Annotated in this window: 48 protein-coding genes, 1 tRNA gene and 2 pseudogenes (2 of these 51 cut by a window edge); 29 read left to right on the forward strand and 22 right to left on the reverse strand. The window is 65.4% G+C overall.

Going from position 1 to position 57,020, the window contains the following annotated elements:
* From DRF71_RS20165 to DRF71_RS20175, 3 genes are all read right to left on the reverse strand, one after another.
* A protein-coding gene (locus tag DRF71_RS20165) for an EF-hand domain-containing protein (RefSeq protein ID WP_157971207.1) crosses the window boundary here: on the reverse strand, nt 1-660 show its 5' portion. The gene continues 15 nt to the left of window position 1, outside the view; only the first 660 of its 675 coding nucleotides appear in the window; its start codon is at nt 658-660; its stop codon lies beyond the left edge, outside the window.
* Nucleotides 661-813: 153 nt separating this feature from the next.
* Nucleotides 814-2,838 (reverse strand): OmpA family protein, encoded by a 2,025-nt coding sequence (locus DRF71_RS20170; RefSeq protein ID WP_112312345.1) that lies wholly within the window; start codon nt 2,836-2,838, stop codon nt 814-816.
* A 157-nt stretch (nt 2,839-2,995) separates the two neighbouring features.
* Nucleotides 2,996-3,904: a LysR substrate-binding domain-containing protein gene (locus DRF71_RS20175; protein ID WP_112312346.1), complete on the reverse strand. Its 909-nt coding sequence runs from the start codon at nt 3,902-3,904 to the stop codon at nt 2,996-2,998.
* A gap of 94 nt (nt 3,905-3,998) precedes the next feature.
* Here DRF71_RS20175 and DRF71_RS20180 point away from each other — a divergent pair, with 94 nt between their 5' ends.
* Together DRF71_RS20180 and DRF71_RS20185 are read left to right on the forward strand one after the other, a co-directional pair.
* On the forward strand, nt 3,999-5,231 hold the full coding sequence (locus DRF71_RS20180; RefSeq protein ID WP_112312347.1) for an acyl-CoA dehydrogenase: 1,233 nt from the start codon (nt 3,999-4,001) through the stop codon (nt 5,229-5,231).
* A 348-nt stretch (nt 5,232-5,579) separates the two neighbouring features.
* A complete protein-coding gene (locus DRF71_RS20185; RefSeq protein WP_112312348.1) occupies nt 5,580-6,524 on the forward strand; it encodes a phosphoadenosine phosphosulfate reductase in 945 nt (314 codons plus the stop codon).
* A gap of 172 nt (nt 6,525-6,696) precedes the next feature.
* Here DRF71_RS20185 and DRF71_RS20190 read toward each other — a convergent pair whose 3' ends face one another.
* Nucleotides 6,697-7,104, reverse strand: a complete 408-nt coding sequence (locus DRF71_RS20190) for a lysozyme inhibitor LprI family protein (RefSeq protein WP_112312349.1) — start codon at nt 7,102-7,104, stop codon at nt 6,697-6,699.
* Nucleotides 7,101-7,469, reverse strand: a complete 369-nt coding sequence (locus DRF71_RS20195) for a GFA family protein (protein WP_112312350.1) — start codon at nt 7,467-7,469, stop codon at nt 7,101-7,103. The genes DRF71_RS20190 and DRF71_RS20195 overlap by 4 nt, the downstream gene beginning before the upstream one ends.
* A gap of 80 nt (nt 7,470-7,549) precedes the next feature.
* On the opposite strand from DRF71_RS20195, the gene pyrC reads away from it, so the two are divergent.
* The 15 genes and pseudogenes from pyrC to DRF71_RS20270 all read left to right on the forward strand — a co-directional run bounded on the left by pyrC (nt 7,550) and on the right by DRF71_RS20270 (nt 22,943).
* Complete coding sequence (gene pyrC, locus DRF71_RS20200; RefSeq protein ID WP_112312351.1) at nt 7,550-8,593, forward strand: dihydroorotase; 1,044 nt, start codon at nt 7,550-7,552, stop codon at nt 8,591-8,593.
* A gap of 103 nt (nt 8,594-8,696) precedes the next feature.
* Nucleotides 8,697-9,374 carry an orotate phosphoribosyltransferase gene (locus tag DRF71_RS20205; RefSeq protein WP_112312352.1) on the forward strand — a complete coding sequence of 226 codons (678 nt, stop codon included), beginning with the start codon at nt 8,697-8,699 and terminating at the stop codon, nt 9,372-9,374.
* Between the two features lie 264 nt (nt 9,375-9,638).
* On the forward strand, nt 9,639-11,144 hold the full coding sequence (locus DRF71_RS20210; RefSeq protein ID WP_112312353.1) for a replicative DNA helicase: 1,506 nt from the start codon (nt 9,639-9,641) through the stop codon (nt 11,142-11,144).
* Between the two features lie 176 nt (nt 11,145-11,320).
* A complete protein-coding gene (alr, locus tag DRF71_RS20215; RefSeq protein WP_112312354.1) occupies nt 11,321-12,370 on the forward strand; it encodes an alanine racemase in 1,050 nt (349 codons plus the stop codon).
* Nucleotides 12,367-13,179, forward strand: coding sequence for an MlaE family ABC transporter permease (locus tag DRF71_RS20220; protein ID WP_232831609.1), 813 nt, complete (start codon nt 12,367-12,369; stop codon nt 13,177-13,179). The genes alr and DRF71_RS20220 overlap by 4 nt, the downstream gene beginning before the upstream one ends.
* Complete coding sequence (locus DRF71_RS20225; protein WP_112312355.1) at nt 13,176-13,922, forward strand: ABC transporter ATP-binding protein; 747 nt, start codon at nt 13,176-13,178, stop codon at nt 13,920-13,922. Before DRF71_RS20220 ends, DRF71_RS20225 begins: the two co-directional genes overlap by 4 nt.
* An 8-nt stretch (nt 13,923-13,930) precedes the next feature.
* Nucleotides 13,931-14,308 (forward strand): hypothetical protein, encoded by a 378-nt coding sequence (locus DRF71_RS20230; RefSeq protein ID WP_112312356.1) that lies wholly within the window; start codon nt 13,931-13,933, stop codon nt 14,306-14,308.
* 164 nt (nt 14,309-14,472) lie between these two features.
* Nucleotides 14,473-15,141: a DNA repair protein gene (locus DRF71_RS20235; protein WP_112312357.1), complete on the forward strand. Its 669-nt coding sequence runs from the start codon at nt 14,473-14,475 to the stop codon at nt 15,139-15,141.
* A 346-nt stretch (nt 15,142-15,487) separates the two neighbouring features.
* A pseudogene (locus DRF71_RS20240) lies at nt 15,488-16,695 on the forward strand (IS5/IS1182 family transposase).
* A 209-nt stretch (nt 16,696-16,904) separates the two neighbouring features.
* Nucleotides 16,905-17,354, forward strand: a complete 450-nt coding sequence (locus tag DRF71_RS20245) for a paraquat-inducible protein A (protein WP_112312358.1) — start codon at nt 16,905-16,907, stop codon at nt 17,352-17,354.
* Nucleotides 17,347-18,348, forward strand: a complete 1,002-nt coding sequence (locus DRF71_RS20250) for an LLM class flavin-dependent oxidoreductase (RefSeq protein WP_112312359.1) — start codon at nt 17,347-17,349, stop codon at nt 18,346-18,348. The genes DRF71_RS20245 and DRF71_RS20250 overlap by 8 nt, the downstream gene beginning before the upstream one ends.
* 176 nt (nt 18,349-18,524) lie before the next feature.
* Nucleotides 18,525-19,883, forward strand: a complete 1,359-nt coding sequence (gene radA / locus DRF71_RS20255) for a DNA repair protein RadA (protein ID WP_112312360.1) — start codon at nt 18,525-18,527, stop codon at nt 19,881-19,883.
* A 36-nt stretch (nt 19,884-19,919) separates the two neighbouring features.
* Nucleotides 19,920-20,540: a CvpA family protein gene (locus DRF71_RS20260; RefSeq protein WP_112312361.1), complete on the forward strand. Its 621-nt coding sequence runs from the start codon at nt 19,920-19,922 to the stop codon at nt 20,538-20,540.
* A gap of 121 nt (nt 20,541-20,661) precedes the next feature.
* Nucleotides 20,662-22,137: an amidophosphoribosyltransferase gene (gene purF, locus DRF71_RS20265; RefSeq protein WP_112312362.1), complete on the forward strand. Its 1,476-nt coding sequence runs from the start codon at nt 20,662-20,664 to the stop codon at nt 22,135-22,137.
* A 146-nt stretch (nt 22,138-22,283) separates the two neighbouring features.
* Nucleotides 22,284-22,943, forward strand: coding sequence for an SDR family NAD(P)-dependent oxidoreductase (locus tag DRF71_RS20270; RefSeq protein ID WP_112312363.1), 660 nt, complete (start codon nt 22,284-22,286; stop codon nt 22,941-22,943).
* Between the two features lie 8 nt (nt 22,944-22,951).
* On the opposite strand, the gene pdxR is transcribed toward DRF71_RS20270, so the two are convergent.
* A complete protein-coding gene (gene pdxR / locus DRF71_RS20275) occupies nt 22,952-24,442 on the reverse strand; it encodes a MocR-like pyridoxine biosynthesis transcription factor PdxR (protein WP_112312364.1) in 1,491 nt (496 codons plus the stop codon).
* Nucleotides 24,443-24,720: 278 nt separating this feature from the next.
* Here pdxR and DRF71_RS28775 point away from each other — a divergent pair.
* Together DRF71_RS28775 and DRF71_RS27630 are read left to right on the forward strand one after the other, a co-directional pair.
* Nucleotides 24,721-24,906: pseudogene (locus DRF71_RS28775) on the forward strand (hypothetical protein); the annotation flags it as partial.
* Nucleotides 24,907-25,030: 124 nt separating this feature from the next.
* Nucleotides 25,031-25,510 carry a hypothetical protein gene (locus DRF71_RS27630; protein ID WP_157971208.1) on the forward strand — a complete coding sequence of 160 codons (480 nt, stop codon included), beginning with the start codon at nt 25,031-25,033 and terminating at the stop codon, nt 25,508-25,510.
* A gap of 462 nt (nt 25,511-25,972) precedes the next feature.
* Here DRF71_RS27630 and DRF71_RS29250 read toward each other — a convergent pair whose 3' ends face one another.
* The 6 genes from DRF71_RS29250 to DRF71_RS20315 form a co-directional block, all read right to left on the reverse strand.
* Complete coding sequence (locus tag DRF71_RS29250; RefSeq protein WP_332872070.1) at nt 25,973-26,467, reverse strand: DUF6538 domain-containing protein; 495 nt, start codon at nt 26,465-26,467, stop codon at nt 25,973-25,975.
* 53 nt (nt 26,468-26,520) lie between these two features.
* Nucleotides 26,521-27,180: a GntR family transcriptional regulator gene (locus tag DRF71_RS20295; protein ID WP_112312368.1), complete on the reverse strand. Its 660-nt coding sequence runs from the start codon at nt 27,178-27,180 to the stop codon at nt 26,521-26,523.
* A 210-nt stretch (nt 27,181-27,390) separates the two neighbouring features.
* Nucleotides 27,391-28,359 (reverse strand): NUDIX domain-containing protein, encoded by a 969-nt coding sequence (locus tag DRF71_RS20300; protein WP_112312369.1) that lies wholly within the window; start codon nt 28,357-28,359, stop codon nt 27,391-27,393.
* Nucleotides 28,335-28,781, reverse strand: a complete 447-nt coding sequence (locus DRF71_RS20305; protein ID WP_112312370.1) for a TrgA family protein — start codon at nt 28,779-28,781, stop codon at nt 28,335-28,337. Before DRF71_RS20305 ends, DRF71_RS20300 begins: the two co-directional genes overlap by 25 nt.
* 70 nt (nt 28,782-28,851) lie before the next feature.
* Complete coding sequence (locus DRF71_RS20310) at nt 28,852-30,066, reverse strand: SAM-dependent methyltransferase (RefSeq protein WP_112312371.1); 1,215 nt, start codon at nt 30,064-30,066, stop codon at nt 28,852-28,854.
* Between the two features lie 171 nt (nt 30,067-30,237).
* Entirely contained in the window at nt 30,238-31,470 is a 1,233-nt protein-coding gene (locus tag DRF71_RS20315; protein ID WP_112312711.1) for an aminotransferase class V-fold PLP-dependent enzyme, read from the reverse strand.
* 718 nt (nt 31,471-32,188) lie between these two features.
* Here DRF71_RS20315 and DRF71_RS20325 point away from each other — a divergent pair.
* A complete protein-coding gene (locus tag DRF71_RS20325; protein WP_112312373.1) occupies nt 32,189-33,763 on the forward strand; it encodes a glycosyltransferase in 1,575 nt (524 codons plus the stop codon).
* On the opposite strand, the gene DRF71_RS20330 is transcribed toward DRF71_RS20325, so the two are convergent.
* From DRF71_RS20330 to DRF71_RS28780, 4 genes are all read right to left on the reverse strand, one after another.
* Nucleotides 33,714-34,427 (reverse strand): LbetaH domain-containing protein, encoded by a 714-nt coding sequence (locus DRF71_RS20330; protein ID WP_112312374.1) that lies wholly within the window; start codon nt 34,425-34,427, stop codon nt 33,714-33,716. The two genes, DRF71_RS20325 and DRF71_RS20330, sit on opposite strands and share 50 nt — an antisense overlap.
* A complete protein-coding gene (locus DRF71_RS20335; RefSeq protein ID WP_112312375.1) occupies nt 34,424-35,554 on the reverse strand; it encodes a DegT/DnrJ/EryC1/StrS family aminotransferase in 1,131 nt (376 codons plus the stop codon). The genes DRF71_RS20330 and DRF71_RS20335 overlap by 4 nt, the downstream gene beginning before the upstream one ends.
* Nucleotides 35,547-37,748, reverse strand: a complete 2,202-nt coding sequence (locus tag DRF71_RS20340) for a rhamnan synthesis F family protein (RefSeq protein WP_232831610.1) — start codon at nt 37,746-37,748, stop codon at nt 35,547-35,549. The genes DRF71_RS20335 and DRF71_RS20340 overlap by 8 nt, the downstream gene beginning before the upstream one ends.
* Nucleotides 37,749-40,061: 2,313 nt before the next feature.
* Entirely contained in the window at nt 40,062-40,211 is a 150-nt protein-coding gene (locus DRF71_RS28780; RefSeq protein WP_232831611.1) for a hypothetical protein, read from the reverse strand.
* Nucleotides 40,212-40,283: 72 nt separating this feature from the next.
* Between DRF71_RS28780 and DRF71_RS20345 the strand changes: the two genes are divergently transcribed.
* Nucleotides 40,284-40,934, forward strand: coding sequence for a major capsid protein (locus DRF71_RS20345; RefSeq protein ID WP_232831612.1), 651 nt, complete (start codon nt 40,284-40,286; stop codon nt 40,932-40,934).
* 244 nt (nt 40,935-41,178) lie between these two features.
* Here DRF71_RS20345 and tam read toward each other — a convergent pair whose 3' ends face one another.
* Nucleotides 41,179-41,949 (reverse strand): trans-aconitate 2-methyltransferase, encoded by a 771-nt coding sequence (tam, locus tag DRF71_RS20350; protein ID WP_112312376.1) that lies wholly within the window; start codon nt 41,947-41,949, stop codon nt 41,179-41,181.
* 211 nt (nt 41,950-42,160) lie between these two features.
* Between tam and DRF71_RS20355 the strand changes: the two genes are divergently transcribed.
* The gene (locus tag DRF71_RS20355; RefSeq protein ID WP_112312713.1) at nt 42,161-43,213 is read left to right on the forward strand and encodes an ABC transporter substrate-binding protein; all 1,053 of its coding nucleotides are present in this window, start codon (nt 42,161-42,163) and stop codon (nt 43,211-43,213) included.
* Between the two features lie 164 nt (nt 43,214-43,377).
* Nucleotides 43,378-44,034, forward strand: coding sequence for an FMN-binding negative transcriptional regulator (locus DRF71_RS20360; protein WP_112312377.1), 657 nt, complete (start codon nt 43,378-43,380; stop codon nt 44,032-44,034).
* A gap of 1,096 nt (nt 44,035-45,130) precedes the next feature.
* Here DRF71_RS20360 and DRF71_RS20370 read toward each other — a convergent pair.
* The 3 genes from DRF71_RS20370 to DRF71_RS20380 form a co-directional block, all read right to left on the reverse strand.
* Entirely contained in the window at nt 45,131-45,682 is a 552-nt protein-coding gene (locus DRF71_RS20370; protein WP_112312378.1) for a hypothetical protein, read from the reverse strand.
* Between the two features lie 104 nt (nt 45,683-45,786).
* Nucleotides 45,787-47,721, reverse strand: coding sequence for an acyl-CoA synthetase (locus DRF71_RS20375; RefSeq protein WP_232831613.1), 1,935 nt, complete (start codon nt 47,719-47,721; stop codon nt 45,787-45,789).
* Between the two features lie 486 nt (nt 47,722-48,207).
* Entirely contained in the window at nt 48,208-50,010 is a 1,803-nt protein-coding gene (locus DRF71_RS20380; RefSeq protein ID WP_112312380.1) for an ABC transporter transmembrane domain-containing protein, read from the reverse strand.
* A 315-nt stretch (nt 50,011-50,325) separates the two neighbouring features.
* Between DRF71_RS20380 and DRF71_RS20385 the strand changes: the two genes are divergently transcribed.
* The 6 genes from DRF71_RS20385 to DRF71_RS20410 all read left to right on the forward strand — a co-directional run bounded on the left by DRF71_RS20385 (nt 50,326) and on the right by DRF71_RS20410 (nt 55,267).
* Nucleotides 50,326-51,219 (forward strand): alpha/beta fold hydrolase, encoded by an 894-nt coding sequence (locus tag DRF71_RS20385; protein ID WP_112312381.1) that lies wholly within the window; start codon nt 50,326-50,328, stop codon nt 51,217-51,219.
* Nucleotides 51,216-52,175 carry a threonine ammonia-lyase gene (locus tag DRF71_RS20390; RefSeq protein WP_112312382.1) on the forward strand — a complete coding sequence of 320 codons (960 nt, stop codon included), beginning with the start codon at nt 51,216-51,218 and terminating at the stop codon, nt 52,173-52,175. The genes DRF71_RS20385 and DRF71_RS20390 overlap by 4 nt, the downstream gene beginning before the upstream one ends.
* A gap of 64 nt (nt 52,176-52,239) precedes the next feature.
* On the forward strand, nt 52,240-53,025 hold the full coding sequence (pcaD, locus tag DRF71_RS20395; RefSeq protein ID WP_112312383.1) for a 3-oxoadipate enol-lactonase: 786 nt from the start codon (nt 52,240-52,242) through the stop codon (nt 53,023-53,025).
* Nucleotides 53,018-53,713: an alpha/beta fold hydrolase gene (locus DRF71_RS20400; protein WP_112312384.1), complete on the forward strand. Its 696-nt coding sequence runs from the start codon at nt 53,018-53,020 to the stop codon at nt 53,711-53,713. The genes pcaD and DRF71_RS20400 overlap by 8 nt, the downstream gene beginning before the upstream one ends.
* Nucleotides 53,714-53,844: 131 nt before the next feature.
* A complete protein-coding gene (locus tag DRF71_RS20405; protein WP_112312385.1) occupies nt 53,845-55,101 on the forward strand; it encodes a mandelate racemase/muconate lactonizing enzyme family protein in 1,257 nt (418 codons plus the stop codon).
* Between the two features lie 91 nt (nt 55,102-55,192).
* Nucleotides 55,193-55,267: transfer RNA gene (locus DRF71_RS20410), tRNA-Gly, on the forward strand.
* A gap of 281 nt (nt 55,268-55,548) precedes the next feature.
* Here DRF71_RS20410 and DRF71_RS20415 read toward each other — a convergent pair.
* Complete coding sequence (locus tag DRF71_RS20415; RefSeq protein ID WP_112312714.1) at nt 55,549-56,202, reverse strand: methionine ABC transporter permease; 654 nt, start codon at nt 56,200-56,202, stop codon at nt 55,549-55,551.
* A gap of 19 nt (nt 56,203-56,221) precedes the next feature.
* Nucleotides 56,222-57,020: the 3' portion of a methionine ABC transporter ATP-binding protein gene (locus DRF71_RS20420; RefSeq protein ID WP_112312386.1), read on the reverse strand. The gene runs 245 nt beyond the window's last position; only the last 799 of its 1,044 coding nucleotides appear in the window; its start codon lies beyond the right edge, outside the window; the stop codon is at nt 56,222-56,224.

Genomic DNA, 57,020 nt, shown 5'->3' on the forward strand with positions numbered 1-57,020 from the left:
CAGTTGCGCGGCCCTCCAGGCCCGGCCGATCTCGTCCCCCGTCAGCAGCCCGTCTTCGTCGAAATCAATCAGCTGTGCCAGGGTGTAAACGCGCGTCCAGTTGCGACCGTAGCTGCGGCTCTCAGAACTCGCCCGCACCACTTCCCTGATCTCATCGAAATCCAGCACCAGATTGGCATCCGTATCGCCGCGCAGGAACAGCTCGGCCGAGGCGCGCCCATCACCCGAATTCAGCGTGGCCAGCATTTCTTCGCGGGTGATCGTCCAGTCGCCATCCAGATCGGCCACCATCAGTTGCCCCAGAAACTGCGCCCGGGCCGCTGCCCCTTCGCGCAGGAGCATGGTGCGATATTCAAAGGGCAGCACCGCCTGCCCATTGCTGCGCCGATCAAAGCCAAGCCTCCCCGCCATCCAGGACACTTCGGGCACCGTGCCGGGCTCGTGATTGGTAACCTGCACCATGAGATAGCTGAGGGCATCATCGCGCTCAGGGTCACCGTTGACGCGTTTTTCCAGCACCGCCAGATCCTGCGCCGGATCCGCGCCGGCGGTCCCGGTCGTGAGGCCGAGGCTCAGCGCCAGACCGAAAGCCGTAGCGGTTCTCCGCACCAGCCCGCCGCGCCCGGCGCTGGTTTTCGAATGCTTTGAAAAGGATATCAAAATAAGCTCCATCTCTGAACGGGTCCGGGGCAGCCGATCAGCCAATGATGTCAATCCCATGGCAGCACCCGCGAAAACCCCGGCGCCTCCCCCGATCACAGGCGAAAAGGGCCGCATCTTGCGACGCGGCCCTCCTGGTTCATCCGTCGCGCCTCAGCCCGCGTTGCGCAAAAGCGGCGTGATCAGCCGCACCAGCACCCGGCGATTGGCGCGCTCGGCCGCTTCGGTTGCGATCTTCAGCTCGGCCTCGCCGTACCCCTGCACCACCAGATTTTCCGGCGGAATGCCGAAATACTCGGTCAGCGCCAGGGCAAGGCTTTCCGCCCGGCGATCCGAAAGCAGCAGGTTCGAGCTGGCCGAGCCCACCGCATCCGTATGACCCTCGATCAGGAAGACATGGCCCGGATTTGTAGCCAGGAGCTGCTGCATCAGCCGGCCAAGATCGGCCAGTTTCCGCGCCTCGGTCGCATTGATCACCGAAGAGCCGGTGTCAAAGGTGATGCTGTCCACCTCGACCGTCGCCGCCAGTGCCCGCACCTGCGGAATGTCGCGTACCTGGCGCAGGCTGAATTTGCGGCCAAGCTCTTCGGCCTCCAGCGCCGCCATTTCCGCCTTCAGCGCCGCGTTCTGGTCCGAGGTCGAGATCACCACCCGGTCCGGGCGCGGCTTCGGCAATTCGGTGACGATGATCGGCTGTTCCGGCTCCAGATCGTTGATGAGCAGCACCTCCTGGCCGTATTGGTCATAGGCGGCGCGGCGCAGCACCCGGCCCGAGGCATCGCGGATCGTCACCACCTGGGTGCCATCGGCGCGGCTGACCACGGTGCGGGTCGAACCATCGGCAAAGTTCTCGGTCTGGGTGCGCACGCCGGGGCGGCGCAGCACCGCATCGTCATCCTTATAGACGACATAAGAGCCATCGGCATTCTCGACCACCACGCGGTCACCGGTATTGGTGACGACGCGGCGCTCATCCTTCTTGCCACCATTGATGATGGTGCCGACCGCCAGCGCGCCCAGAGCCAGCAGCCCCACTTTCTCCAGATCGGAAAGGCCGGATTTCTTGCCATTGCCGACCGCGACCGGGGCGGCGGCGAATTCGTCCACCGAAGTGCGGGTATTGTCTTCGGTGATGACCGTATCGGTCACCGTCACCGGCTGAGTGCCGGGGGCACCGCCCGAATTGTCGACGGGTCCGCCTGCCGTATCCGGTTCGTTGCCCGCAGCCGGTCCGCCCTCAAGGAAGGCCGCTGCCGCCGCGACTGCCGGCACTGCCTGCACACTCGCCCCGGGGCCATTCCCCGCATCGGCCCCCTCCTGGGTATCGGGTTCGACCACCGCATCCGGAGCGCCGAGAATATCCGCAAGGCTGGAGATCGCCGCCGCCTCGGGAACCGGAGCGTCGACTGCATTTGCCAGATCTTCGGGAGCCAGGTTTTCGGGCGAGACATCGGCCTGAACCGCATCGGCGGGCTCAGGGCTCCCGGCCACATCCGCCGGCACCGCCGGCTCGGTCGCGGGTTCGGTCGTGGGTTCGGCCACCTGTTCTGGCGCCGGTTGCTCAGCCACCGGCTGCCCCTCCCCCGTTTTCGCCGGCCCCGGCTGGTCAGCCGTCGGCTCCTGCGTCTCGATGACTTCAGCGGCTTCCGCCTCAGCATTGGCAGCCTCAGCCGCTGCTGCCTCGGCTGCTGCGGTCGCTGCCGCAGCCTGCGCTTCGGCATCCGCCGTTGCCTGAGCCGCAGCTTCCGCCGCAGCCTGGGCTTCCGCCGCAGCCTGGGCCTCTGCTGCTGCCTGGGCCTCCGCTGCTGCCTGGGCCTCCGCTGCTGCCTGAGCCTCTGCCGCAGCCTGGGCCTCCGCCGCTGCCTGAGCCTCTGCCGCAGCCTGGGCCTCCGCCGCTGCCTGAGCCTCTGCCGCAGCCTGGGCCTCTGCCGCAGCCTGAGCCTCCGCTGCGGCCTGAGCCTCTGCCGCTGCCTGGGCCTCCGCCGCAGCCTGAGCCTCCGCCGCAGCCTGAGCCTCTGCCGCTGCCTGGGCCTCCGCTGCTGCCTGAGCCTCTGCCGCAGCCTCGGCCTCTATCACAGCCTCGGCCTCTGTCCCATTTTCCTGCGCATAGACCGGCAGCGTATGGAACGAGCTCAGCGCGACCGAGAGTGCCGTCGACGATATGAGTAGTTTGCGCATGGGTCTTCCTTTGAGGTCCTTGGCGTGATGCAGGGCGCCGCGCCGGATTTCCCGGTGGAATCGCGGGGCCTGTCGCGGTGTCTTTCAGGCCGGAGCCTGCACCGGAGCGGGCTTGCTATGCGATAGCAACGCCTGCCGCAGAGCAAGGTTCCGCCTGTCAGGAGATATCAGCCCCGCCCCTGCCCTCTGCCGCCCCCGCAGCCAGCCAGCGGCGGAAAGAGCTGAGCGGCGCGCGTTCAGGCCGCGATGAGGGCCAGACGAGGTAATAGGCGCCCGAAGCCGCCACAGCCTCCCCCCAGGCCGGAACCAGCCGCCCCGCAGCCAGATCGGCCCCGGCGAGAAAGGTCGGAAGCAGCGCCACCCCCATCCCATGCACCGCCGCCTGGGCCATGGTGGCGAACTGGTCGAACAGCATGGCCGGCGGGCGCTGTCCCTGAAGACCCTGGCAGGCGAACCAGCGCCCCCAGTCGCCCATCCGGCTTTCCAGCTGCAACAAAGGCAGCGACAAAAGATCCGCCGCGCGCCCGGGCTGCCTGGCCAGCAGCAGAGGCGCCGCCACGGCCAGCACCTCCTCATCCATGAGTTTCATGTAGGAAACCCCCGGCCAATCCTCGCGCCCGTAATGGATGGCGGCGTCAAAACTGGTGCCGTCGAAATCGAAGGGGCGCAGCCGGGTCGAGAGGTTCACCGTCACCTCCGGATGTCGCGCCGCGAATCCCGCGAGACGCGGCGCCAGCCAATGCATGCCAAAGGCGGGCAGGATCGACAGGCGCAGCGTGCCGCCCGCAGGGTTCGCGCGCAAAGTCAGCGAGGCATCTGACAGGATTTTCATAGCCTTGCGCACCTCGGCCACATAATCCCGCGCCGCCGGGGTCAGAACCAGACGCTGGCGTTCGCGGGTAACGAGCTTTGCACCCAGCTGCCCTTCCAGCAGCTGGATCTGCCGCGAAACCGCGCCCTGGGTCAGCGACAGCTCGGCCGCCGCCGCCGAGGCGGTGCCCAGCCTCTCCAGCGCTTCCAGCGCGGTGAGCGAGGCGATGGATGGCAGATAACGGCGCGGCAGCATATGAGTTTTCCTCATCAACCGGTGACAGAGTTTCGATACCCTGGCCCGGGCAATCCATGCAATATGGCGGCAAGTGATTCAAAGGACAGCCACCATGTCAGATATCCGCAGCACCCGCCCGAAACTGAAAGCCAAGGACGCCCCCGACCTGTCGCGCTTTGACTGGGAGGATGCGTTCCGCCTCGAAGACCAGCTCTCGGAAGAAGAGCGCGCGCTGCGCGACGGCGCCCGCGCCTATGCGCAGGAAAAGCTACAACCGCGCGTCATTGAAGCGTTCCGCAACGAAGAAACCGACCCCTCGATCTTCCGCGAAATGGGCGGGATGGGCCTCCTGGGTGTGACGGTTCCCGAGGAATATGGCGGGCTCGGCGCCTCTTATGTCTCTTACGGGCTGATCGCGCGCGAGGTTGAACGCGTCGACAGCGGCTACCGCTCGATGATGTCGGTGCAATCCTCGCTGGTGATGTATCCGATCTATGCCTACGGCTCGGAAGAGCAGCGCAAGAAATACCTGCCGAAACTGGCAAGCGGCGAATGGATCGGCTGTTTCGGCCTGACCGAGCCCGATGCCGGATCGGACCCTGCCGGCATGAAGACGGTGGCGAAGAAAACCGCCAATGGCTATGTGCTGAACGGCTCGAAAATGTGGATCTCCAACGCGCCGATCGCCGATGTGTTCGTGGTCTGGGCGAAATCCGAGGCGCATGGCGGCAAGATCCGCGGCTTCGTGCTGGATAAAGGCACCAAGGGCCTGACGGCGCCGAAAGTCGGCGGCAAGATCAGCCTGCGCGCCTCGATCACCGGCGAGATCGTGATGGATCAGGTCGAGGTCGGCGAAGAGGCGCTGCTTCCCCATGTCGAGGGGCTCAAAGGCCCGTTCGGCTGTCTCAACCGGGCGCGTTACGGCATTTCCTGGGGCGTGCTGGGGGCTGCGGAATTCTGCCTGGCAGCCTCGCGCCAATACGGGCTGGATCGCAAGCAGTTCGGCAAGCCCATCGCGCAGACCCAGATCTTCCAGCTGAAACTGGCGAATATGCTGACCGGGATCAGCCTTGGCCTGCAGGCATCCCTGCGCGTCGGGCGGCTCCTGGATGAGGCCAATGCCGCGCCCGAGATGATCTCGCTGATCAAGCGCAACAATTGCGGCGTGGCACTGGAAATCGCCCGCCACGCCCGTGACATGCATGGCGGCAACGGCATTTCCGAGGAATTCCAGGTCATCCGCCATATGGTCAACCTGGAAACGGTGAACACCTATGAGGGTACGCATGACATCCATGCGCTGATCCTTGGCCGCGCGATCACCGGGCTGCAGGCGTTCTTCTGAACCGGGGCTGGTTAGCCATCCGACAGGGGCGGATCCAGCCGGATCCGCCTTTTTTCAATGCCGCGCGCTTCTGACCCCGTGCTTCTGGTTCCGTGCTTCTGGCTCCGGGGCAAGTCCCCCCCCGAGCCAGGGCGATCTGCGATTGGGTGTAAGTCGGGCACAAGATTGTTCGCGATTCAACCGTTCACATTCCGGCAAGGTCCCTTGCCGCGCGGGGCGCATACGCGGATAGTTGTTTCGGGTGGTTCTGTGCGGCGCAACGGCGCCGGATCGGGCATGCCCCTGTGCCAGGCAACATGGGCCTGACACTATGTATCAGACAAGCCGCCAGCCCGCGCAGGAGTGAAAATGCCCTTCCCCGACGGTGCCGATACCCTCCCGGCACATCCAGGCAATGAATGGCTGGCAGCGATGGATATCATCGCGGATGAGGATGGCTATCTGGACCCGCTCGGCCCGGATCACTGGGCCTTTTTCGCCGAGACCGGCACCACTCTGCTGGTCACTTTTGAACGCGCCGAACAGATCCAGGCGGCGTCCGACACCATGCCCGGCTCCTGGGCGCTGGCACAAAGCAATGGCTGGTCCAGCCTGTGCCTGATCGCCAGGGGCGAGACCTTCTGGCGCGCGCCCGAGGTCTGGGGCTATTTCGACCGCCTGGTCGATGACGCCTTTTTCGACGATTTCGACCAGGTGTTGTTTTACGGATCGGGCGCGGCGGGCTATGCGGCGGCCTCTTATGTCGTTGCTGCCCCGGGCGCACGGGCATTGTTGCTGTCACCGCGCGCCACGCTGGTGCCGGACATCGCCGGATGGGACCGCCGCCATCTGCCCCAGCGCCGGCTCGATTTCACCAGCCGCTACGGATATGCTCCCGATATGACCGAGGGGGCCGGGCAGGTCTGGCTGGTCCATGACCCGCTTTCCCCGACGGATAATGCCCATGCGGCCCTGTTTCGTCGCTCCTGGACCACGATGCTGCACAGCCGATGGGGCGGCGAGCAGCCCGAGCGCACCATGCCGCCCGGCATGCTGGATCAGCTGATCACCGGCGCGATGGATGGCACGTTGAGCCCGGAGGGGTTTGCAGCGCTCTGGCGCGGGCGCAGGCGGTCTCCGGCCTGGGTGCGCAATCTGCTGGGCGCCATCGCGTCAAAGGGCAATCGCCACCGCCAGATTGCCGTGCTGCGCCAGGTGCTGGCGGAGCATCCGATCCCGCGCTTCGAGCGCCGCCTCGCCGCGCTGCTGGCACAGGCCGATGCCCCGATGCCAGAAAAACCGGCTGAGGACTGAGCGCCATAGTCGGGAAGGCTGGACCGGCAAGAACCGGGTCCGCGAAGATTTGGGCCTGGAAATTTGAACCGTAAAAGCGATGCCCGAAAACCGCGGCGGCCGGTCTCGGCCCTCAGGCAGCCGACCGGCCCCTCTGACCGGCAGGCAAGCCCGGAGATTGCGGCAGACCCGCTCAGAGATTGTCGTAATCCAAAAGCCCCTCCAGGTCTTTTGTCCTGGCCTCGGTCAGCCTTGCCTTGCAGCCATAGACCAGCAAAGGCTCGGCGCTGCCGCCGCGCATCGGATAGCCCTCGGCGGCACAGGCGGCGTCGCGATAGGTGATCCAGGCCCTTTGTGCTTCGCGCAGCGCCTCGGCGCCGCCTTTCAGCGTATCCGGCAGATCAGCATCCCAGTCCCGCAGCAGCGCCATCGCCTCTTTGTAACGCTGGTTCAGCAGCTGATCGGCAGCCTCCCATTCGGCAGCCGCGCATTGATTCAGATCGGCCTGGACCATGGCCGTGGCGCAATCAATCTCCTGCGCTTGCGCCTGTCCCACACCCCCCGCAAAGGCCATGAGGGCAATCATCGAAAAACGGATCATCTTGCCGCCCCATCCACCAGTTTCGCCCGCGCCGCCAGCGCATGGCCATCCACCCCGTCAAGGCAACGCGCATTGATCGCCACCATCTCTGTACCATCGGGCAAAGTGGCCTCGGAATAGCTCTGCACCCCGCAGGTGGTGCAAAAAATATGCCGGATCACATGGTTATGGAAGGTATAGGCCTTGCCCGCCGCCGCATCCGTCTCCAGCCTGAACTGCGGCGCGGGGGCAAAAACCAGCACCGCCCCCACCTTGCTGCAGCGCGAGCAGTTGCAGATCACCGGTGCCTCCAGCGACACCTCGACCCGGTAGCGCAAAGCGCCGCACTGGCATCCGCCCCGGTATTCAGCCCCGTATTCCGCCATGGAAATCTCCCCGTCCGCATCTGCGGCGATCCTGGCGGAAGTCTCTGGCAAAGACACGCGGTTTCGGTTAGCTGCGGGGTATGGAAAACAGCCTTGATATCCGCCGTCCCGATGACTGGCATCTGCATCTGCGTGATGGTGCGATGCTGGCGGGTGTGCTGCCGGAAACCGCCCGCGATTTCGCCCGCGCGATCATCATGCCGAACCTGGTGCCGCCGGTGGTGACCGCGAAAGACGCGGCCGCCTACCGCGACCGCATCCTGACCGCGCTGCCCGAAGACATGGTATTCGAGCCGCTTATGACCCTTTACCTGACCGAGGAAACCGACCCGGCCGATGTGGCGCAGGCAGCGGCATCGGGGCTGGTAAAGGCGGTGAAACTCTACCCCGCGGGCGCGACGACCAATTCCCATTCAGGAGTGCGGAACTTCGACAAGGTCATGCCAGTGCTGGAGAAAATGGCCGAAATCGGCCTGCCCCTTTGCACCCATGGCGAAGTGACCACGGCGGAGGTCGATATTTTCGACCGCGAAGCGGTGTTCATCGAAACCGTCCTTGACCCGCTGCGCCGGCGCCTGCCGGGGCTGCGTGTGGTGATGGAACATATCACCACAGAAGAAGGCGTCGCCTATGCGGGCGAGGGCGGCGAGACGCTCGCGGCGACGATCACCACGCATCACCTGATCATCAACCGCAATCACATCCTCGTGGGCGGCATCAAGCCGCATTACTATTGCCTGCCGGTCGCCAAACGCGAGAAGCACCGCCTCGCGCTGCGCCGCGCCGCCACCTCCGGCAGCCCGCGCTATTTCCTCGGGACCGATTCCGCCCCCCATATCGACGCGCTGAAAGAACATGCCTGCGGCTGCGCCGGCTGCTTTACTGCGACGAATACAATGCCGCTGCTGGCGCATGTCTTCGAGGAAGACGGCGCGCTCGACCGGCTGGAGGCCTTCACCTCGCTGAACGGCCCCGCCTTCTACCGCCTGCCCGCCAACGAAGCGCGTCTGCGTCTCGTAAAACAGGCCAGCCCCACCGCCTTCCCGGAAAAAATCGAGACCGGCGCCGGTCCGGTCACCGTTTTCAACCCTGGCTTCCCCGTCCACTGGTCGGTCGTAAGCTGATTTCCTCTTGACTTAAATACTCCCGCCGGAGGCTCCTCAGGCCAGCCGGGGATGCCTCCGGCGGGAGTATTTTCTCAGGAGGAAGCTGCAAAGGAGTCTCAAAATGATCCCCGCCGCCTTCCCGTCGAAAGAAGAGATCGCCCGTCTCACCGCCCGCGCGTTTCTGGAAATCGGCGCGGTGCATTTCAATGCACGCGAGCCCTTTACGCTGGCCTCCGGCCTGCCCTCTCCGACCTATATCGACTGTCGCAAGCTGATCTCCTATCCGCGCATCCGCTCGGTGCTGATGGATTTCATGGCGGTAACGGTGATGCGCGAAGCCGGGTTCGAGGCCTTTGACAATATCGCCGGCGGCGAGACTGCGGGCATTCCCTTCGCGGCTCTGGTGGCCGAGCGGCTGGCGCTGCCGATGACCTATGTGCGCAAAAAGCCGAAAGGCTACGGGCGCAATGCCCGGATCGAGGGCACCATGACCGAGGGCCAGCGCGTGCTGCTGGTCGAGGATCTGACCACCGATGGCGGATCGAAGCTTTCCTTCGTCGATGCGATCCGCGAGACAGGCGCCACCTGCAACCATACGACCGTGATCTTCTATTACGGCATTTTCAAAGAGACCGAGGCGCGGCTCGCCGAACACGGCGTCAGCCTGTCTTATCTTTGCACCTGGTGGGATATGCTGGCCGAGGCCAAAGCCCAGGGCTCGTTCGATAGGGAAACCCTCGCGGGCGTTGAAGAGTTTCTGAACGATCCGCGTGCCTGGCAGGCGGCCCGCGCGAAATAGGGCAGGAACCCGCCGGCAGGGCAGGACGAGGGGAGAAATTTTGCCTTCACTTCCCTCTGAACCCGGGGGAAATGACCGCTCCGAATCACGAAACCTGTCGATTTGGAGGACAATTCCCCCAGGATATGGTAGGATGAGCGGCCAGAACCCCAGGTCAGCCCCGATGCCCGGGCTTATCCTTTGAGTTTTCCACAGACCTGTCCGGTCATTGCCTAGCAGAGCCCGGGCAGGCTAAAGCTGATCCCTTCGGGGAGGCAGGTGAAGATGAACGAAGTCGCGAAAATCCGCAGCGATCTGCCGGCGCCGGCCGTGACCGAAGCGCTGCCACAGAATATCGAGGCCGAGCAGCAGCTTCTCGGCGCAATTCTCGTCAACAACGACATCTATGACCGCATCGCGAGCGTGGTGAAGACCGAGCATTTCTATGACCCGGTGCATCGCCGCATCTTCGACATTGCCGCCTCGCGCATCCAGCGCAATGCGCTGGCCTCGCCGGTTACGCTGAAGGCCTTCCTCGAAGAGGATGAGGGACTTAAGGAACTGGGTGGCGCAGCCTATCTGGTGCGCCTGGCCGGTGCCGCGATCTCGGCCTTTGCGGCGCGCGATTATGCGCAGATGATCTATGACCTCGCAGTGCGGCGTGAGCTGATCCAGCTGGGGAAAGACATTGCCGACCGCGCCGGCAAGGTCGATATCGACTCGGAGCCGCGCATCCAGATCACCGAGGCCGAGCAGCGGCTTTACAAGCTGGGCGAACAGGGCGTGGCCGAGCGCGGCTTCCAGAGCTTCCTCAAGGCCGCGACCGATGCGGTCAATGTGGCGAACGCCGCCTATCAGCGCGGCGGCGGCCTGGCGGGGATTTCGACCGGGCTGATCGACCTCGACAAGAAGATGGGCGGCCTGCATGAAAGCGACCTGATCATCCTTGCGGGGCGCCCCTCGATGGGGAAGACCTCGCTGGCGACCAACATCGCCTTCAACGTGGCCAAAGCCTATAAGCGCGGCCGCAAACCCGACGGGCATGAAGGCGCGGTCGAGGGCGGCGTGGTCGGGTTCTTCTCGCTTGAGATGTCGGCGGAACAGCTTGCGGCGCGGATCCTGTCGGAGGCGTCCGAGGTGCCCTCGGAACAGATCCGCCGCGGCGATATGACCGAACAGGAATTCCGCCGCTTCGTCGATGCCGCGAAATCGCTGGAAAGCTGCCCGCTCTATATCGACGACACGCCGGCGCTGCCGATCAGCCAGGTCGCGGCGCGCGCGCGGCGGCTCAAGCGGACGCATGGGCTGGATGTGCTGATGATCGACTACCTGCAGCTTCTGAAGGGCTCGTCAAAGAGCTCGGAAGCGAACCGGGTGCAGGAGGTGTCAGAGATCACGCAGGGCCTCAAGGCCATTGCGAAGGAGCTGAACGTGCCGGTGATCGCGCTGTCGCAGCTTTCGCGCCAGGTGGAAAGCCGGGAGGACAAGCGGCCTCAGCTCTCGGATCTGCGGGAATCGGGCTCGATTGAGCAGGACGCGGATGTGGTGATGTTCGTCTATCGCGAGGAATATTACAAAGAACGCGAGAAGCCGGGCGATCACGAGCTGGAAAAAATGGCGGCCTGGCAGCAGATCATGGAGCAATGCCATGGCAAGGCCGAGGTGATCCTCGGCAAGCAGCGTCACGGGCCGATCGGCTCGGTTGAGCTGTCGTTTGAGGGCCGCTTCACCCGCTTCGGGAACCTCGCGCGGCCCTGGGATGGCGGCGCCGGCCCCGATGGCGGTTTTTGATGGCAGATGTCGCAGAGGGGGCGCTGCCCCCTCACCCCCGGGATATTTAAGGACAGATGAAAAGACCTGCTGATTTCATCTGTCCTTAAATATCCCCGCCGGAGGCTCCTGCGCTGACAACCCGCCTGACGCTTTCCCCTTGACCCCAGATTTCCAGATGCCAGGAAGTTGTCCTCATGGCCACATCATCGCTCACCATTGATCTCGACGCCATCGCCGCCAACTGGCGCGCGCTGGATCGCCTTTCCGCACCCGAAGTGCAGACCGCAGCCGTGGTCAAGGCCGATGCTTATGGGCTGGGTGCCGGAAAAGTTGCGCGGGCGCTTGCCTGGGCTGGGGCGCGGCGTTTTTTTGTCGCGGCTGCCGAGGAAGGTGCGGCGGTGCGTCAGGCTCTGGGTCCGGGGCCGCAGATCAATATTCTCTCGGGCCATATGGCCGGCGATACCGAGATGCTCAATGATCTTGAGCTGACGCCGATGCTCAACAGCCTGGAGCAGATCACCCGCCATCTGGAGGCGCTGCCCGGTCATCCGTTCGGCGTGCAGCTGGATACCGGCATGAACCGGCTTGGGGTTGAGCCGGTCGAATGGCAGGCGGTGGCGCCGATCCTCATCGAGGCGGGGCCGGTCATGCTGATGAGCCACCTCGCCTGTGCCGATGAACCGGATCATCCGATGAACCAGGCGCAGCTGGATGCCTTCCATGAAATGACCGATGGCACCGGGTTGCCGCGCAGTTTCGCGGCGACCGGCGGCATTCTTCTGGGGCCGAAATACCATTTCGACCTGACCCGCGCCGGGATTGGGCTTTATGGCGGGCGGCCGTTCGAGATGGCGGAACGCGTTGTGACCCTCTCGCTGCCGGTGATCCAGACCCGCGATGTGATGCCGGGTGAGGTGGTGGGCTATTCCGCCTCGTGGGAGCCGGATGTGCCTTCGGTGGTTGCGACCGTCGCCGCCGGCTATGCCGACGGGCTGCCGCGCACGCTGTCGAACAATGCCGTGCTCTGGGATGGCGACACCCCCTGCCCGCTGATTGGCCGCGTCTCGATGGATCTCATCACCGTCGATGTCACCCATCTGAAAGAGATCCCGAAAACCCTCGACATTCTCGGGCCGCATCAGACGGTCGACGATCTGGCCGATGCGGCCGGCACCATCGGCTATGAGATCCTGACCAGCCTTGGCCGCCGTTACACCCGCCGCTATCTGGAGACGCGCGCATGAATATGGCTGCCGGCAGCTGGCTGGCCGGGTTTCTGGCGGGGGTATTGGGGGGCCTCGGGCGGCCGGTTCTGGGCCTGCTGGCGACGATCGGGCGGGTCACACTGTTCGCGCTGGAGGCGGTCAGCCATATTTTCCGCCCGCCCTTCTACTGGCGCGAATTCGGCCAGGCGGTGATGCAGATCGGCTGGTATTCGCTGCCCGTGGTGGGGATGACCGCGATCTTTACCGGCGGCGCGCTGGCTTTGCAGATCTATGCCGGCGGCAACCGTTTCGGCGCCGAGGCGGTGGTGCCGCAGATCGTTGCCATCGGCATGGCGAGAGAGCTTGGCCCGGTGCTTGGCGGGCTGATGGTGGCGGCGCGGGTCGCCTCTTCCATCGCGGCCGAGATTGGCACCATGAAAGTGACCGAACAGATCGACGCGCTGACCACGCTTTCGACCAATCCGATGAAGTATCTGACCGTGCCGCGCCTGCTTGCCGCCACGCTGACCCTGCCGGTGCTGGTGGGGATCGGCGATTCCATCGGTATCATGGGCGGCTGGCTGGTGGGTGTGACGCGGCTCGATTTTAACTCGGCCACCTATCTCAAGAACACCGTCGATTTCCTCCAGGTCTGGGATGTCGGATCGGGGCTGGTGAAGGGCGCGGTCTTCGGCTTCATCGTGGCGCTGATGGGCTGCTGGCATGGGATGAATTCCGGGCGCGGCGCCCAGGGCGTGGGGGCTGCGACCAAATCCGCCGTTGTCTCGGCAAGCGTGCTGATCCTTGCCGCCAATTACCTGCTGACAGAGGTGTTCTTCTCGGCATGATCACCCTCAGCGGCGTATATAAGGCCTTCGGCAGCAATCAGGTGCTCAACGGCGTCGATCTGAGCATCGCGCGCGGCGAAAGCATGGTGATCATCGGTGGTTCGGGCACCGGAAAATCGGTGATGCTGAAATCGGTGCTGGGGCTGGTGACGCCGGATCGCGGCACCATCACGCTCGACGGTCAGGACGTGCTGAAACAGGAGCGCGACGCGTTTCTGGCCCGGTTCGGCATGCTCTTCCAGGGCGCGGCCTTGTTCGATTCGATGCCAGTCTGGGAGAATGTCGCCTTTCGCCTGCTGCGCGGCAGCCTGAAGCGGCCCCGCTCCGAGGCGCGCGAGGTTGCGGTTGAAAAGCTGCGCCGCGTGGGCCTTGGCCCTCAGGTCGCCGATCTCTTCCCCGCCGAGCTGTCGGGGGGGATGCAAAAGCGCGTGGGCCTCGCCCGAGCGATCGCCGCCGGTCCGGAGATCATCTTTTTCGACGAGCCGACCACCGGCCTCGACCCGATCATGTCGGGTGTCATCAATGAACTGATCCGTGAGATCGTCACCGAAATGGGCGCGACCGCGATGACGATCACCCATGACATGACCAGCGTGCGCGCCATTGCCGACAAGGTGGCGATGCTGCATGGCGGCATCGTGCGCTGGACCGGAACAGTCGCGGAAATGGACGCGACTTCAGACCCTTATGTGCAGCAATTCATCCATGGTCGCGCCGAAGGGCCGATCCCTTCGGTTCGCTGAGGCCCGGGATGGAAAGCGCATTTCTCAGCCGCCTGCTGACGCCGTCGCCGATCATGCACTGGCTCTTGCTGCTGTTTCCCGTTGTGGTGGCGGTGGCGGGGCTGACCGGCATGCGGCGGCGCCATAATGGTGCGCTGCGGCTGACGATCCTTGCGCTGGTCACTTTGTGCTGGCTGGCCCTGCCGCTGCGTTTTGACGATCCGCTGCTTTCGGCGATATCGGTGCTGGTCTCGACGGTGCTGTGGTTTTCGCTGCTGACAGCCTGGTCGGCGCATGTCTGGAATCGCTTTCCAAGCCCGGTCTGGGCGCATGGCTGGGTGGTCTCGCATCTGGTGACCATCGGGGTCGCCTGCATGGTGGCTCTGGTGCGGGCGCTTATGTACTGATCCACAACCCTTCCGCAGCTTTGAGCTGCACCCCGTTGCCAGTATGGAAAACAGACCCTGCTATCCACAGGTTTCGGTTTCTGCGACGCCGGGGGATTTCTATTTTTCCTCGCAAATTGAAGAACCTAAACCTTTTCCTGAAAGGGCCGCAACGGGGGTTGGGCATGTTTCCAGAGGATAGCACCCTTTTGCGCAGGGTGTTTGCTGCCGGCCAGATCTGCGCCCAGGCGGTCATTCTGGTGGCCTGCCTGATCCTGATCGGCGCCAGCCTTTTTGCCGCGCCTGGCTGGACCTCCTGGCCGGAAATCGCGCTGTCGCTGGGGGGCATGCCGGTGGCCAATGCGGGGATGTGGCTGCAGATCGGGCTGACCGTGCTTATGGCGATGCTGGTCTTCTGGCTGCCCGCCAATGCGCGGATGGCGCGACTGGAAACCGGGCATCGCAGCGTTGCCATGGGCGTCACGGATGTCGCCCGCGCCTGTCGGATGTCGCATGAGACCGCCCGCGCCGGGCTCTTCGGCCTGTCCCCGGACTTCGATTCCAGCCGCGAGAGGATGGAGCAGCTGCGCCGCCACCCCGATTTCGCCGGGCTGGAGCCGGAACTGCTGCAACTCGCGGCGCAAATGAACCATGAGACCCGCGCGCTGGCGCAAAGCTATTCCAATGCGAAAGTGGCGCGGGCGAAGGGGGTCCTGCAACAGCACCAGGAGGAGATCGACGCGCTGAGCGAGCGCCTGCGTCTCGCGCGTGGCACCTGCAACGAAATGCGCCGCTGGCGCGCTGCGATCGAAGCCGCAGAGAGCCCAGGCGCGGATTCAGCTCAAACATCTTGAGGCCGATCTGCGTGAGATCCTGCCAGGCCTCGGCCATGCGGTCGATATCGAAGAGCGCAGCGAGCCCGAGGGCAATCTCGTCACCCTTCCCAAACCCGGCCCCGTGCGGCCAGATCCCCGCAACCAGGCGCCTCTGGCCGGCAGTGGAAGCCTCCGGCGGGGATATTTACGGACAGATGAAATCAACACAGCTCCGCCCTCTTCATCTGTCCATATCGGGTCGCGGAAAAAGCCCGCGCCCGACCTGCCTGTCGGATCGTGATTCACCCCGGGCAGCCCAATTGGGTGGTGATGTGGAGACGGGGTGAGCGGGGCGCTGTTCGGCTATGTGGAGCCTTAGGCCCGCATCCCCGCCCGGCATCCGCACCGCAAGACCCGGCAGCTGGTTAACGAGGCCTGGCCCGCCTGGGCGCCACGGTCGAGGCGTTCAATGCCGAGTTCGGCCGCCCCCTGATCCCACCCGGGCCGCTGATCCGGGCAAACCTGATCCGGATCCTCTGTGCGGTCCGCTCCGGGCGCCAGCTGATGGGGCATATGCCGTACAATCGGCTGGTTCGTCGGCCCTGGCCGTGATGATCCGGCCGGGTTCCGACCGGCTTCGCCCCGGGAGCCGCAACCGGCTGATGACCACCCGGATGTCGCGCAAAGTTAAGGCCGTCTCGTCTGGCGAACAGTCGCCCGGACCGTTTTCTGATCTTCCTCGGCCTCGGTCCACCGCGATGTGGCGCCGCTGCTGTAGGACGGTCATTTCCCGTTCTATGGCAGGCTGGTGAAGGCCCGGGCGTCGATGAAGACTGTCCAGCCCCAGTCAGACGAGGCTCCGCCCAATGACGATCCGGGCGATCCGTCCGAACCGAAGGGCGCCGGCGATCCGGCCACCCCGACCCGCACCGAGACCGATCCGATGCCCCGCATGTCGCGCCACAGCCGCAATGCCGCGGTCGACTTCTGCGGCCGGAAACGGACGAATGCCAACCATGGCCCGGTCACCGATCCGGACGCGCGGCTTTACAGGAAATCGCCCGGAACCGGCCCGATGCTGTGTTTCGTCGGTGGAGGATCAGAAAGCGGGCCGGGGACCGTTTTCCCGACGACCGCCCCGATTGAGAACCGCTCGGGCCTGATCGGGCGGGGCGACCTCTCCCGGGCCGATGGCCATACCGGGCGGCGCGCAGCGATTGGCATGATCCACCGCCACATCCCGGGACCGACGCGGAGGCCGAGGACTGAGGCCGGGGTTGAGGCCGGGGTTGACCGGGGCTTCGATGCCGCAGGCTTCGTCGCCGGACTGCGCGAGGCCTGCGGCACGCCCCGGATCGCGCCCCAGGTCGCGCAGAGATCAAGGCATTCGGCGATCAACGACCGAACGCCCGCCATCAAGGTTACGTCCGATCGCAACGCCACCACAAACGACGCATCGAAGAGGCCTTCGGCTGGGCCAAAACCATCGGTCGCATGGCCCGGACCGTCTGCCGCGACCTCGAAAAGATGCGCGCCCGCCTCACCATGGCCACCAACAATCCTGTCCGACTGCCGAGGCTGCGGTCTGCCTGAAGGCAGGATCACAAATGACAGGAAAGCCAACTCCTGAAACTGTCGCGCGGCCAGGTGAAAATCCCGGGACTGGAACAAAATCCCAACTGCATGACCTTCGTCAGAACCCCGCAAAATGGGGGGCAGAACCCGCAAAGCCGGGCCGGGGGCAGCGCGCGCCTCGCCGCCGGCCCCTTGACCCTGCATCCGCCTGATGCAACCAGACGTCCATGCGGCTCCTCAATCTCTCGCTTCTGATCCTCTTTCCCATCGCCTGGTTTGCGCCTCTGATGCGGGCGGCATTGTTGCCACTGTTCGGCATGGATGAGATTTCCGTCATCACCGGGCTGCAATCGCTTTGGGGCACCGATCCGGCACTGGCGCTTCTGGTCACATTCCTTGCGGTCTTTGCCCCCTATGTGAAAACCATCGGCCTGGCTTTGCTGCAATTCGGCCTGTTGTCGCGCGCGGTGCTGCCGGTGCTGCAACTCCTTGGCAAGCTCGCCATGGCGGATGTCTTCCTGATCGCGCTTTACATCGTGATCGCCAAAGGTGCCGGCTGGGTGACCGTGGAAACCGCCTGGGGGCTCTGGCTTTTCACCCTTTGTGTGCTTACCTCCATCCTGATCGCCTGGGATGCCGGGCGCGGATCCGGCAAGGAGATATCCGCAAATGACTGATTCTATTCCGATTTCCCTGCTAGACCTCGTGCGGGTGCGTGAAGGCTTTGACGCAGCCGACGCCCTGTCCGAGGCTCAGGGCATCGCCACCCATGCCGACCGGCTGGGCTATAATCGCTATTGGGTGGCCGAGCATCACAATATGCAAAGCATCGCCTCGGCGGCGACTTCAGTGGTGCTGGCCCATGCCGGACAGCAGACGAAACGCATCCGGATCGGCTCAGGCGGCATCATGCTGCCGAACCATGCGCCCTATATCATCGCCGAGCAATTCGGCACGCTGGCCTCGCTCTTCCCGGGCCGGGTCGATCTGGGGCTTGGTCGCGCCCCCGGCACCGATCAGGCGACGCTGCGGGCCATCCGCACCCCGGCCGGCGCGGCGGAACGCTTCCCGCAAGAGGTGATGGAGCTGCAACACTGGTTCGCCCCCGCCGATGAGCCGGGCTATATCCGGGCCTGGCCCGCCGCCGGAACTGAGGTGGATTTCTGGATCCTCGGCTCGTCGGAATTCGGCGCCATGCTGGCGGCAGAGCTGGGCCTGCCCTATGGCTTTGCCTCGCATTTCGCGCCCGATTTCCTCGATGAGGCGCTGCAGATCTACCGTTCGCGGTTCAAACCCTCGGGGCAGCTGAAAGCGCCCTGTGCCATGGTTGGGGTCAATGTGATCTGTGCCGAAACCTCCGCCGAAGCGCGGCGCCTCTTCACCACAGCGCAGATGAGCTTTACCGGCATCTTTCGTGGTGCGCGTGGCCTGTCGCAGCCGCCGATCGACGATATCTCGACCTATTGGACGATCCGCGAGGAAAGCCAGGTTTCGCGGATGCTCGGCTGCGCGGTCGTCGGCACCCCCGATGAGGTCAAAGCCGGGCTGGAGGCCCTGCAACTGCGGACACAGGCCAGTGAATTCATCATCGTCTCGGATATCTGGGACCCCGCCGCCCGCCGCCGTTCGCTGGACCTGACCGCGCAGGCCTGGGGGCTGGTGGCTGCCTGAACGGCCAGCCGGTCGCCCCCTGGCATCCCGGCGGAAGCCTCCGGCGGGGATATTTAAGGGACAGATGAAAAGCCGGAATTCATCTGTCCCCAAATATCCCGGGGGTGAGGCCCTGAAAGGGCCGAGGGGGCTGGCCCCCTCTTGCTCCTGCCTGCCCCGCCATGCGAGGTCAGGGCATGAGCAAATCCGCCCCCTCTTTCACCTGCACGGCCTGTGGTGCCAGCTTCCGCAAATGGGCCGGACGCTGCGATGCCTGCGGTGCCTGGAATTCGATCATCGAGGAGGCGCCACTGTCCTCCGGCCCGAAGCCGCTTGGCCCAAAGGGCAAACAGGTGGCGCTGACGGATCTTGCGACCGAAGAGGCGCCGCCGCCGCGCGCGTCTTCGGGGATGGCAGAGCTTGATCTGGTGCTGGGGGGCGGCCTCGTGCCGGCCTCGGCCATTCTGGTCGGCGGCGATCCGGGGATCGGGAAATCGACGCTGCTCCTGCAGGCCGCTGCCAGTTTCGCGAGATCCGGGCTGAAATGCATCTATATCTCGGGCGAAGAGGCCTCGGCACAGGTGCGGATGCGGGCGCAGCGCCTTGGCCTGACCAATGCGCCGGTTATGCTGGGAACCGAGACCAGCCTGCGAGACATCCTCACCACGCTGGATACCGAGCGCCCCGGCCTCGCCATCATCGATTCGATCCAGACCATGTGGCTCGATACCGTCGAGGCGGCGCCAGGCTCGGTCTCGCAGGTGCGCGCCGCCGCGCATGAGCTGGTGAATTTCGCCAAGCGCCGTGGCGTTGCCATCATCATCGTCGGACATGTCACCAAAGAGGGCCAGATCGCCGGCCCCCGCGTGGTCGAGCATATGGTCGACACCGTGCTTTATTTCGAGGGCGAGCGCGGCCATCAGTTCCGCATCCTGCGCGCGGTGAAAAACCGCTTCGGTGCCTCGGATGAGATCGGCGTCTTCGAGATGACCGGCCAGGGCCTTTCCGAGGTCACCAACCCTTCCGCCCTCTTCCTCTCGGCCCGCGACGCCCCTGCCCCCGGATCGGCCGTATTCGCCGGAATCGAGGGCACGCGTCCCGTGCTGACCGAGATCCAGGCCCTGGTTGCGCCCTCGCCGCTGGGCACGCCGCGCCGCACGGTGGTCGGGCTTGATTCGGGCAGGCTTTCGACCATTCTGGCCGTGCTGGAGGCCCGCGTCGGCATCCCCTTTACCGGGCTTGACGTTTTTCTCAACGTCGCCGGCGGCATGCGCGTGACCGAACCCGCCGCCGATCTGGCGGTTGCGGCGGCGCTTTTATCCGCACGCGAAGATGTCGCGATCCCGCGCGATATGGTGCTTTTCGGGGAAATCTCGCTATCCGGCGCGCTGCGACCCGTCAGCCAGACCGAAAACAGGTTGAAAGAGGCGGCGAAACTTGGTTTCACACAGGCGGCACTGCCGAATGGGTCGAAACCCGGCGCGCAGGGCGGGTTGAAGCTGCGCGAAATGGCCGATCTCACGGCCTTTACGGGCGAGATGTTCGGGGCCGGCTGAGGCCAGCCCCCGAAAGGGCGGACGGGAGAGAGCGGAATGGACAATTTCACCTGGGTCGACGGCGGCGCCGCTCTGATCATCCTCCTCTCGGCGATCCTCGCCTATTCCCGCGGCCTTGTCCGTGAGGGGATGGCCATTGTCGGCTGGATCGGCGCGGCGATTGTGGCCTTCATCTTCGCCCCCTCGGCCATGCCCATCGTGCGCGAATTGCCGGTGGTGGGGCAGTTCCTCGCCGACAGCTGCGAGCTTTCGGTCGTTGCGTCTTTCGCGGTGGTCTTTGCCATCGGGCTGATCGTGGCGGCACTTTTCACGCCGCTCTTCTCCTCCATCGTGCAGCGCTCGGCGCTTGGCGGCATCGACCAGGCGCTTGGCTTTGTCTTTGGCGTCGGGCGGGGCGTGCTGCTGATCGCGGTCGCCTTCATCGTCTATGACCGCGCCCTGGCGAATCACTCCATCGCCGCCATCGACAATTCGCGCACCGCAAAGGTCTTCGCGAATTTCCAGGCCTCGATCGACAATGCGATCCCGACCGATGCCCCCGGCTGGATCGTGGCCCGCTATAATGACCTCACCAATGTCTGCACCGCCGCCGCCCAGCCGGTCGCGCCCGTCCCGGCAGCGCCCGAGACCACTCCCGGCACCGCCCCTGCGCCCTGATCCTGGGCCGTTGTGCATTTGAGCAGCGCCCGCCCTGCAACATATGCATGACAACGGGGGGTGACTCTGGCACTCTCAGCGACTACATCAGCCGCGAAGAAGCAGCCGGATCGGAGGCCACATGCGCCGTTTTCCCGCCCACCCGTTTGAGCCCCTGAATGACGGGGACAAGCTGAAGGAAGAATGCGGGATCTTCGGGGTCATCGGCCTCACCGATGCCGCGAATTTCGTGGCACTCGGGCTGCATGCGCTGCAGCATCGCGGCCAGGAGGCGGGCGGCATCGTCACTTACGAGCCCGAGACCGGTTTCCATTCCGAGCGCCGCTTTGGCTATGTGCGTGACAAATTCACCTCGGCCAGCGTGATGAACCTGCTGCCGGGACACCTTGGCATCGGCCATGTGCGCTATTCGACCGCCGGGTCCAAGGGCACCGCCCAGATCCGCGACGTGCAGCCCTTCTTCGGCGAATTCGCGATTGGCGGCTGTGCAATTGCCCATAACGGCAATCTGACCAATGCGGCCAGGCTCCGCAAAGACCTCATCGCGCGGGGCGCGATCTTCCAGTCCTCGTCAGATTCGGAATGCATCATCCATCTGATGGCGCGGAGCCTGCAAAAGACCCAGGCCGAACGTCTGAAAGACGCGCTGCGCCTTGTCGAAGGCGCATTTTCCGTCATCGCCATGACCCGCACCAAGCTGATGGGCGTGCGGGATGCGCTTGGCGTGCGCCCGCTGGTCCTTGGCCAACTGGGCGAGGGCTATGTTCTGGCCTCGGAAACCTGTGCGCTCGACATCATCGGCGCCGAATTCATCCGCGAGATCGAGCCGGGCGAGATGGTCGTGATCGAGAATGGCCGGATCGAAAGCTCGCGCCCCTTCCCTGCCGCCAAAGGCCGTTCCTGCATCTTTGAACAGGTCTATTTCTCGCGCCCCGATTCCATCGTCGGCGGCCGTTCGGTCTATGAGACCCGGCGCCAGATCGGGGTGGAACTGGCCCTGGAATCGCCGGTCGATGCCGACCTCGTCTGCCCGGTTCCCGATTCTGGCACCCCCGCCGCCATCGGTTTCGCTGCGCAATCGGGCATCCCCTTCGGCCTCGGCATCACCCGCAACCAGTATATGGGCCGCACCTTCATCGAGCCGACCGAGCAGATCCGCAATATGGGGGTCCGCCTGAAACTGAACGTCAACAAATCGCTGATCCGCGGCAAGCGCGTGATCCTCGTCGACGATTCGGTCGTGCGCGGCACCACCTCGCGCAAGATCAAGGACATGATCCTCGATGCCGGCGCCGCCGAGGTGCATTTCCGCATCGCAAGCCCGCCCACCGCCTGGCCCTGCTTCTACGGCGTCGACACGCCCGAGCGCTCCAAACTCCTCGCCGCCACCATGACGGAAGACGAGATGCGCGACTGGATCGGCGTCGACAGCCTGAAATTCATCTCGCTCGACGGCCTCTACCGCGCCGCAGGCGAGGCAGAGGGCCGCAACAACCGCAGCCCACAATATTGCGACGCCTGTTTCTCCGGCGAATATCCCGTCATCCCCGCCGATAAAATGGATGAGGGTTTCGAGATGAAAACCGCAGCCGAATAAGCAAAGCCGCCAAGCCCGCAGCAGCGGTGCACCGCACCACCTCTGCCTCTCTTTCATCTGTCCTTAAATATCCTCTGGGGGTCCGGGGGGCGAAGCGCCCCCGGCTTGCCGTCAACCGCCCCAGCACCAGCCATCGGAGCCGCCCAATGTCCAAAATCGCCCTGATCACCGGCGCCTCCCGTGGCCTTGGTGCGGGCCTCGCCGAGCAACTGGCGCTGCGCGGCTGGCATGTGGTGGCGGTGGCGCGCACCACCGGCGGGCTGGAAGATCTCGATGACCGCGTCAAAGCCCATGGCCTGCCCGGCGCCGGCAGCCTGACCCTCGCCCCGATGGACGTCACCAACGAAGACGCCATGCGCCATCTCTGCCGCTCGATCCATGACCGCTGGGGGGGCCTCGGCTTCTGGGCCCATACCGCGATCCATGCGACCGCCCTCGCCCCGGCCTCTTCGGTCGATCTGAAGGATCTCGACAAGTCAATCGCCACCAATCTGCGTGCGAGCTCGCTGCTGATCACCCTGGTCGAGCCCCTGTTGCGTGCCGGTCAGGGAACAGCGCTGATCCCCGATGACCCTTTCCCCGGCCATGCCAATTCTGCCGCCTATGGTGCGACCAAGGCCGGGCAAATGGCGCTCGCCCGCGCCTGGGAACAGGAAACCCGCCGCATCGGCCCGAAAGTGGTGATCGCCACGCCGCAGCCGATGCCGACCGCTCTGCGCGCCCGCTTCCATCCCGGCGAAGACCGCAGCCCGCTTGCCGATCCGAAGATCGAGGCCGCGCGCCTTCTCGACCTCGCTCTCAACTGAACCCCTACTCAGCCGACAGCAGCCATGGCGCGGGCAATCTTCTGAATACCTTCGGGAATCCGCGCCGGCTGGATCGAGGAATAGGCCAGCCGGTAATAGTTCCGCGCCACGCGGGCAGGGTCGAAAAAGCTCTCACCCGGCTCGATCAGCACCCCCTCCTTGCGCAGATCCCGCGCCACCTGCGCCGTATCGACACCCAAAGGTGCCCGCATCCAGAATGACGAGCCCCCATAGCCGCCCTGGCCGGCAATGGTCAGCCCCTCGGCCAGGATCGCCTCCTCCATCCCCTGACGGCGCCGGCGGAAGGCATTGCGCATCCGGTTGATCAGCGCATCATAGTGCCCCTCGGCAAGGAAATAGGCGACGGTGCGCTGGATATGGCCCGGCGGATGTTTCAGCGCCATCGCCCTCAGTGCCCGCGCCTCGGCGATAAAGCCGGGCGGCGCCACCAGATAGCCCAGCCGCATCCCCGGAAAAATCGACTTGGAAAACGAGCCCGCATAGATCACCCGCCCCGCCTTGTCCAAAGACTTCAGCGCGGGTGAGACGGGTTTCAGGAAACTCATCTCGAATTCGTAATCATCTTCGATGATGATGAAATCCTCACGGCTGGCGGCTTCCAGCAGCTTCAGCCGCCGCTCCAGCGCCATGGTCGCATTGGTCGGCGCCTGATGCGACGGTGTGACATAGACCACATCGCCGCGCCTGACCTGGCCCCCGGGCGCAAAGCCCGACAATGGCAAGCCTCCCTCATCGACATCCAGCGAGATCACATCGGCGCCCGAGACCTCCAGCACCCGGCGAATGCCCTGATAGCACGGGTTCTCGATCACCGCACGATGGCCCCGCGCAGGCTCGCCCAGGAGGATCCCGGTCGCGATCCAGAGCGCGTTCTGCGCCCCCATGGTCAGCAATACCTCATCCGGGCCGGCCGCAATGCCGCGCCTCGGCAGGATCACACGCAGCACCTGCTCGATCAGCGCCGGATCGTCGCGCTCGTAGAAATCCGAGGTCAGCGTCGAGAAATCCCGCCGCCCAAGCGCCCTGAGCGCACAGGCCCGCCAGTTCTGATGGTCGAACAAGGTCGCATCACTTTGCCCGTAGATAAAGGGCCAGGGATAGCGCTCCCAGTCATCGGGGCGCTCGACGCCCTGCATGGCACGGGTGAAACGGCCACCGGAAAAGGCGCGGTAATCAACCTCTTCGGCGGGGCGGGCGGGGCTCGGAAAATCCGGCGCCCGCGGCGCGTTTTCCGAGACGTAATAGCCCGAGCGCCCGCGTGAGGTCAGGTAATCCGAGGAGACCAGATCGCCGTAAGCCAGCGTCACCGTGATGCGCGAGATCCCCAGATGCACCGCCAGCCCGCGCGATGAGGGCATCTTCTGCCCCGGCCGGAACCGGCCCGAGAGGATACCATCGGTCACCATGGCCCGGATGCGGCTTTGCAACGTGCCCGCCGCACCCATGGCCAGGAAAAACGCCTCAACAGGTATGGCCATCTGCCGCGCCCCCGACTGGACTGAAATCCACAATCTGTCTGGCGATATACGCTGCATATACCGCGCCCGGCAATGGAAAGCTGACCTCCCGCCGACCAACCGCGCAGCGGGGCGCTGCCCCCGACCGCCGTTCCGGCGGCCTCCCCCCGGGATATTCAGGGTCAGGCTCCGTTGATTGCACTGCTTTGACCTGTTTCAGAGGGTCTGATGAGACCCTCAATCTATTCTGGCTGACAGATGGAGCAGGATCAGAAAACAGTCCAATGGACTGCACTCCCGACGACCGGATGCATCGCGTCACGCTGCCGGGCCAGCGCCTGTCCGCCAGCGACTTCGACCGTCAGGTCGCAATGTCCCAGGTCCACGGTGCCGTCCTGAACGGCTTCACCGCATGCGGCATCCCCGTCACAGAGGCCCCGGGGCAAGTCTGCCCGGTGGAAAGGAGAGCCTACGCCTTCAGCTGATTTGTTCAACAGACCCGGTTATACGGCAATCATATCCTCCTGCGGCAACGCAAGACTGGCAGGCGCGCAGTGATCCCAGTCAGCGCACCCCTCAAAGAGCTGCCGGGCGCCCCCCGAAGACGGCGTGACGATCCTGACGACGACAATCGGCACGACCTGGACAGGCATGAGGTTCAGCGCGAGCTGGCGGGAGGCGCCCGCGCAGCCGCAGTTTCTTCGGTTGCAGCCTGGGATCAACCGGAATGCCATCCTCTTCGGCTCGGGCGAGGATAGGCGCCATCACATCCAGATGCCGGTTGATCGTGGCCACGGCGAAACCGACCTGCCGGGGCGGGAGCCTGGCCGCCTGCGTGAAAGCCTCTTCGACAGGGCGGGTGACATCCTCTTTGCTCTTGCCCCAGCTGCCGGGCAAGAGCCGCCAGATATCGCAGAACAAGGACAGATGTGCCTGGCGGCATCCTCAACGCCGGGAGCCTGCGTGAACAGCCGGGCCGTCACCAGCCGCGACCGCTCCATGGTCTCGGACGTCCGTTCGGGAGGCCATCCTTCTGAACCAGATGCTTGCGAATCTCCAGCCGGGCCGCATTCAGCCGTTCCGTCGTAGCCTGCACCGAGGGGTCGAAGACCTCTGCCGGCGCAGGCTGCGGCGGCGGTGCCGCCACGATTGGAGGGGGTTGGAGCAGGCGGGCACCGGCTGCCGCTGGCTCGGTCCCGGGTCGGCATCGGGCGGGGCATCCTGCTCAGGCCAGCCCAGACGGTCCCGCGCCATGATCCCGGCCACGATCTGCTCTGCCATATCGGCCATGATCCGGGTCCGGCCCCCAGCACGGTTTCCCGTTGAGCATAGGCCGCCGCGCGGCCCCCCGATCAGGAGGCGACGCAGCTGCAACAGGGCCGAGTTGTCGGGAGGTTACGCCGATCCCGTCACCGTTCTGAATTCGGATGCGGTCCGGCGCATCCTCACCTCTGACCGCATGTCACCCGCCAGCATGGCCAGCGTGGTCTCCAGCGTCGACAAATCGGCAGGGGGGCGCCATCCCCGATCAGCCGGTCAACGACAGACGGCTCAGGATCGGCCCCGGGGGCCGTGCCCGGCCATCAGCCGCCAGGCGGTGGCGGTGGCCCGGTCGGCCCGGATATCGCTCGCAGCCCGGCCCAGCGGATCCAGCCGGGTCACCCGATCCAGCCGGCGGATCGGGGCCAGTGCTTCGGTGATCAAGTGGGACAGCCAGGTGCGGGCCGCCTCTGCCGAGATCAGGTTGCGGGTCAACATGCGATCACTCTCGACGGTCAGCTTCCGGGCGATCATACAGGCTTCCGCCCGCATCCCGGTCCGCAAAGACAGCTGCAACATGTTGATAGACGTGGATAACTCCGGCACCCGCCGGCGCCAGCAGAGGACGGCCCCGCGCCGGAATAGATGAAGGTGTTTGCCCATGACGGCCCCAAGAAAGAGGCGGGCCTTGAAACCACGAGCCGGGAATGTGTGACACATCTGTGTGACGCCATGGGGTGAGTCGCCGACCCACCTCATTGACTTCAAAGCACAAACAGCTGCCATAACCTCCAAACATCCCCGCCGGAGACTACGCAACCGGGCAGGGACGAAAGCGGTCAGAACGCTCCCTCGGCCAGCGCGAGACGGACCTGACCCACGCCCTGACCGATATCCTGGGTGATCGCAGCCACCAGCGCCTCGGCATCGTCCGCCTCCATCGCCGCCAGCGCCTCGGCATGCTGATCGGGCAGACCGGCACCACCCAGCCGTCCCATCACCAGCCGCAAAGACGGGCCGGCGCGCAGCCAGAGAGATTGCGCGATATCGAGCAGCACCGGTGCATCCGCCGCCTCGTAAAGCGCGAAATGGAAGGCATGGTTGAACCGCAGATAGGCGGCGATATCGCCCTCGCTGATCGCGGTATTCACCCGTTCATCCAACAGCCGCAGGCGGCGGATCAGCGTCGGCTCCATCGCCCGCATGGCAAGCCGCGCGAGCTGCGGCTCGATCGCCAGCCGCGCCCAGGCCAGCTGATCCAGCACCGATTCCGTCATCTGCGGCACCGAGACCCGGCGATTGCCCTGCGGCATCAGCGCCCCCTCGGCCGCCAGCCGCCGGATCGCCTCGCGCACCGGCGTCATGCCGGCATCGAGTTCCGTCGTCAGCCCCTGGATGGTCACCGGTTGCCCCGGCGCCAGCGCGCCAAAGAGGATCATATCGCGCAGCCGCGAATAGGTGACCTCATGGGTCGGGATCTTGCGGCTCTCTGCATCCATATCGGTCAATCCGGCCCTGAACCTCCCGGCATCGCACCGGCGGCACGCTTTTCGTCCCGCCCCATGGCGGCCTCCCCGGCGGCTGAGGCAGAGTTATGACCAGCCGCCAGGTCCGGATCAAGTGTAACAGGCGGGAAACCTGCGGCTGCGTGAAAAACGCACCGCTTTCGCCAGTGGCGGCGGGGGGGGAGGGGGCGGCGGACGTGGCGTTCAGGCCAGACCCGCCGCCCGGCGCAAGGCAGGCCGTTCGCGGGCCAGCCACAAAAGCGAGAGGATCAGCGGCGCATTGGCCAGCCTGCCCTCGCCCATCCAGGCCATCGCCGCATCAAAGGAGATCACATGGGTGCGGATATCCTCACCCTCGGCCGCCAGCCCGAAAAGGCCGCTGCTGTCCTCGGGCAGATCAGAGAGCCCGACCAGCGACCAGATATATTCCGTATGGGCGCCGGGTGAGGGGTAATAATCCGCCACATGGAAAAGCGCGCCGACAGAGATGCCGGCCTCCTCCTGCGCTTCGCGCCGCGCGGCCTCTTCGGGGGTTTCGCCGGCGTCGATCCGGCCCGCCACCGCCTCGATCAGCCAGGGCCGCGCCTCACCCCTTATCCAGGGACCCATGCGGAACTGCTCGACCAGCAGCACATGATCGCGACGCGGATCATAAGGCAGCAGCGTCACCGCATCGGTGGCGACAAAGGCCTCGCGCAAAAGCGGCCCGCTCATGCCGCCGGCAAACTGCCGGTGCCGGAGCCTCGCCTGCGCCACGGCGAAAAAGCCGCGAAACGGATGGTCCAGACTTTCCGCCCTGACGGTCGCATCGGTAGGGCCATTGGCGCGGCTTTGCCCGGCTGCGCGCAGGGTCGAGGCTGCGCAGGACAGCATCGGTCCGCGCAAATGGTAAAGATCCGCCGCCGTGGCGGCAGCACGTTGTGCGAGGATGTCACGGGCAAGCTGCAATTCCAGCGCCGGATCACCCGCCGCCTCGCCCCCCGTCGCCTGCTGCCAGAAGGCCAGCCGCGCCGCGGCCGCGGCGGCCCCCGCCCCCGGATCCAGCGGCCCCGGATCCAGCGCGCCCGGAATCAGCCTGCCCAGAACCAGGTCCCTCAGGCCCGGGCAATCCGCGAAACGCGGATCCTCATCCGGGAATTCCACCCCGCTCACCGCCAGCGCCGCCAGGCCCATTCGGTGATCGGCCCGCCGAAAACCCCGGCGACGATCAGCACGCCCAGCACGCCGACCGTAAGCATATCCCTGCCATTCTCGATCATTTTGGTGAACCAGCCCAGCATGGCATCCATCGGTCCCTCATAGCGCATCTTCATGGATTCAGAGACCATCTGCCGGCCCGAGAACACAAGCAGCGCAAAAAACGCCATCACGATCGAGGTCTTCAGCCCCGAGCCGATGGAATCGGGATAGGTCGATCCGACGCCATTGCCCATGATCTTCCAGCCGCACAGCAACCCGATCACCGCCGAGATGCTGCGGAACATCATTGCCCCCCCCGCCCCGCCATCGGGAAGCGCCGGAAGATGGGCATTGGCCGCAAGCCAGCCCATCAGGCCGAACCAGAAGGCGGCAACCAGTTTTGCGGATGTCGGCATTGCACTCCTCAGACCCCGAAAGGTCCACCCAGACTGTTTCACTCAATCCGCAAAGTCACGCCAGATTTTGTCAATTTGCGGGACGAGTTAAGGTAATCTGTGTCACATCGCAGTTCTGGCCGCGAAAAGCGCCGGCACAGGCGGCCAGATAGAACTCCCACAGGCGGCGGAAACGGTCGTCAAAGCCAAGCGCCCGGATCTCCTGCCAGCGCGCGAGGAAGGTCTCATGCCAGCGCCTGAGCGTCTGGCTGTAGCTTTGCCCGAATTCTGCCGAGCCCGTGACCAGCAGCCCTGCCCGCCTTGCCTGATCGCGCAAAGCACCCGGAGAGGGCAGCATGCCCCCGGGAAAGATGTATTTCTGGATGAAATCGACCGAGGCGCGATAACGCGGCCAGCGATCCTCGGCGATGGTGATGATCTGGAGGACCGCATTCCTGCCCGGCCGCAGCCGGTCGGCAAGGCCCCGGAAATAGACCGGCCAGTATTTCTCGCCCACCGCCTCGAACATCTCGATACTGGCGATCCCGTCATAAAGCCCGTGATGGTCGCGGTAATCCTCCAGCCGGATGGTGACGCGGTCGGCGAGACCGGCGCGGCGAATGCGCTCGGTCGCGAATTCATGCTGCGCCGGGCTGATCGTCAGCCCGGTGACCCGCATGCCGCGCCCGGCGGCAAATTCGGCAAATCCGCCCCAGCCGCAGCCGATTTCCAGCAGATGCTCGCCAGGCTTCGCGCCGATCCTTTCCAGGAGGGCGGCATATTTTTGCGCCTGGGCGCGTTCCAGGCTCTCCCGCCCGGTGCGGAACAGGGCCGAGGAATAGGTCATGCTCTCATCCAGCCAGAGCCGGTAGAACTCGTTCCCCAGATCATAATGCGCCGCGATATTGCGCCTGGCCTGGGCGCGGCTGTTCGAATGGAACCAGAAGCGCAGCCGTTCCAGCCCGCGTATCAGCCCCGCACCGGGGAAACTGTCGGGCACAACCAGATTGCCCGGCATCAGGATCAGATCGAGAAAGGCCTGAAGATCCGGCGTCTGCCAGTCGCCATCGACAAACGCCTCGGAAAAACCCAGCTCGCCCTCACGGATCAGCCGGGCAAAGAGATCGCGGCTGACCACCTGCACCTCTGCCGCCGGTCCCGGCCCCGGCCCTTCCGCACGAAACCGCCGCCCATCGGGCAAAACGAAATCCAGCCTGCCGTTTCGCAGCCCCAGAACATGGCGGAATACCTGCGAAAAATAGCGCGGCAACCCGGCCTGACCTGTGGTCGAAGTGAGAAAATCCATGACTTCCCCCGCTCTGACTGATGCCTTCTCGCTTCCCTGAATACCCTTCCTCGCAAGGATCCCCTGGATCCCCCTGTCAGACAAGCCTTTCCTGCCCCCCCCTTTCCTCTTGACCGAAATACTCCGGGGGGTCCGGGGGGCTGGCCCCCCGGCTGCCTCATCAGTCCGCCGTCACAGCACCGCGTCCAGCGCCCCGATCAGCCGCGCCACGTCTTCCGCGCTGGTGTAATGCACCGCCGAAAGCCGCAGCACGCCCTTCTCACGCGCGATGCCAAGCGCCTCCAGCGGCCTGACAGCATAGAAATCCCCCGCCCAGCAGGCAATGCCGCGCCGGCCCAGCTCTTCCGAGACCGGCTCGGCCGCACCGGACAGCTCTACCGCCACCGTCGGCGCGCGGCGCGCGGCCTCGCGCGGGCCGATCAGCCGCAGATCATTGCGTGCCGCCAGATAGTCGAGCAAAGGCTGGATCACCACCTCCTCCTGCGCCCGCATCAGGTCATGGACGCCGCGATTGCGCGCCGCCGCATCGCCCGAGATGCCGTGATGACCCGCCAGCGCATCGACATAATCCGCCATCCCGGCACAGGCCGCGACCTGGGCATGATCCGGCCCGGCCGGGGTATGGCGCTTATACAAGGCCCCATGATTGAAGAAATGCGCCTGGCCCGGCAGCGCCATGCCGAAAGCCTCGTCCAGCACCATGATCCCCTGATGCGGGCCATAGGTCTTATAGGCGGAAAACAGATAGGCATCACAGCCAAGCGCCGGGAAATCCGGGAATCCATGCGGCGCGTAAGACACGCCGTCCACCACCACCTTTGCCCCCGCCGCATGGGCCAGCGCGGAAATCGCCGCCACATCATTCACCTCGGCGATCACATTCGAGCAATGCGGGAACGCCACCAGCCGCACCCGGCCATCCGCCAGAAGCGCGCTCAGATCCTCCGGATCCAGCGAGCCGCCCGAAGGATCGACCCGCCATTCCCGGACCTCGATACCCTCATCGGCCAGGCGCCGCCAGACGCCGGAATTCGCCTCGTGATCCTGGTTCGTCACCACGATCGCAGCCTTTGCATCGCCTTTCAGCCAGGCCCGCACAGCTTGCGCCAGCACATAGGTATTGGCGCTGGTCGAGGGCCCGAACGAGACCTGGGCGGGTTTGACCGCCATCATCGCCGCCAGACGGCTTCGTGCCTCATCCATCTCGGCACCTCCGGCCCGGGCGCCCGGATAGGGCCCGTAGGGCTGCACCTTGCGGTCATGGTAAAAGCGCGTCAGGCGCTCGATCACCTGGATACAGGGATAGCTGCCCCCGGCATTCTCAAAGAAAGCATGGGTCGACAGCACCGGCGAGGAAAAGGCCGGAAACTGTTTGCGGGTGAAATCAAGATCAAGCAGGCTCATCATATATCCCTGTTGTCGCGCTGCGAAACAGGGATGCGCCAGGACTGCGCAAGGTCCGGCTTCCCGGCCCCTGGTCGCAGCAGGTCTTCCAGCCAGAACCGGCGATGTCTCCCGCCGGTCCAGATCCCGGTCTCAGCCGGGGATCAGCGCCGAGACTGCGGCGCGCACGGCCAAAAGGCAAGCCCCCTCGCGCCCGGGCACCTGGTTCTTCCGAAGCCTGAAGCCTCGCGCCCTTGTGCTGTCGGGTTTGCGCGCCGCGCAGGCAGACACGATCCGGAGGCCGTGACGGAACCGCCGCCCCCCAATCCGATCAGCCTGCCCGGTTTCCTGGGGATGCAGCAACCAAAGATCCGGGGCCGGATGCCTCAACAGACCGCTGAAACAGTCGCTTCGCCGGCGGTGTCATCCTCTTCTGCCCCTCAGGCGCCTGGCCCCTGGCGCCTTGCGGCGGTTCCACCGGCCTCTCGGGGTGTTCAGCCAAGAGCCATGCCGGCTCTTGTATCGCGCTCCGACGTCTTCCGGATCCGGGCAGACAGCGCCAGCATTCAGGCAAAGCTTCGGTTGCATATCCCCGGTCAATCGCCCTCCAGTCGCCGCCGCAATGCCCTTCAGCGCGGCAAACACCGGCGCAGGCCCGAACCCGGCTGGCCGCCCTCATCCTGCTTGTGGCCAGATCGCGGATCGGCTCATGGTGTTTCTGAAGCTTATGGAATGAACGATGCCGGCTGAACTCTTCGACACCGATTATTATTGCCGGCAGCTCGGCAGGAAACTGGCGCCAGAGCAGGCCTGGCAGCATTTTCAAAGCCAGGGCGATGCGGTCGGCTTCGACCCGTCGCCTTACTTTTCCACGCGCTTTTATAAAGCGCGCCACAGGAACTGGAACAAGCGCGGCGGCACGGCATTCGAGGATTTTCTGTCGCGCATCGCGCAGGGGCGGCTGCGGCAATCCCATCCTCTGATCGTGCCGGAAGAGTATAGTGCCGCCAGTCCCGACCTGACCGGATTGGGCGCAGAGGCCGTTTTGCATTTCTTCCGTTACGGCGATGGTGAGGGGCGCTCCCCCTCGTCCGGTTTCGATGCGGGCTTTTACCGGCGCTGCTACCTGCCGCTGGGACAGATGCATGCATTTCGCCACTATGTGACCGCGGGCGCTGCTCTGGGTCACCTGCCCAGGGCGCTGCCAAGAGATGCCGCAGCCTCGTGCGAGGCAATGGCGCGGGTCCTTGCAGGCCTGCCCCGGCCGATCCTGCTGGTGACCCATGATGCTCAGCAGGCGGGCGTGCCGATCCTGACCCTCGATCTGGCGCGGGCGTTGCGGGCGCGCGGGTTTGATCCGGTGTGCCTCCTCGCCAATGCCGGACCGTTGCTGGAGACCTTCCGCGCCGCCGGTCCGGTTTTCATCATGGCTGAGGGCTGGGACCTGGCGGGGTTTGCGGCTGCCATGCCGCCTTGCATGCCGGTTCTGGTCAATACGGCGGCGGCGGCAGAGATGGTGATACCGCTGGCCAAAGCCGGGCTGGATTGCCTGCTGATGATCCATGAAATGCCGGATTATATCCGCGATCAGAGCCTGATGCCGCATCTGCGGGCAGCGCATGCGGCCGGTGCGGGGCTGGTGGCCTCGATGCCGGGGATGGCGCGGGAGCTTGCCGCCGCGATCGGAGGGGAAATCACGCAACTGCGGCCCGGCATCAGGCTGCCACCGACATCGCTGGCGGCGTTCCGGCGCCTGCACGCCTGGCGGCGATCCGGGTCAGGGCCGGTTTTCGTCGGGGCCGGCCATGCCGACCGGCGCAAGGGGTTCGATCTGTTTCTTGATGCGGCGCGACGGATTGCCGGGGCGCGGCCCGATGCGCGTTTCGTCTGGCTGGGCGCGCTGGACGACTGGGCGCAGGCTCTGGCGCGCGAGGCACTGGCTGGGGGTATGGCGCTGACGCTGCCGGGTTTCGTCGCGGACAGCCTGGCCTGGTATCGGGTGGCAGATGCCTATCTGCTGACATCCCGCCAGGATCCCGGGCCGACAACGGCAATCCATGCGGCGGCAATGGGGACGCCCTTTGTCGGTTACGCCGCCGATATCGGGCTGATCGGACTGACCGAGGGTGTTGGCCAGTTCGTTCCGCCGGCAGATGAGACCGGCTTTGTCGCGGCGGCCCTTGCAAGGGCTGACGCGGTGACCGCCGGAACCCGCCGGACGCTGCGCCGCCATACCCGGCGGGAAGCAGGGTTTGACGCCTATGTCAGCGCGATCCTTGCCCGCTTTGGCCAGAGATCAGACGGCGCAGCCTGATCCAGTCCCGCATGGGCATCGCCGGATTGCCGACCATCCGCGCGCCCGGGGCCACATCCCGCAAGACCGCGGCGCCCACGCCGATCACCGCGCCGTCCCCGATGCGCAGCGGGCGGGCGCGGGTGCCATTCGCGATCACCGCATTCGGCGCCAGGGTCACCCCCTCGCCGATTGTGACATGACCAGAGATCATGCAGCCGAAACCGACCGTCGTGAAGGCCCCGATCAGGACATCATGGCCGACCACCGTGCCCAGAACCTGCGCGCCGGCTCCGATCCCGACCCCCGGGCCGATCCGGGTCAGCGGGGAACAAAGACTGCCCGCGCCATAGACCGCCGCCGGATCGACATGGATCTGCCCGGGATGGCAGGCCGTGGCGAATATCGCACCCTCGTCCGCGAATTGCGCGGCCATCCGGGCGCGCAGCGCCGGGCTGCCGGGCGTCAGCAGGATGGGCAGATCCAGGTATCGCTGAAGCCGCTCTGCCGATGAGATCACCGGAATGCCCAGCTCCGGATGCAGAAAGCCGTTTTCGATATCGTCGATCAGGGCGCGGATGCGCACCCTGCCCAGCCAGGCTTCCTCCAGCCCGCGCAGGATCATCAGACTGTGCCCGCGCGCGCCGAAGACGGTGATCTCGTCGAATTCGGTGGTGGCTTTCATGCTGGCCTCTTTGTCGGGCGGGTGGTGCAGAAACGCGTGACCGCCTCGCAGACCCGCTGCGCATCCGAGGCGGTGATCCGGCCATGAAAGGGGAGGCACAGGATTTGCGGCGCGAGACCGGGCGCAAGGGCGGGGCCGCCCCCGGCGGTGATGATCCGCTGTCCCTGCCAGCAGGTTCCCGGGCCGCAGAGCAGCGGGAAATGGTCGCGGGCGAAGATACCCTGTTCGGCAAGGGCCAGATGCAGCCCGGCCCGCAGATCCGGGGCGAGGCGCAGGCTGTAATAGCCCGGAGCCGCTGGCTTCCCGCCTTGCAGAGACAGGCCCGGCAGCCCGGCAAGGGCACGGTCATAGACCCGGCGCAAGGCATTGCGGGCGGCGAGTTCCTCTGGCAGGCCGGGCAGCAGTGCAAGGCCCATGGCGGCATGCAGCTCGGAGAGTTTGCCGTTCAGACCGGGGCCGGTGGGACGCCCCTGCTCCAGCCCGAAATTCCGCATCCGGCGCAGATTCGTGGCGCTTTCCGCACGGGTGACGACAAAGCCCCCCTCGACCGTATGCATGATCTTGGTCGCATGCAGCGAAAAGGCCGAGGCATCACCGAAATGGCCAATCGGCACCCCCTCCACCGTTACGCCGTAAGCATGGGCCGCATCATAGACCAGCCAGAGACCATGGCGGCCGGCGATCCCGCTCAGCGCTGCCACATCGCAAGGCACACCCAGAAAATGCACCGGCAGGATTGCGCCGGTGCGCGGCGTGATCGCCGCCTCGACCGCCCTCGGGCAAAGGGTCAGCGTAACGGGGTCCACATCGGCGAAAACCGGCACCAGCCCCAGCCCGGCAATGGCCTGGGCGGTTGCGGCAAAGCTGAGAGGCGTGGTGATGACCTCGGCGCCGGGGGGCAGGTTTCCCAGCATCAGCGCCAGCGTCAGGGCCATCGTGCCCGAAGAGGTCAGGCTGACGGCATCCCCCGGCGCCTGTGTGGTGGCAAGCGCCTGTTCCAGCCGCATATGCAGGGCGCCGCCATTGGTCAGCCAGGCCGCCGCCAGCGCCCCGGCGGTCAGCTCTGCCAGCCTGGCGGGATCGGGCAGCATCGGGGCACCGAACAGGATCAGCGGCAGATCATCCATCAAAAACCCCGCTTTCAAGAGCGCTGCGCAGATCGCGGTTCGAGGTGAAGGGGACCTGGTGTCTGCGATGCAGCCGCGAGCCCGCACCCAGCACCGGCAGGATATGGTGGCCGGTGGCGCGACAGGTGACGCCCAGCATCCGCTCGATCGCATGGGCAAGCGTGGCATCGACCTGGCCCGCCTCGGGGGCGAAAGCCTCCTGCCCCAGCCCCAGGTCGAGCAAAGGGCGGATCGCAGCGCTGCGCGCCCAGAACATCGAGCCGACCGGAAACCGCAGGCTGTTATCGTCGGGCAAGGCATCGGGCGATGCGCCGGGCAGCGCCATGCGCCGCGCCAGTTCCCTGGCGATATCGCGATTGCACCCCCAATGCGCCGCGCCCAGTACAGCGCGGAAGGTGATCGGCACCACCATGCCAAGCGTCGGGATCTTCTCGAAAAAAGACAGGATCCGGTTCACCTCGGCCCCGGATCCGACGAGGCAGTCGAGGATATGCGCCAGCCAGTCATCCAGCCTGTCGGAATGCGGCGAGCGTTTGCCATGCAGATGCAGCACCAGGTCATGCGCGGCATAGGCCGAAGCGAAGCCGTAAAGCTTGGGCCAGATGTCGCGCCCCCGATTGGCGAAGACCCGGATCTCTGCCCCCGGCAGATGATCGCGGATCCGGGCGGCTTTCTCTGCCGTATCGGTCGAGACGTAAAGAGACAGAGGAACCGCGATCCGACGCAGTCTTTCGGCAAAGACCGGCGCCAGATCATCATAGTAAAGGTGCAGGAACACACCGACCGGGCGCTTGGGCACCGAAGGCAGCTTACGCTGCGGCAGCGGCAGGCCGGTCTTGCCGCGCCCCCGGTCGAAATCTGTCGGAGCATGCGCCCAGAGCGGGGTATTGGTCATCACCCGCGCGAGAATGAGCTCCTGCTCGGTCGGGTTCGTGCGCAGGCACAGGGGCGAGGTCTGATCTTCCACCGCTTCGGCAAGCCTGCGGGCGCGGGCGGCAATGGTCTCCAGCCGGGCGGATTGCGCGGCGGGGTTGCCGCCCCGGGCAATGTCCCTGATCTCGTGAACATCCGCCGAAAGGCCATTGATCAGCGGCGATGCCGGGGCGGGATCGGGCAAGGCAGAAGGGGCAGCCTGGTCCAGATGCCGCGCGACCATCGCAATATCGCGCGCGGCGGCCAGCAGGGCCGAGACAACCTCATCCGTCACCACGGGCGCCGCACCGGTTTCCGGACCGGGGTCGGGGCCAGGCAGCCCTGCACCAAAAGCGGGACGGGCAACCTCTCCCGCCGCCAGCGCCCTGCGCGCCCGGGCAAGGATCACCAGCGCGCGCTGGCTGAAATCATGCTGCGCCACCATCCGCCCATGCAGGGCCAGACGCGCCTCCGCGTCAGGAGCCGGTCCCTCCAGCAAGGTCTTCAGCGTCCGAGCCAATGCCGCGGGGCTGTTCACCTGCCGGACTTCCGGCAGTTCCGCCCCGGTATGGCCGAGAACCGGGTCCGATACCACCGCCGCCCCCGAGGCGAGCGCATCATAGCTGCGATTGCTCATAAACCCGAGTGCGGCCATGCTCGCCATATGGCTGTTCAGCACGACACGGGCGCGCGCATAGACATCGGCCAGCTCGTCATGGTTCAGTCGCTCGCCCTGCCAGAGATGGCGCGGCACGACATCCTGCCAGCCCGGCCCCCAGATCTGCGGCTCGAATCCCGTCCGGACTGCATCAAGAACAATCTGCCGACTGACCCGGGACGCATAGGCACCGACAAAGACCAGCGGGATCTCTGCGCTGCCGGATGGCCGCCGGGACGGGTGGAAATGTGTCGTATCGGTTGCCTGCGGCAGATATTCCGCATCAAGGCCAAGGCCACGATACTGTGCGGTAAGATGCCGCGCGGCGATAAAGAGGGCCTGATAGCGCGCCAGCATGCCTTTCGGCGCCACATTCGGTGGGCTGAGCATCCACAGAAGGTTGGGCAGGCCGGACACCGGCTCTTCCAGATGTGGCCCCGATATCTGCAGCAGAACCGAGGGCAGCCTCGATGGCCCGGGCCGCTCGCCCCGAAACAGTAAAACGGTTTCGCATCCGTGATCCTTGCGCATCGCCTGTGCAAGGCACCCGGCATAGGCGGTCTCGCCCCAGGAAGCCTGGTTGGCCCTGGTCGCATTGATCCTGATGCAAACGCGAATGCTCAATCCCGGCTCGCAGAGCTTTACTTGTTATTATGCAGCGCAGGCCGATCTACTGCCTGACGCGAATTATTCCAGTTTCTTCGTCTCCGCGTCAACAAGTGCCGGGCATCACCGGATCGTGGGAACGGATAACGGGTGCCTGCTGAGGAATGCATGCCACAGACGAGATGACGGCCCGGGAGCTTGCCCAGCCCCCCGGTTTCGGGTTTCGCGGCGCTGGTCCCGGAGGGCAGGTTCCGGCCCCGGGACCCTGCCGGTTGATCGGCGGATTATATCTGATCGCGCTGCGAGGCCAGAGCTCGTTGCAGTCTCTGCGCCGGGCCTCCGGCCGTTCGCGGGTATCCGCAGGCCCCATGAGCCAGCGCGCGTTCAGGCATTCTGTCCGCAGCTTGCTGTTGCAAGTAAGGCGGGACCAAAAACAGGCCGGGGACCTGTTTTCGCCGGCGTAAAATGAGGCCGCTATCGGCAGCTTTTCCCTGGCCGGAGACGTCCGGAGCGACCTCATTGCCACAGGCCCGGGGATCCAGGACCGGGGATCCAGGTTTCGGGATCCAGGTCCGGGGAGATGAATTCGCGGCAATGCCCATCCCGCCCCTCTGCGGAGAGCCGGTCTGCCGACTGCCGCGTCCCAGGGTCTGAGCCAGGTCCTTGCCGTGGCAGGCGAAGCAGGGATATGCGGCCGGGCAGCAGCGCGAAGGCATGTCCACGGTGGTCGGTGCAGGCGGGATCGCCGCATCCGAACGGGGCCGGACACCCTCTGGCCTCCGCATATCCCGTTGAAATACTGACAGAACAGGCCGTGATGCGGTGAGGATTGGTATGAAATCAGCAGGGTGAGAATGAGCGCTCGGGGCGCGCGTGCATCTGACCGGCATTCAGCCCTCATCCGGCATGCACTGCCCTGTTGTAGCTAAGCCTGCGGAAAGGCGGGCATTTCAGTGAAAATGCCGCCGCAAGTGCCTCGCGAGACCAGCAATTCGGCTATGGGTCCTGAGACAAGGTTTCCGACCAGACGCCGGAAACCTTCGAACACAGGGTGCCTGAACCAATATATAAGAGAAACGCGGGCAGTTATGCCTGTGTACTGCCTTGCAGGGGTTTCCGGCGTGAAAAACTGTCAGGATCGGCAAATATGGGGCGGTATCAGGTGGCTTCCTGACCGTGAGGGATCAGCGCCGCCGCCGCGTCGGTTGATCGTGCAAATGGTCGCCACCCCGTCAATGTGAAAACCGGCAAAGACTGTCCTCACCTCGGGCACATCATCGCGTGACAGGATGAACCTGCCCCTGAGGCTGGCAAGCTGATCGGCGAGGTGCTGGAAATCGGCGCGCTGGAAGTCGGCGCGCCGGAAGATCCGCGTGTCGTAATCGTTCTCGCAGGCCCGGCATGGTGGGTCACAGAATAATGTGTCCGGCCCCGTCACAGCGGGGGATGAAGACCGTCCAGCCGGGCACCCGACAACTGCGCCAGTGAGGCACCTGCGCAGGTCCTCAGGCATCGTCTGCCGTCCGGGGCTGCGGCAGATTGCGGGCCATTGCGCCCGCCATGAGACGGCCCTGCTCCGCCCGAGGCGGGGCCACCGGAGGTGTCTGGCAGCTGGGAGTTGACGGCGGTGACAGCCTGGCGGTCACGCTGGCCGCCGGCATTTATGGCCGCGCCCGGGTCAGTGCCGCAGGCCTGGTCACGGCCGATAGCGTCACCGATCCCCTCAACGCCATGTCCCGACCGCCCTGGGCGCGACACCGGCCGATGTAATCCAGCACCAAGGGGCATGCGCGTCAGCCAAGGGGCCGCAATCAAAGCCTGTTGGAAGGCCGTCCAGGTCTGATTTATTCGCGCGTGACCATCGCTTACCCGGCCGCCCCGCCTCAGCGCGCAAACCAGCTGGCCCGGGTTTCGGCCATGGCATGGCTGAGGATCACATTATCCTGGGCCGGTCTGGCGGAACGTCCGGGGCGGCCCGAAGACGGTGATGACCCCTGTGAGCAGGCGAAGCCCATGGGTTCGGATGCGCCTGCGCAAGGACCTCAGGGCGCATCGCAGGGTCTCGGGGCTGCGGTCAAAAGAGGGGGCGCGAAGACCAGTGGGCGTAATCGGCTGAGCCAGAGGGGGGCCTCGCCACCAGACGACACGCCGTCGCGGATGCCGATGACCGCCCGATCCGCCTTTTCAGGACGGCAGGAGAGGCGCAGTCACGATGCGGGCACTGCTGCACTTTCCGAAGGCAGAATGGGTGCCCGGCGCCGGGGGGTATGATGCTGACCGGTTCAGAGATGCCCTGAAAAGGGGTTAAGGCCCCGCATTTCTGGCCGTAAATCACATGGACAGCCCATCAGGCACGACAGGCGCCGCCAGAAACACCGCAACCGCATCGGGATCATCTCCGGCACCCGCACCGCCCAGGTCGTCGACGTCATCCCGTCGACGCATGCGCGCGGCTACCGCAATGCCGGGAATATCCCGCACCTGCTGTTTCCGCGCGTCACCGTCACGAACCGCTCGATGCGCGTTCTGAAGTTCGGCAAGGAAAGCTTCCGCATGCTGAACACCCGGCGCGCGCCCGGCGCCGACAAAAAGCGCGTCCAGTATGGCTTCGCCTCGGATCCGGTCGGGCTGGTGCAGGATCCGCCTAAGGCTGCCCTGCCGATTGAGCACCTGGAAGAGGCCGGCTCGGTCCCTGGCGTCAATCTGGCGAGCGGCGCCGTCGATATGGTTCGCGGCAGCATCGACCTGAACCTTGAATACGAACGCGCGACGATGGCGCGTAATGCGGCCAATTATGCGGCCTCGAACAAGGTCACGCTGACCGCCAACGCGCGCTGGACCCAGACTGCCGCGACGCCTCGGGCAGATATCAAGGCAGGGAAAGAGGCAGTCCGCAGGATGACGGGCCGCTATCCGAACACCCTGATCCCTGGGCCAAACGGCGCGAACGCCCTGTGCGAGCATGCCGCGATCAGGGAGCAGGTCAAATATGCCAGCGCCGGTTCGATCACGCTAAAGATGCTGGCCCGTACCCTTCAGCTGAAGCGTGTTGTTGTCGGTGAAAAGGTATCCTGCCCCGAAACGGCTGCTGACACCGCTGCCGCCACCGATATGCGGGACGACGATGCGATCCTCGCCTATGTGCCCGATGGCGGGAAGTACCAGGTCCGGCCTTCGGCTACACCTGTGATCTTTCGGGTATGAATTGTCGGGCTATTCGCAGGTTCGCAAACCTCGTCTCGACGAGAGCAACGACAGCTGGATCCCCCGGTCACCGCTGAACGCCGCCCGCTTATCATCGGCGCTGACGCGGGCACACGCGCGGATGATCCTGCTTCAGGATATGTCCCGCCGGCACAGGATCGAAGGCTTGCAGCACTGCCCGAAGCGGCTCAACCGGCCCTGGAAAAACGCGGGCCCTGCAAAAAAGGCATTGCAGACCGATCCGCTACCCGGCCCGGGTTGCGACGAAAAAGGCGCGGGGGAAGGGCAGCAAGATCCGCCCGCCCTGTTCGGGATAAAAGGGTGCGATCCGCGCGCGAAAGGCGGCGAGGAAGTCGCCACGCTCTGCCTCGCTCAGCGGCGCCAGCAGTTGTCGCAGCGCCGAGCCCAGGAACCATTCGATAACGGCATCAAGGCCCTGCAGCTCGAAATGATAAACCGTGCGCCAGATGTCGAGACGGCTGCAGCCCGGCCGCAGCAAGGCCTGCAACGCGCCCGCATCCAGCAAGGGCAGCCGCCTTGCCCGCGCCCTTTCAAGCCGCGCGGCCCAGCGGGGACCGGCAGCAATTCCGTGCATCGCGATATGGGTCGGCTCTTGCAGATTATCCGGCATCTGCACCGCCAGAACACCGCCCGGGGCAAGCTGTGCCAGCAGCCGGGGAAAGAGGCTCCGGTGATCAGGGATCCATTGCAGTGAGGCATTGGCAAAGATCAGATCCTGCGGCCGCCCGGCCTGCCAGATCGCGATATCCGCCTCTTCAAAGCGGCAATCGGGCAAGGCCTCGCGCGCCATGCGCAGCATATCGGCATCCGTGTCGATGCCGGTGATCCGCGCCGTGCCGAACCTCTCACGCAGGAGTGCGGTGGAATTCCCCGGGCCCGATCCCAGATCGCTCACCTCGCGGGCCTCCTCCAGCGGAACCGCCGCCAACAGATCCCGCGCCGGTCGCGTCCGTGCATCAAGGAATTTCGCATATTGCCCTGCCGACCAGCCCATATCGCTGCTCCCCTTCCGTTGTGCCGCCCCAGCTGCCGCCGCCCGCAAAGCAGGCGCCGAAACCCTCTCCCGGTCTCGGTACAGCGGAAAGCCGTTTGCCGCGATCAAAGATGCTTGTGAGAGAAATTCACCTGTCATAGCCTCGGGAATGACAAGCCGTCTGCGGCTTTCCCGCCGCAGGCAGACGACAGCAACCGCCAGAGGAGTCACAATGACCCGTTGCCTTTCTTATCTCGCCGGAGCCGCCTCGGCCATCGCGCTCGCCACCGCTGCGCAGGCCGCCGACCCCGAGCTGACTGTCTTTGACTGGGCAGGCTGGGAAATCGACGGCGCGCTGGCCCCCTATGTCGCGAAACACGGGCAAAAACCGACCTATGCCTTCTATGCGGATGACGATGAGGCCTTCCAGAAGGTTTCCTCGGGCTTCAAGGCCGATGTGGTCCATCCCTGCCCTGGCGCCGTGCCGAATTACCGCGAGGCCGGGCTGATCGAGCCCTGGGATATCTCGAAGATCGAGGCTTTCAAGAATATCGACCCGGAGCTGCTGGAATCGCAACACATCAAGGATGATCAGGGCGTCTGGTTCATCCCCTACGATTTCGCCTATACCGCCATCGCCTATAACAAAGACAAGGTGTCAGAGGACAAGGTCGCCTCGCTCAATGTCTTCCTGAACCCGGAATTCAAAGGCAAGATCGCGATTTCGGACAATTCCGATGACGCCTGGGCGCTTGGATTCCTTGCCACCGGCACCACCTCCTGGGATGAGGTGACCGATGATCAGATCGCCGCCGCCGCCGCCTGGCTGCGCGAGGCCGCGCCGAATGTGCGCTCCTGGTGGTCGGACCCGTCGGAACTGGCGCAGCTGATGGCAAGCGGAGAGGTCGAGGTCGCCTGGTCCTGGAATGACCCGGTTGCGCTGTTGCAGGCCGATGGCTTCCCGGTTGGCTTCAACCGCTCGCCGGCGGAAGGCTCGACCACCTTCTTCTGCGGTTTCGTCAATATGAAGGACGGCCCCGGCAAGGAAGACAAGGTTTATGACTGGGTGAATTCGATGTTCGCGGTGGAAAGCCTGCCGGCGATCATCGAAGCCATCGGCTATGCCAATACGAACAAGGCCGCGACCGATGCCGTCGATCCCGAAAAGCTGAAAGCCGCCTTCCTTGATCCGGTCAGCACCACGCTGTTCCGCCAGACCCCGATGGACCCGGATCTGCGCGCGCGCCTCTTGGAAGAGTTCGAGCTGATCAAGATGGGGCTCTGACTCCCTCCTGACCGTTTTTATGTGCCCCCGGCAGAGCGATCCGCCGGGGGCTTTTTATCTGGATCAGGGGCTTCGGCGGTCCACCCGCAGCCGATTTGGCTCCCGAGGCTGGTGACAGAGATCACGCCGCCAGGGCGCCATGATCCCCCGATACGCATCATATTATGGCAGGCCAGGTTGTATATTCTCCGCATGTCGCAGAGGGCGGCGCGGCCAGCATCGCGACCCTCCCTGACGGGGCGCCGCTTGCCTGCGTCATCGCCCGGACTGAAAGCGGCCCGATCGCCAACCACCTGCCGCTGCTCCGCGCGCCCAATGCTGCGCTGATCGGCCATGTCGCCCTCGGCAATGAAATGCACCGGCTGATCCGCCCCGATCAGGAGGTTCTCGCGGTGTTCCGGCGCGACGACGCCTGTGTCCCGCCCGGGTTCTACCCGACCGGGCAAGAGCATCACCGCCATGTGCCCATCTGGCATTACGAGGTCGAGCATATCTGTGGCACGGTGAGCGTTCAGCATGAGGATCACGCCAAACGCGCGGCGGTGGGTCTGCTGACCTGCAACCAGGAGCGCCGCCTCAACGGCGAAAACGCCCGGCGGATGGCCGATGCGCCGGCGGATTATCCCGAGCAGATGCTGCCCGGCATCGTTGCCTTCCGCATGAGCCCGACGCGCGGTCTTGCGAAGTCAAAGCTCAGCCAGAACCGCGAGACCGGCGACTGTCTGGGCATGGTGGAAGGGCAGCCCGCGCGCGCCGGGATTATCGCGGCTGTCCTGGCCCGTTCTGGCCTTGCAGCGTCGGGAGCGCTTCGAAAGCGCTGACGGTGTTGCGGATCGTCCTGGTGGCACCAGGGGTGTATCGGGCCGTGGTGCCGGGTCCCGGCCATGCCCCGGCAGCCGCTGGATCACGCGGATATCGGGGTTCGGCTCCGGAAGATGCGTCCGCGATCCTGTGGCGCAGGGCGTGCAACCTGGCGGCCTTCTTCCCCCCGCCAGAGCCATGACCCAGCCAGAACCATCGCACCGCCAGAACCATTGCGCCGTCACAGCCATGACCCCGGCGAAAGCACGGCCCGGATGTCGTGGGGGATCGGATTGATCCCGGGCCTGCCGGGACACGCGGCCTGCCCTCGTGCCGAGGGCGCGGCCTGCCCTTGTGTCGCGCCTCGCGCCAGAAGAGGCACAGCAGATCCGGGCCGGGCCGGGCGGCAGCATGACCCTGTGGTCCTTCGGGCCCTTGCCCTGCCCGACATGACCTGCCCGACACGAATCGACATCCGAGCCCTGTCGATGGCGCCGATCCCGGGAGTGCAGGCTCCGGCCGCCCGCAGTCCTGAAGCCCCGCAGCAGAGGCGATGCCGGGCGCAACCCGATCCGTCAGCCCCGGCCCCGGCGCGGCCATCAGGAGGCCGGAAACCGCCTTCAGGCTGAAAACCACGGGCCGCCGGCGCGGCCGGACCGAAACGGCATGAACCGCTGCATATCTTCGCGCCCGCAGGCCATTCTGAAAAGAACCGCAGCGCTGCGGGGTGTCGGAGGCCGGGGCGTGATACCCGCATCGGCCATATGGGGCGGCCAGGCCCGGGGCTCCTCCGGCCTGGCCGTATCGGGAGGCTCCGGGAAAGAGGCGAAGCCCCGGATGACACGGATGCGGGCCTTCTTCCCCATGCACCGGATGCACATGGCTCGATCCTGCGCCGGCGCAGCGGGGCAGTGCCCGCCCCCCGTCATGGCCCCCCCTCCCGCCCTATGAAAGCCCCCCCCTCGAGCGTCAGACAGAAATCCCCGCAGCTAAAGGCACCGCGCCCACATCACCCATGGACGCCCAAAAAACTACCAATCCAGACAGCCGCATACGGCAAGGAGACCATTTGGCCTTGTTCGCGTACCGGATCAGGGGTGCCTCCCGGCAAGCCCCTTACTGGAACGGGTTCGACGGTGCTGTGGATCCGCCGCTGGTGATCGCATTGCCGCATTCCAGCAGCGACTCGATCGAGGCTTTCGAGCCTGACAGCGAATAATTCTGCACGTCCTTCCCCTCTTTCGAGCGCAGGAACAGCTTGTTGCCCTTCGCGATTTCCATCACGAAATCCACCGCCGCGTCACTGTCGGGCAGGTTGAAGGTCACCGAATTCTGCTTGAGGCTGGCCGAGGTCAGATCCCAGCCCCCGCGCTTGTCGATCTGGACGCGCAGATCCGCGACCTGGCCATCGGTGCCGAAATCCCAGGAGGCAGAGAAGAACTGCAACTGGATCATCGCATCCTGGAAGATCCAGATCGCAAAGCTCTCCTTGTCATCGCCGACCACGGCACGACAGCCAATCTCGCCATCATCCCAGCCATGGATATCCACCTTCCACTGTTTGTGCTGAAAGAGGATCTCGGTGGAATATGCCAGTGCAGGCCCGATCTGGGCCAGCGCGAGCGAGGCGGAAAGCGCGAGACCGGAAATTACCCTGGCCAGTTTCATTCTCTGATGTCCTTCACGTTCAACTGCCGTTCACAAGAGCGAGAGTGCTGCGAAAGACGGGAATCATCAAATGAAAACTCCTGTCATAAAGCCTGGAAATGGGGTCAGGGCGCCCATTCCCAGGGGCTGGTAAAGCCGCCGAGCACCGCCTCGACCTGGGCATCGCTGACCCCGCCTGCCTTGCCGACCTGGGCCACAAGACCGCGTTTTTTATCCTCGATCACCGAGGTCACCCGCACCGCGAGCCCCGCTTTCTCAAGACCTGCGTTGAAACAGCGGATGATCGCGAGCCGGCGCAGATCCGGCTTGAACACCTTGCCCACAGCGGTTTTCGGCAGTTCCGGCAGGATCTCGATATATTTCGGCACCGCTGCGCGTTCAGAAATATGGCTCTCGGCATAGGATATCAGCTCGGCCACGGTAGCATCCGATCCCTTGACCAGCTCGACATAGGCCGCAGGCAATTCGCCCGCATGCAGATCGGGCTGGCCGATGGCGCCCACAATGGCCACCGCCGGATGGCCCGTCAGCGCCTCTTCGATCACCGCAGGGTCGATATTATGGCCGCCGCGGATGATCAGATCCTTGGCGCGGCCGGTGATGAAAAGATAGCCGTCCTGGTCGATACGGCCCAGATCGCCGGTGCGCAGAAAGCGATCCTCGGCGAAAAGATCGTGATTTTTATCGGCCTCGGTATAGGTCGAGCCCTCGAAAACGCCGGGAGAGCCGACGCAGATCTCGCCCACCTCATCGACGCCCGCCTCGGTAAAGCCGCCCGCCCCGTCACGGTTCAGGATCCGCACATGGGTATAGGGGAAGGTCAGGCCGACCGAGCCGATCTTTTTCTGCCCCGAAGGCGGGTTTACCGCGACCAGACAGGTGCATTCGGTCAGCCCGTAACCCTCGACGATCTCGACGCCGGTTTCCTTTTTAAAGCGGTTATACAACTCCACCGGCAGCGGCGCCGACCCCGAGAAGCCATTCCTGAGACTGGAAATATCGGCATTGACCGGGCGCTGCATCAAGGCGGCCAAAGCGGTCGGCACGGTGATCAGATAGGTGCAGCGATAGCGCTCGATCAGCTTCCAGAGATTGTCGAATACGCCCTCGCCCCGATAGCCGGCAGGGGTCGGGAAGACCACATGCCCGCCAGAGGCGATCATCGACATCAGGATCGGATAGACCGCAAAGACATGGAACAATGGCAGCGGGCACATGACCACATCGGTCTCGCGAAACAGCAACGTCGCGCCGATCCAGCCATTATAGATCATGCCCGAGACTTTATGCTGCGCGACCTTGGGCATCCCCGTGGTGCCGCCGGTGTGGAAATAGGCCGCAACGCGGTCGGCGGGATCATCCTGGAAGGTCAGGCGGTCGCCGGGCTGGCGGGCCAGCGCGGTGTGGAAGCTTTGCACATCCGCCGTATGGGCGACCGGGTTTTTCGGCCGGACCAGCGGTACGATGAACTTCTTCACGCCCGTCAGATAGGTCAGGAGGTCGATCTCCAGCACATGTTTCACATTGGGCGCGTGGCGAACCGCCTCGGCGACCTTCTGCGCGATATCGGTCTTGGGGAAGGCGCGCAGCGTCACCACCACTTTCGCCCTGGTCTCGCGCAGGATCGAGGAAATCTGTGACGGCTCCAGGAGCGGGTTGATCGGATTGGCGATCCCCGCAACCATGCCGCCAAGCAGCGTCACCGCCGTTTCCAGCGTATTCGGGAGCACATAGGCCACCACATCATCGGGCCCGACCCCCAGCGAGCGGAACAGGTTCGCCGCCCGCGTCACCTGGTCATGCAGCCCGCCCCAGCTCAGGCTGGATTTCGGCGCCGCCGGGTCGGAAAGCAGCTGATAGCTGATCGCCGGGCGCGAGCCATGGGCGGCTTTCACCCGGCTCAGCGCCTCATACATGGTGCGGGACACGTCGCGCGCGGCCCAGGGCATCTCGGCTTCCAGCGCCTTCAGATCTGCCCTGGTCGCATAAACCTTCTGCGCTGCATTGCCTGGCATTTGGCCCTGACCAGTATCGGACATGCCTTCCTCCCCTTTTAACCTGCCCCGTCTCCTGCGGGGATCACGCAACAAATGTGAAGGCAGGGGCCAGGATTGCCAACCGGTTTCGGTGAAATTCAACGCAACGTCAGGATTTCCGCCCGCTGGTCCTGCCGGGATGAGGCCGGGATGGGGTAGTCCGGCGGCACAGGGCCTCTCAGTCAGGCAGCGCTGTCCGCCGGCCGGATCAGCAGACCCGCCGCCCGGATCGCGGCGGTATCGGGCTGTAATGCCACGGAATGCCGCACCCATGCCCGACGATCAGGACGGAACGGCCCTTTGCGGCCCGGATCAACGGGTTCTCCCCGAAAAAGAGTGAACCGCTTCTTTGCGGAACCGGCACGGCCCGGGGGATGCCCTGCCCCTTTCGCACCGGCCCAGCAAGTCGGCAACAGAGCCTGGAACCGCCTGCGCTCACCCGGGCCGGTGGCGGAGAACCGGGGGCCGACTGTGATCACACGGACAGTGTCAGGCCGCGATCCCATCAGTGAATTGCAGCTTTGCCAGCCGCGCATAAAGCCCGCCCTCGCGCACCAGATCATCATGCCTGCCCTCGGCGACGATGCGACCGCCTTCAAAAACGAGGATGCGGTCGGCGCTTTTGACGGTGGCCAGGCGATGGGCGACCACCAGGGTGCTGCGCCCCTCGGAAAGCCGGCTGAAGGCGGTTTGCACCGCATGTTCCGATTCCGAATCCAGCGCCGAAGTGGCCTCATCCAGCAGCAGAACCGGCGCATCGCGCAGGATCGCGCGCGCAATCGAGATCCGCTGGCGCTGGCCGCCCGAAAGCATCACGCCACGCTCGCCCAGCCGGCTGTCGTAACCGCCCGGCAGCCCCATGATGAAATCATGCGCCTGGGCGGTGCGGGCGGCGGCCTCGACCTCGGCATCCGTGGCATCTGGCCGGCCAAAGCGGATATTTTCCCGCGCCGTCATGGCAAAGATCACCGGATCCTGCGGCACCAGCGCGATATCGCGGCGGAAATCCTCCCGTACGAGGCTGTCCAGTGCGATCCCGTCCAGCGTGATCCGCCCTGATTGCGGGTCATAGAAGCGCTCGATCAGCTGGAGAACCGTCGATTTCCCGGCACCCGACGGGCCGACCAGCGCCACCGTCTCGCCCGGGCTGACGGTGAAGGATACCCCGTGCAGCGCCTGCTGGCCGGGCCGCGTCGGATAAGAGAATCCGACATTCTCAAAGGCAATCGCGCCTTTCACCGGGCGCGGCAATGCCACCGGCTCAGCCGGATCATTGACCTCGTCTTCGGTGTTCAGCAATTCGACCAGCCGCTCGGTCGCACCGGCTGCGCGCTGCAATTCGCCCCAGATTTCCGACAGCGACCCGACCGAACCCGCCACCAGCACGGCATAGATCACGAACTGGATCAGCTCGCCCACCGACATCACATCGGCCCGCACATCGCGCGCGCCGATCCACAAGACCCCGACAATCCCCGCGAAAACCAGGAAAATCACGATCACCGTCATCAGCGCCCGCGTCCCGATCCGGGTTCTGGCCGAGGCGAAGCTTTCCTCGGTCACGCGCGCGAATGTGGCGCGGGTGGCCCCTTCATGGGTAAAGGCCTGGACGGTCTGGATGGCGCCAAGCGCCTCGGAGGCCATGCCCGAGCTTTCCGCGATCCAGTCCTGGTTCTCACGCGAGAGCCTTCTCAGCCGCCGCCCCATCACCACGATCGGCACCACCACCGCCGGCACGATCAGCAAAACCAGCCCGGTCAGCTTGGCCGAGGTCAAAAGCAGCATCACCATGCCGCCGATCAGCATCAGAAGATTGCGCAGCGCAACCGAGACCGAAGAGCCGATCACCGACAGGATCAGCGTGGTATCGGTGGTGATGCGCGAGACCACCTCGCCCGTCATGGTCTTTTCGTAAAACGAGGGCGACAGGCCGGTGACGCGGTCAAACACCGCCTTGCGGATATCGGCGACCACCCGCTCTCCCAGCCGGGTAACGACGTAGTAGCGCAGCCCCGTCCCAAGCGCGAGCAAGGCCGCGATCAGCAGAAAGGCCGAGAAATAGCTGTCGAGCAGTTTCAGATGATTGCCAAAGCCATCAACCACCCGCCGCACCGCCAGCGGCAGCAAAAGCGTCACTCCGGCGGTCAGCACCAGCGCGAACAGCGCCAGCAGCAGCATGGCGCGATAGGGGCGCAGGAAGGGCCGCAGCCCGCCAAGAGCCGAGACCTTGCGCGAGGCGCGCTCCTCTTCGCCGGGGGCTGCCGGGCTGGCAAGGGCTGGCTTACGGGCCATGGGGGCTCCTGTGGCTGGTTCGGCGTCTTCGGGCCGGGCATTTTCGGGCCGGGCGTCTTCAGGCCGGGCGTCTTCAGGCCGGGCGTCTTCGGATTTGTCCCGAGGCGCGGCTGCGGGCCGCTGCAAGGGTTTTGCGGGATTTACGGCTGATACCCCGGCACGGCAAGCGTCGTGATGCCGCGCCTGTGGCTTTTACAGGTTCTGGCTGGCACAACCCGGCCAAAGTCCTATAGCCCCCTTCCCCCCGCGCGCCGCAACGGGCAGTCTGGGCCCCGGGCCGGCCCGCGCCGCGCCCGCCGGGATAAAGGAGACGCCATGCCCGCCCAGGATCCAGCCCCAGAACCCGGGAGCGCCGGCGGCACCACACTGTTCTTCACGGCTGGTGACGGGGCGCGGCTGGCCTATTGCCTCGACGGGCCGGAGGATGGGCTGCCTGTCCTTTGCCTTGCGGGGCTGACGCGCACAAAAGAGGATTTCATCCCGGCTTTGCCGGCCCTGGCGGGGTGCCGGGTGATCCGGATGGATTATCGCGGCCGGGGCGAAAGCGCTTATACCGGCGCCGCCAGCTACACTCTGGCCCAGGAGGGCGCCGATGCGCTGGCCCTGCTGGATCACCTGGCAATCAGCCGCGCGGCACTTCTGGGCACCTCACGCGGCGGGCTGATCGGCATGGTCCTTGCCGAGGAGGTTCCCGGGCGGTTGCTGGGCCTTTGCCTCAACGATATCGGCCCGGAAATCGCGCCGGGCGGGCTTGAGGGCATCGTGGCGCGGCTTGGGCGCGCGCCCGAGGCCCGCAGCCTCGCAGAAGTGGCGCTGCAAATGGCGGCGAACAGCCCCGGCTTTACCGGGCTCAGTTCGGCCGACTGGCTGGTTTTCGCGGCACGTCTGTTCCGGGAAGTGCCGGGCGGCCTTGCCCTGCGCTACGATCCCGCGCTCCGCGAGGCATTTCTGGCTGATTTCGATCCCGCCGGGCCGCTGCCTGATCTCTGGCCCGCCTGGGAGGCAAGCCGGGGCCTGCCGGTGGCGCTGATCCGGGGCGCGAATTCCGACCTGCTCTCGCCGGCAACGGTGGCGCGGATGCGGCAGATCCGCCCGGATCTTGTGGTGGCGGAGGTTGCCGGGCGCGGCCATGTGCCCTTTCTGGACGAGGTGGACTCCGTTGCGGCACTGACCGCCTGGCGCGCAACTATCCTCGGAGCGATGACATGAATATCGGGATGATCAGGGCGGCGGCGCAGCGGCTGCGGGGCCATGTGGTGCAGACGCCGCTGCTGAATGCGCCGCTTCTTGACCGCATTGCGGGGCGCCGGATCTTCGTCAAGGCGGAATCGCTGCAGGTGACCGGCAGTTTCAAGGCGCGGGGCGGCTGGGCCGCGGTCTCGGCACTGCCGCCAGGCACTGCCGGCGTCATTGCGATGTCTTCGGGCAATCATGCCCAGGGCGTGGCGCGGGCGGCGGCCGGCCATGGCATTCCGGCCGTGATCCTGATGCCCCAGGACGCGCCGCAGGTGAAGATCGCCAATACCCGCGCCTGGGGGGGTGAGGTGGTTCTCTACAACCGCGCGACCGAAGATCGCGACGCCATCGCCGCCCGCATCGCCGACGAGCGCAGCTTTGCCCTGATCCCGCCCTATGACCATCCCGAGGTGATCGCGGGCCAGGGCACGGTGGGTCTTGAGATCGCCGCCCAGGCGCGTGAGGCCGGGATCGCATCGGCTGATGTGCTGGTGCCCTGCGGTGGCGGCGGCCTCTCATCCGGGATCGCACTTGCCTTGCAGGCCGAGGCCCCCTTGCTGCGCCCGCGCAGCGCAGAGCCGGCGGGGTTCGACGATATGGCCCGCTCGCTCAGCGCCGGAGAGCGGCTGCGCAATCCACAGCTCAGCGGCTCGGTCTGCGATGCGATCCTGACGCCCATCCCGGGGCGGATGACCTTCCCGATCCTCGCGGAACTGGCCGGCCCCGGCCTCAGCGTAACCGATGCCGAGGCGCTGGAGGCCATGACCCTCGCCTTTCGCCATCTGCGCCTCGTGCTGGAACCGGGCGGCGCGGTGGCGCTGGCGGCGGCACTGTTCCGGGGTGACCTGCCCGATCAGGTGATCTGCGTCGCTTCGGGCGGCAATGTTTCCGAGGATCTGTTCCGAAGCTGCCTCTCTGCGCCAACCTGAGGAAATCGAACATTCCCAGTGTCAGATCGCCGGGATACCGCCATATGAATTACAGATATCGAACATGACCCTGATCTACCTGCCCGATCTTCGCCTGAATGCCAGCCTGACCGGCCCCGCCGGCGGCCCAGCCCTGGTGCTGATCCACGCGCTCGGCCTTGACCATCAGATCTGGCAGCCGCTGGTTGAGCGCCTGCCCCGCCATCGCATCCTCAGCTTCGATCTGCGCGGCCATGGCGCCAGTGACTGCCCGCCGCCGCCCTATAAGATGGGCACACTGATCCAGGACAGCGAAAAGCTGATCGACCATTTCTGCCTGAAGGATTGTGTGGTGATCGGCCTGTCGATCGGTGGCATGATCGCCCAGGGCCTTGCAGTGAAACGGCTGGATCTGGTGCGCGGACTGGTGCTTTCGAACACCGCCGCCCGCATTGGCATAGAATCGCAATGGCAGGACCGCATCGCGCTGGTGCGCCGCGAAGGGCTCAAAGCCATCCACGACGCCACGATGGAGCGCTGGCTGGGCCGGGGCTGGCGCGAAAGCCCGGCGCTGCCAGCGCTCAGTGCCCGCTTCCTTGCCACCCGGCCCGAGGGCTGGGCCGGATGCGCCAGCGCCATTGCCGGCACCGATTTCTACGAGACCACCGCCACCCTGCGCCTGCCGACCCTGGTGATCGCGGGCAGCCATGACGGCTCCACCCCCGCCGACCTGGTGCGCGAAACCGCCGATCTGATCCCGGGCCACCAGTTCCGCCTGATCCGGGGCGCCGGCCATATCCCCCTCGCGGAAAAGCCCGATGACTATGCCGAGGCGATCCGGGATTTCCTGACCCGCATCGGCCATGGCTGAGTTCCTCCTGGTCCATGGCTCGGGTTTCGGTGCCTGGTGCTGGCCCAGGGTGACCGAAGCCCTCGCCGCCCATGGTCATAGGGCAACCGCCATCGACCTGCCGCGCGGCGCCGGGATCACCCTTGGCGACCAGGCGCGGGCGATCTGCGACGCCCTTGCCGGCCCCGCCATCCTGGTCGGCCATTCCGCCGGCGGCATCCCCATCACCGCCGCCGCCGAGCGCTGCCCGCAAAAGATCCGCGCCCTTACCTGGCTCTGCGCCTATATCCCCGAGGATGGCAGTTCCGTCGCCTCACTGCGCCGCCGCCAGCAGGAGCAACCGCTGCGCCCCGCGCTCCGCATCGACCGCGCGGCCGGCAGCTATGCATTCGCGCCCGAAAGCCTGAACGCGCTCTTCTTCCACGATTGCCCGACCGAGGCACAGGCCCTCGCCGCCCGCCTTATGGCGCCCGAATCCATCGCGCCGCAGGAAACGCCGCTCCGCCTCACAGCCCGCTCCCAAACGCTGCCCCGCTACGCCATCACCTGCGAGGAAGACCGCGCCATCCCGCCCGCCTTCCAGCACGAAATGGCGCGGGCGCTCCCGGCCGGGAACCGCTTCTCCCTCGGCTGCGGCCACGCCCCCTTCTTCGCCCAGCCGGCCCGGACTGCCGCCCTTCTCGATCGCATCGCCTGCGCCATCCTCTGATCCCGACACAGCCCGTCGCAAACCGGCCAATCCTCCCTGTAATCCCTGCTACCCTCCCCCTTGCAGAAATACTCCACGAGGGTCCGGGGATGTGAAATCCCCGGCGCAGCCCATCTCAAAGGGAGCCCGCCATGATCCTGAAAGACCTGGAGATTTTCATCGTAGCGCCCCCTGCCCCCGGCTGGGGCGGCCGCTACTGGATCTTCCCGAAACTGACCACCGCCTGCGGCATCGCCGGCTATGGCGAATGCTATGCCTCAAGCGTCGGCCCCACCGCGATGAAGGCCGTGATCGAGGATGTCTTTTCCCGCCATATGCAGGGTGAAAACCCCGAAAATATCGAGCTGATCTACCGCCGCGTCTACTCCTCGGGCTTTACGCAGCGCCCCGATCTGACGGTAATGGGCGCATTTTCGGGCCTGGAAATCGCCTGCCAGGACATTCTCGGCAAGGCGCTGAACCGCCCGGTCTGGGCGCTTAATGGCGGGCGGATGAATGACCGGCTGCGCTCTTACACCTACCTCTACCCCAGGCCGGACCAGGACCCGACCGAATTCTGGGCCAGCCCCGACCAGCAGGCCGAGGCCGCTTTGCGCTATGTCGGGCAGGGCTTTACCGCGCTGAAATTCGACCCGGCCGGCCCCTATACGATCCGGGGCGGCCATCAGCCAGCGCTCAGCGATATTTCGCGCTCGGTCGCCTTTTGCAAAACCATCCGGCAGGCGGTGGGCGACCGCGCCGATCTTCTGTTCGGAACCCATGGCCAGTTCACCACCGAAGGCGCCATCCGGCTGGGCCGCGAGCTGGAGCCCTATAACCCGCTCTGGTATGAAGAGCCGATCCCGCCCGACAATCTGCTGGAATTTGCCGAGGTCGCGAAACAGGTCCGTATCCCGCTGGCCACAGGGGAGCGTCTGACCACCAAAATGGAATTCGCCACGCTGTTGCGCGCCGGCGGGGTAAAGATCCTGCAACCGGCGCTTGGCCGGCTGGGTGGCATTGCCGAGGGCCGCAAACTCGCCGCCATTGCCGAGGTGTTCAACGCCGAAATCGCACCGCATCTCTATGCCGGGCCGGTCGAATGGGCGGCGAATATCCATCTCGGCGTCACCATCCCCAATCTCCTGCTGGTCGAGACCATCGAGACCGGCGGTGCCTTCCATCAGCGGCTGATCAAAAACAGCATCCGCTGGGAGAATGGCTATATCCTGCCGCCCGAAGGCCCCGGCCTCGGCATTGATTTCGACGAGGATCTCGCCCGCGCCCATCCCTATCGCGGCGACAAGCTGCATCTGCAGATGCAGGAGGCACCCTGTTCCTATCACGAGGCAAACCGCTTTGAAGGCGGCGCCCCCTCTGAGATTTCCTCTGCCACGACAAAGACTTAGCCTTTCAGGTCGCAGCCGGTTACAGAATTTTGCATTTCCCCCCTTGCGCCCCGGCGCGGGCAGCGTTAGATCACCGCCATCCGGACCGGTTGCGGGCGTAGCTCAGGGGTAGAGCATAACCTTGCCAAGGTTAGGGTCGGGCGTTCGAATCGCCTCGCCCGCTCCAGTCCGGGATAATCCCCTGAGATTATACGAAGAAAAGCGGCCACGGGCCGTTGTTTTCGTTTGTGGATTCGCCTGTGCCGGTCCGTCTTTTCTGGCCCGCCCCGCCGCCGAAGCGACGGGGCGGGCCAGAGCTCAGCATTGTTCAATGCGCCGGGCCAGCGCCCGGTTTCAGCGGTGGTCGATGCGCCGTGCCAGCGCATCTGCTTTCAGCGGTGGTCGATGCGCCGTGCCAGCGCATCTGCTTTCAGCGGTGGTCGATGCGCCGTGCCAGCGCATCTGCTTTCAGCGGTGGTCGATGCGCCGTGCCAGCGCATCTCCGGCCCATTGCATGATCGAGACCATCACGATCAGGATCACCACCACCGCCACCATGATCGCCGTCTCGAACCGCTGATAGCCGTAGCGGATTGCGATATCGCCAAGGCCCCCGGCCCCCACCGCCCCCGCCATCGCAGAGGCGCCGATCAGCGTCACCATGGTCACGGTAAAGCCCGACACGATCCCGGGCAGCGCCTCGGGGATCAGCACATCGCGCAGGATGGTCATCCGTGTCGCCCCCATCGCCCGCGCCGCGTCGATCAGGGCGCGGTCCACCTCGCGCAGGGACACTTCGGCCACCCGGGCGAAATAGGGTGCCGCCGCCAGCGTCAACGGCACGATCGCCGCCGCAATCCCGATGGCCGAGCCGACGATCAGTCGCGTCAGCGGGATCGCCGCCACCAGGAGGATGATGAACGGCACCGAGCGCAGCGCGTTCACCAGCCAGCCGAGGCTGCGATTGACATAGAGGTTCTGGAAAATTCCGCCCCGGTCGGTGGTCACCAGGATCAGTGCCAGCGGCAACCCGATCACGAAAGACAGTGCGCCGGATACCCCGGTCATCACCACGGTCTCCCACATGCCCTTGACCAGCAGGTCAAACATCGGCCGTGTCATGGCCCAGCCCAGCAGGGTGTCAAACAGTTGCGGGGACATAGCCAAGCACCTCGATTGCCGTCGTTTCCGGTTTCAGCCTGGCCACCACCGCCGCGATCCTGTCCTTGTCTGCAGTGCCAAGCGCCAGGAAGAGCCGCCCGTAAGGCTCGCCCTGAACATCATTCAACCCGCCATGCAACAGCCGCGCCGGGCTGCCGGTGATCGCTTCGATCTCGGCCAGCAGCGGGCGGCGGGCATCGGGGCCGTAAACATCGACGCGGATCAACGCCTGGTCGCCCACAGGCGCGATCATCGCCGCCAGATCCGCCGGCAGCACCGGCGAGAGGCCGCGCAGCAGGCTGCGGGTCGTATCGGTCTGCGGGCTGGCCAGCACCTTCGCCACCGGCCCTTCCTCGACGATCTTGCCGGCATCCAGCACCAGCACGCGATGGGCGATCTGGCGCACCACCTCCATTTCATGGGTGATCATCAGGATCGTCAGGCCCAGCTGGCGGTTCACGTCTTTCAGCAGCGTCAGAATCGCCTGGGTCGTTTCGGGATCCAGCGCCGAGGTCGCCTCATCCGACAACAGCAGCAATGGCTCTGGCGCCAGCGCGCGGGCGATGCCGATCCGCTGTTTCTGACCGCCCGACAGCTGCGCCGGATAAGCGCCGGCCTTATCGGCAAGGCCGACCAGATCCAGAAGCTCCATCACCCGTTTCATCCTGGCGGGCTTGTCGATCCCCGCGATCTTCAGCGGCAGCGCAACATTTTCCGCCACCGTCTTTGCCGAGAGCAGGTTGAAATGCTGGAAGATCATCCCGATCCGCCGCCGCACC

Source organism: Pseudogemmobacter bohemicus, from assembly GCF_003290025.1.
GTDB classification, from domain to species: domain Bacteria; phylum Pseudomonadota; class Alphaproteobacteria; order Rhodobacterales; family Rhodobacteraceae; genus Pseudogemmobacter; species Pseudogemmobacter bohemicus.

Coding starts and splice junctions, on each gene's coding strand:
- DRF71_RS20270 (WP_112312363.1), top strand. CDS start 22,284: ATGTCCAAAATCGCCCTGATCACCGGCGCCTCCCGTGGCCTTGGTGCG.
- pcaD (WP_112312383.1), top strand. CDS start 52,240: ATGACCCTGATCTACCTGCCCGATCTTCGCCTGAATGCCAGCCTGACC.
- pdxR (WP_112312364.1), bottom strand. CDS start 24,442: ATGGCCATACCTGTTGAGGCGTTTTTCCTGGCCATGGGTGCGGCGGGC.
- DRF71_RS20305 (WP_112312370.1), bottom strand. CDS start 28,781: ATGCCGACATCCGCAAAACTGGTTGCCGCCTTCTGGTTCGGCCTGATG.
- DRF71_RS20210 (WP_112312353.1), top strand. CDS start 9,639: ATGAACGAAGTCGCGAAAATCCGCAGCGATCTGCCGGCGCCGGCCGTG.
- DRF71_RS20220 (WP_232831609.1), top strand. CDS start 12,367: ATGAATATGGCTGCCGGCAGCTGGCTGGCCGGGTTTCTGGCGGGGGTA.
- DRF71_RS20415 (WP_112312714.1), bottom strand. CDS start 56,202: ATGACACGGCCGATGTTTGACCTGCTGGTCAAGGGCATGTGGGAGACC.
- DRF71_RS20230 (WP_112312356.1), top strand. CDS start 13,931: ATGGAAAGCGCATTTCTCAGCCGCCTGCTGACGCCGTCGCCGATCATG.
- DRF71_RS20390 (WP_112312382.1), top strand. CDS start 51,216: ATGAATATCGGGATGATCAGGGCGGCGGCGCAGCGGCTGCGGGGCCAT.
- DRF71_RS20380 (WP_112312380.1), bottom strand. CDS start 50,010: ATGGCCCGTAAGCCAGCCCTTGCCAGCCCGGCAGCCCCCGGCGAAGAG.
- DRF71_RS20385 (WP_112312381.1), top strand. CDS start 50,326: ATGCCCGCCCAGGATCCAGCCCCAGAACCCGGGAGCGCCGGCGGCACC.
- DRF71_RS20295 (WP_112312368.1), bottom strand. CDS start 27,180: ATGGATGCAGAGAGCCGCAAGATCCCGACCCATGAGGTCACCTATTCG.
- DRF71_RS20190 (WP_112312349.1), bottom strand. CDS start 7,104: ATGATCCGTTTTTCGATGATTGCCCTCATGGCCTTTGCGGGGGGTGTG.
- DRF71_RS20405 (WP_112312385.1), top strand. CDS start 53,845: ATGATCCTGAAAGACCTGGAGATTTTCATCGTAGCGCCCCCTGCCCCC.
- DRF71_RS20345 (WP_232831612.1), top strand. CDS start 40,284: ATGCTGAACACCCGGCGCGCGCCCGGCGCCGACAAAAAGCGCGTCCAG.
- DRF71_RS20315 (WP_112312711.1), bottom strand. CDS start 31,470: ATGAGCCTGCTTGATCTTGATTTCACCCGCAAACAGTTTCCGGCCTTT.
- DRF71_RS20330 (WP_112312374.1), bottom strand. CDS start 34,427: ATGAAAGCCACCACCGAATTCGACGAGATCACCGTCTTCGGCGCGCGC.
- DRF71_RS20170 (WP_112312345.1), bottom strand. CDS start 2,838: ATGCGCAAACTACTCATATCGTCGACGGCACTCTCGGTCGCGCTGAGC.
- alr (WP_112312354.1), top strand. CDS start 11,321: ATGGCCACATCATCGCTCACCATTGATCTCGACGCCATCGCCGCCAAC.
- DRF71_RS20400 (WP_112312384.1), top strand. CDS start 53,018: ATGGCTGAGTTCCTCCTGGTCCATGGCTCGGGTTTCGGTGCCTGGTGC.
- DRF71_RS29250 (WP_332872070.1), bottom strand. CDS start 26,467: ATGGCAGCTGTTTGTGCTTTGAAGTCAATGAGGTGGGTCGGCGACTCA.
- pyrC (WP_112312351.1), top strand. CDS start 7,550: ATGGAAAACAGCCTTGATATCCGCCGTCCCGATGACTGGCATCTGCAT.
- radA (WP_112312360.1), top strand. CDS start 18,525: ATGAGCAAATCCGCCCCCTCTTTCACCTGCACGGCCTGTGGTGCCAGC.
- DRF71_RS20360 (WP_112312377.1), top strand. CDS start 43,378: ATGGCAGGCCAGGTTGTATATTCTCCGCATGTCGCAGAGGGCGGCGCG.
- DRF71_RS20335 (WP_112312375.1), bottom strand. CDS start 35,554: ATGGATGATCTGCCGCTGATCCTGTTCGGTGCCCCGATGCTGCCCGAT.
- DRF71_RS20225 (WP_112312355.1), top strand. CDS start 13,176: ATGATCACCCTCAGCGGCGTATATAAGGCCTTCGGCAGCAATCAGGTG.
- DRF71_RS20235 (WP_112312357.1), top strand. CDS start 14,473: ATGTTTCCAGAGGATAGCACCCTTTTGCGCAGGGTGTTTGCTGCCGGC.
- DRF71_RS20185 (WP_112312348.1), top strand. CDS start 5,580: ATGCCCTTCCCCGACGGTGCCGATACCCTCCCGGCACATCCAGGCAAT.
- DRF71_RS20250 (WP_112312359.1), top strand. CDS start 17,347: ATGACTGATTCTATTCCGATTTCCCTGCTAGACCTCGTGCGGGTGCGT.
- DRF71_RS20310 (WP_112312371.1), bottom strand. CDS start 30,066: ATGGATTTTCTCACTTCGACCACAGGTCAGGCCGGGTTGCCGCGCTAT.
- DRF71_RS20375 (WP_232831613.1), bottom strand. CDS start 47,721: ATGTCCGATACTGGTCAGGGCCAAATGCCAGGCAATGCAGCGCAGAAG.
- DRF71_RS20205 (WP_112312352.1), top strand. CDS start 8,697: ATGATCCCCGCCGCCTTCCCGTCGAAAGAAGAGATCGCCCGTCTCACC.
- DRF71_RS20175 (WP_112312346.1), bottom strand. CDS start 3,904: ATGCTGCCGCGCCGTTATCTGCCATCCATCGCCTCGCTCACCGCGCTG.
- DRF71_RS20370 (WP_112312378.1), bottom strand. CDS start 45,682: ATGAAACTGGCCAGGGTAATTTCCGGTCTCGCGCTTTCCGCCTCGCTC.
- DRF71_RS20180 (WP_112312347.1), top strand. CDS start 3,999: ATGTCAGATATCCGCAGCACCCGCCCGAAACTGAAAGCCAAGGACGCC.
- DRF71_RS20325 (WP_112312373.1), top strand. CDS start 32,189: ATGCCGGCTGAACTCTTCGACACCGATTATTATTGCCGGCAGCTCGGC.
- DRF71_RS20300 (WP_112312369.1), bottom strand. CDS start 28,359: ATGGGCCTGGCGGCGCTGGCGGTGAGCGGGGTGGAATTCCCGGATGAG.
- purF (WP_112312362.1), top strand. CDS start 20,662: ATGCGCCGTTTTCCCGCCCACCCGTTTGAGCCCCTGAATGACGGGGAC.
- DRF71_RS20260 (WP_112312361.1), top strand. CDS start 19,920: ATGGACAATTTCACCTGGGTCGACGGCGGCGCCGCTCTGATCATCCTC.
- tam (WP_112312376.1), bottom strand. CDS start 41,949: ATGGGCTGGTCGGCAGGGCAATATGCGAAATTCCTTGATGCACGGACG.
- DRF71_RS20245 (WP_112312358.1), top strand. CDS start 16,905: ATGCGGCTCCTCAATCTCTCGCTTCTGATCCTCTTTCCCATCGCCTGG.
- DRF71_RS20195 (WP_112312350.1), bottom strand. CDS start 7,469: ATGGCGGAATACGGGGCTGAATACCGGGGCGGATGCCAGTGCGGCGCT.
- DRF71_RS20355 (WP_112312713.1), top strand. CDS start 42,161: ATGACCCGTTGCCTTTCTTATCTCGCCGGAGCCGCCTCGGCCATCGCG.